Origin of the sequence: Streptomyces sp. NPDC018031, assembly GCF_044327625.1 — a bacterium.
In the GTDB taxonomy this organism is placed as follows: domain Bacteria; phylum Actinomycetota; class Actinomycetes; order Streptomycetales; family Streptomycetaceae; genus Streptomyces.
In genome coordinates this window covers 171575-228274 of the sequence record NZ_JBIRFT010000010.1, presented here as the reverse complement: position 1 = coordinate 228274, position 56700 = coordinate 171575, and the positions used below count along the sequence as shown (strand labels likewise).

Here is a 56700-nt window from a genome sequence, read left to right as displayed (position 1 = left end):
GCGGCGGTGAGGCGGGCGTTGGCGAGGGCTTGGTGGATGACGCGTTGCTGGGCGGGGCCGTTGGGGGCGGTGAGTCCGTTGCTGGCACCGTCCTGGTTGACCGCCGAGCCGCGGACCAGGGCGAGTACCCGGTGTCCGTTGCGGCGGGCGTCGGAGAGCCGTTCCAGCAGCACCAAGCCGGCGCCCTCCCCCCAGCCGGTGCCGTCGGCCGCGGCGGCGAACGGCTTGCACCGGCCGTCCGGGGCCAGCCCCCGCTGCCGGGAGAAGGCGGAGAACATCCCCGGCGTGGCCATCACCGTCACGCCGCCCGCGAGCGCCAGGTCGCACTCACCCCGGCGCAGCGACTCCGCCGCCAGGTGGAGCGCCACCAGCGACGAGGAGCACGCCGTGTCCACGGTGAGCGCCGGCCCCTCCAGCCCCAGGGCGTAGGCCACCCGGCCGGACGCCACGCTCGGCGTCGAGCCGGTCAGCAGGTGTCCCTCGACCTCGGCGGCGGCCTCGTGCAGCCGCGGGCCGTAGTCCATCGCCGTCGCCCCCACGAAGACCCCGGTGGCGGTCCCGCGCAGCGACGCCGGGGCGATACCGGCCCGCTCCGACAGCTCCCAGGCGAGTTCCAGCAGGATGCGCTGCTGCGGATCCATCGCGGCCGCCTCGCGGGGACTGATCCCGAAGAACTCCGCGTCGAAGTCCGCCGCGTCGTACAGGAAGCAGCCGCGGCCGGTCGCGCTGCCGCCGCCCCCGTCCGGCTCGGCGCCGAACAGCTCCGCCAGGTCCCAGCCCCGGTCGCCGGGGAACTCGCCCACCGCGTCGGCGCCTTCGTCCACCAGGCGCCACAGCGCCTCGGCCGAGTCGGCTCCGCCCGGGTAGCGACAGCTGACGGCCACCACGGCCACCGGGTCTTCGGCCGTGGCCGCCGCGCCCGCCGGTGCCGGGGCGGCGGACGGACGCCCCTCGCGCGCCGCGCGGAGCCGTCCCGCCACGGCGTTCGGTGTCGGATGGTCGAAGGTGAGGGTGGCGGGCAGCGGGAGACCCGTCGCCGCGCCCAGGCGTTCGCTCAGCTCCGCCGCGGCCAGCGAGTCGAAACCCAGCTCCTTGAAGGTCAGCTCCGGGTCGATGCCGTCGGGGCCGTCGTGCCCCAGCACCAGGGCGGTGTGGGTGCGGACCAGCGCCAACAGGTCGCTGGGGGAGGCGGCCCCCGGCCCGCCCGGCGGCCCGGCACTCTCCGGCGGCCCGGCACTCTCCGGCGACGCGTCGCTCTCCGGCAGGGGGGCGCTCTCCTCCGGAGCGGCCGGGGGAGCGGCCGGGGGCGGTACCGGCCCCGGCGCGCCCGGCACGTCGGGCCAGTACCGTTCGCGCTGGAAGGCGTAGGTCGGCAGGCCCACCCGCCGGGGGGCGTGCCCGGCGAAGCCCGCCGCCCAGTCGACGTCGGCGCCCCGCACATGGGCCTGGGCCAGCGCGGACACGAAGGTGTGCGCCGCGGGCCGGTCACGGCGCTGCACCGCGACGACCGCCGGGCGCGGCGCGTCCCCCGCCCACGCGGCCGCGCTCTCCCGCGCCATCGCCGTCAGCGAGGCGTCCGGGCCCAGTTCGAGGAACGTCACCACACCCGCCTCGCACAGCTGCCGTATCCCGGCGTCGAACCGCACGGCCTGCCGGGCGTGGTCGGCCCAGTAGTCGGGGGAGCGCAGCTGGGCCTCGGTGGCGGTCCGGCCGGTCACGTTCGAGACGACGGGGATGGCCGGGGCGGCGAACGTCAGACCGGCCGCGACCGAGCGCAGCTCCCCGAGTACCCCGTCCAGGTGCGGGGAGTGGAACGCGTGGCTGACCCTCAGCACGGTGGCCCGCCGCCCCCGCGCCCGCCAGGCGGCGGTCGCCGCGACCACCGCGTCCAGGTCGCCGGAGACCACCACCGAGGCGGGGGCGTTGACGGCCGCGAGGCCCACTCGCCCCTGGTGCGCCGCCAGTTCCCGCCCGGCCTCCTCGGCGGTCGCCTGCCAGGCGGCCATCGCCCCGGGAGTGGTGATCGACTGCATCAGGCGGCCCCGGGCCGCCACCAGCGCGCAGGCGTCGGGCAGCGACAGCACCCCGGCCACGTGCGCGGCCGTGATCTCGCCGACCGAGTGGCCCATCAGATGGTCGGGCCTGAGCCCCCATGAGGTCACCAGGCGGTACAGGGCGGTCTCGACCGCGAACAGCGCGGGCTGGGTGTACTCCGTCCGGTCCAGCAGCGGTTCGGCCCCCGGGCCGGGCTCGGCGGACATGACGTCCAGCAGCGGGATGTCGAGCCACCGGTCCAGGTGGTCGCACACCTCGCGCAGCGCCGTGGCGAAGACCGGGTACGCCTCGGACAGCTCCCGGCCCATGCCGGGGCGCTGGCTGCCCTGGCCGCTGAAGAGGAAGGCGACCCGGCCGGCCGCCGCGCGGCCGAGGACCGCCCCGCTGTCCTCCGCCCCGCGGGCCAGGGCGTCGAGGCAGCGCCGGAGTTCCCCGCCGTCCGCCCCCAGTACGACGGCCCGGTGGCGGAACGCCGTCCGGGTCGTGGCGAGCGCATGGCCGACGTCCACCGGGTGCGCCTCCGGCCGGGCGTCCAGATGCCGGCCCAGCGCGGCGGCCTGGGCGGTCAGCGCCCCGGGGGCCGCCGCGGACAGGACCCAGGGGGTGACCGGCGGGACGGTGCGCGGGGACGCGCCGGCGGCAGGCCCCGGCCGGACCGGCGGCGCGGGCGGCCCGGCCAGCACCACATGGCAGTTTGTACCGCCCATGCCGAAGGCGCTGACCCCCGCTATGAGCCGCCGCTCCTCGTCCGGCCAGGGCTCCAGCGCGGTCTGTACCCGCAGCCCGAGCCGGTCCAGCGCGATGGCCGGGTTGGCGGAGGCGAAGTTCAGGCTGGGCGGGAGCCGCCGGTGGTGGATGCTCAGGGCCGCCTTGAGCAGTCCCGCGATGCCGGCGGCGGCCTCCAGGTGGCCCACGTTGGTCTTCACCGAGCCGACCCGCAGGGGAGTGCCCGCCGGGCGCCGCCCCTGGAGCGCGGCGCCGAGGGCGGCGGCCTCGATCGGGTCGCCGACCGGCGTGCCGGTGCCGTGGAGTTCGACGTACTGCAGGTCGGCGGGTGCCACCGCGGCCCGCTGCCACGCCTGCCGCAGCACCTCCGTCTGGGCCTCGGCGCTCGGCCGGGTCAGGCCGTCGGTGGGGCCGTCGTTGTTGACGGCGCCGCCGGTGATGACGCAGTACACCGGGTCGCCGTCGTCGAGGGCGGCGGCCAGCGGTTTGAGGAGCACCATGCCGCCGCCCTCGCCGCGGACGAAACCGTTGGCGCGTGCGTCGAAGGTGTAGCACCGGCCGTCCGGCGAGAGCCCCTGGAACTGGGCTTCGGCCGCTCGCATGCTCTCCGGGGCCAGGATCAGGTTCACGCCGCCGGCGAACGCGAGGTCGGCCTCCCTCCGGCGCAGGCTCTCGCAGGCGAGGTGGACGGCGACCAGCCCGGACGACTGCGCGGCGTCCACGGTGAGGCTGGGGCCGCGCAGGCCCAGGTGGTGGGAGACGCGGTTGGCGATCATGCCGCGGTGCAGCCCGGTCATCGTGTGACGGGTGACCTCGAAGGACCCGTGCCGGTGCCGGAGTGTGGCGTAGTCGTCCCACATCGCGGCGGTGAACACCGCGGTCCGGCTGCCGGTGAGCGTTCCGGCAGGAATCCCCGCGTCCTCCATCGCCTCCCAGGCGAGTTCCAGGGCCAGCCGGTGCTGCGGGTCCATCGCCTCCGCCTCGCGCGGCGAGATGCCGAAGAACGCGGCGTCGAAGGTGTCGACGTGCTCCAGCAGCCCCGCGAAGTACCGCCGGGCGTCGGGCGCCTGGGGCCAGCGGTGCGGCGGCACCGGAGCGACGGCGTGCCGGCCGGCGGACAGCAGACGCCAGAACTCCCGCGGATCCGGGGCGCCCGGCAGGCGGCACGCGAGGCCCACGAGCGCGACGGGAGACGTCGACAGCGGTGAGCGGGTCGGGCTGCTCCCGGCCATGACACCCCCATACCTGAATCGCGGAATCGCCGGTTATGGGCTCACCACATGCCCCGAACAGCGTTCATTCTCGGAGCGATTTCTAAAGTTGATCTAACCGAACGCATCGGGGCACGAGGCGCCCGGGCGGCGTCGAATGCCGTGCCGATGACCGGCTGACCAGGGCGACCGGCAGGGGAGGCGACCACAGCGGCGCGCCCGGCGCGGTGAACGGTCACCAGTCGACAAATCCCCCGTATGTCCATTTGGTTGTCGGTCCATCGACCCTCACACTGCCGTGCGCTGCCCCGTTAGGATGCGGCGATGTCGCCCCCCTTCCACAGGTAGTCCCGCCGACCGCTCTCCGGTCGGCGGCAACCCGTCCCCGGCGCTGGTCAGCCCGACCCGCCAGCCGGCGCAAGCGCCGATCCGTACAGCGAGACCGCTCTCGCCTTACGAAATATAAAACTCGGAAAATTTTGCATCCACATGGAAAGCAGCAAGCGGTTTCTGGCTAAGCTGCCTTCGGCGTGGGTAGGACGTCAGCACTGATGTCCGAGATGCGAGCATATTGCTTTCGGACTGTGCCGGCTGTATGGCAGACCAATTCGAACACGTTCAAAAAATCGGGGTGAGTATCGAATGCTGACCTTATTCGTTGGAATTGCGAAATCCCCCTGCTTCGAGGAGGTACGGGCGACGGGAGGTCGCGCATCATGAGGTACGAGATACTCTGCCCGCTGCGCGTCGTCGACGGTTCGTCCATCACCTCGCTCAGCGCCCGGAAGATCGAGGTGCTCCTGGCGGCCCTGCTGGTGCGTACGGACGAGACGGTGAGCAGCGAGGACCTCATCAAGGAGATATGGGGGAACCGGGCGCCGCGCCAGGCGCTGGCGGCGCTCCATGTCTACGTGTCGCAGCTCCGCAAGTTCCTCAGGCGCCCCGGCCGGACCGACAGTCCCATCGTGACCGCCCGCGGCGGCTACGCCCTCCGGCTGGGCTCCGACGAGCTGGACTTCCGGGTCTTCCAGGACCTGGTGCGGCTGGGCGGGGACGCCCAGCGGGCCGGATGCGTCCAGGAGGCGTGCGAGGCGTACGAGGAGGGGCTCGGCCTGTGGCACGGCCCCGTCCTGGAGGACCTGCGCGACGGGGCGATCGTCAACGGTTTCGTGTGCTGGGCGGAGCAGGCGCGGCTGGACTGCGTCGAGCGGTTCGTGGAAACCGGACTGGAACTCGGGCGCCACCGCGAATTCGTGAGTTACCTCTACGCCCGGATCGAGGAACTCCCGCTGCACGAGGCGTTCTACCGGCAGCTCATGCTGGCGCTCCACCGCTCGGGATGCCGGGCCGACGCCCTCGGGGTCTACCAGTCGGCGCGGACCGTGCTGAGCGAGGAACTCGGGCTCGAGCCGTCCACGGCCCTCAAGCGACTGCACCACGCCATCCTCGTCGACGCCCCGGAACTCGAAGTCGTCTGAGCGATTCCCCCGGGCACCGCAGTCCCGTCATGCAACCAGATCCGGAGTACAGGGGGTTGAATTCGTGCGGTATGAAATTCTTGGTCCGCTCCGCGTGGCCGACGAAGGCGGCTGTTCGCCGCTGCGGGCCCAGAAACTGGCCACCGTCCTGGCGGTCCTGCTGATCCGTTCCGACCAGGTCGTGATGGCGGAGCAACTCCCGAGGGAGATCTGGGGCGAACTTCCTCCCCGGCGTACCACCGCGAGCATCTACGTCTGCGTTTCCCGGCTGCGCAAGTTCCTGAACCGGCCGGGGCAGCAGAATCCCATCATCACCCGACCCGGCGGCTACATGCTCCGCCGGGCGTCGAGTGAATGCGATTTCGACGTCTTCCAGCGGCTGGTCGCGGACGGCCGAAAGCACGCCAGGTCCGGAGAACCCGCCGCGGCCGCCACCCGTTTCGAACAGGCACTGGGGCTCTGGCGCGGCCCCGCCTTCGGCAACGTCCAGGCCGGGCCGATCGTGGCCGGCTTCCTGAAGCGGCTGGTGGAGATGCGCATCGAGTGCGCGGAGATGTCCGTGGAGGTCGATCTGGAGCTCGGCCGCCATCAGGAGTCCATCGGCCGGTTGCGGTCGCTGATAGCGGAGTTCCCGCTCCGGGAGACGTTCTACCGGCAGTTGATGCTGGCCCTGCACCGCTCCGACCGCACCTCCGAAGCCCTCGGCATCTACGAGTCCGCCCGCTGTGTGCTGGACCGGGAGCTCGGACTCGAACCCGGTCGGAAGCTCAGGGAACTCCGTCACACCGTCCTCGCCTCCGCCTGACACCCGGGCCGGCGACGGCCGTTCCTCCTGGCGGTCGGCCGGCCGGCCGGCCGCTTCCCGCGCGCGCCCGCGCCGGGAGCGCCGACCGCCGCGGGCGGCATACGATCACTCGGCGACGTAGGTCCGGCGGATGCAGCGGAACACCCGCAGCCGCCTGCCCTGGGTCTCCTCGAACTCCCCGGTGGGCTCGAAGTGTTCGTAGGCGTTGCCGACCGGAAGCTTCAAGGGGGACTCGACGTCATCGACGTGACGTAGGGAGTTCAGGGGGTCCGCGGGCAGCGGTCCGCCTCGCAGGACGACGTTGGGCGCAGGTGTGGACACAGGGGACTCCGTTCCCTCGCTGCACGTTCATGGAGAAGGTCGGAACGAGACGAAGGCGTGCCGATGAGCGACCCGCCCCACGTCCGCAAGGGGCTCGTGATGCCCGGCAGGGGTGGGCGCCGGGAATCCGGACCGTCCCGGTCCGGTCCCGCGGCCGCCGCGGCCGGTTCAGCTTAGTCGCGTGGCGCCGCGCGGTGTGAGGGTCGTTCGACTGACAAAGCCGTTCAGGTTTTCCTCCGAGATCACGAGTCTTTCCCCACGCCATGTCAACGAGCTGATCCCCGAGGATGGATGCCCGATGCCGAATCCCCCACCGTCGCTCGGCCTGCCGCTGCGGATCCGGTCGCACCGCCCCGGGGCGGCGGGCCCCTGGGCGCGGGAGTACCTCGCGTTCAACCGGCGGTTCGCCCTCTACGGCCGCGCCGCGGTGGTGAGCGTCTGCGCCGTGCCGGCGGTGGTCGCGATGCCGGTGGCGGGCATGGCCGTCACGGCGGCCATCGCCGCCGCGGCACTCGCCTGGGGCTGGGTCCACGTGTGGCTCGCCACCGCGACGGCGATCCGCCCGGGACCGCTGCTCGCCGTCGACCTGCTGGTGATGACGGCGCTGTGCCTGAGCCAGCGCCTCACCGTCCCGGACACCCAGACCGACCACGGCGGCACCTGGATCCTGGCGGTCGTCAACTTCACCGCGGTCGCCTACCAGCTCACCCTGCGGCCGCGCACCGGAATCCTGGCGACGCTCTGGCTGTGCTGCGCGGATCTGGCGGGCGCCGCGTTCCGTCCGCACCAGCAGTGGACCGACGCGCTGCCCGTCGTGGGCTGGGTGCTGGTGGACATCGTCCTGGCCCAGGCCGTGGTGCGGCTGGTGCTCGGCGAGAGCCGGGCCGCCGACGAGGCGGCCCGCCGGGCCGCCCGGGCACGGCGGCACTGGGAGGCGGCGGAGGCCCGCCGCACCGCGGAGCGCGAACACCTCGCCGCGCTGCACGACACGGCCTGCGCGACCCTGCTGATCGCGTCGGCGCCCTGGGCCACGATGCGGCCGGAGACGCTGCGGGCACAGGCCGCCCGGGACCTCGAACGCCTGCGCGCCGAGCAGCCGGTGGCGGGGGAGGTCGATCTGGCCCCGCTGCTGCTCGACGAGATCGCCGCCCACCCGCTGCGCGTCACCGCCCGGATCGACGAGGACCTCGGCACCGTCTGGCGCCCCGCGGCCACCGCGCTGCGCGGCAGTCTCGGTGAGGCGCTGCGCAACGTGTCCCGCTACGCGGGCGTGGACCGGGTACGGGTGACGGCGGAGCGCACCGAGCACGTCGTCGTGGTGACCGTCGCCGACCACGGGGTGGGATTCGACACCGGGCGCGTACCCGCGCAGCGGATCGGGATCCGGCACTCGATCTGCGGGCGCATGGGCAACGCGGGCGGCCGGGCCACCGTGGAGTCCCGGCCCGGACGCGGCACCACGGTGCGTCTGGAGTGGCCGCGTGTCTGAGGACCACCGTCAGCTGATCACCCGCCACCAGCTCCGCGGCATCCGTGCCGGCGCGCTGGTCATCCTCGCCACCCTCCACCTCGGTTCCGCGCTGCCCGGACTGCTGGGCGGACTGGACGACTACCGCCACCCCTGGCTCCCACTGGCCGCCTACGGCCTGCTCACGCTCGTCCTCGCCGGGAGCCTCGCTCTGGGCCTCGGCGGCGGCCGGTGGCCGCGCGGCTGGGTTCCGTCGGCCCTGACCTGCACCTTCGCCGCATCGGTCGCGGCCACCAGCCAGGTGCCGGCGGACCAGTACTTCACCGGCTCGGCCCACTGGTCCGCCCAGACAGCGGGCTGGTTCGCCGTCGTGCTGCTCGCCCACCGGGGGCCGGTGGCGTCCGGGACGTTCATCGGCTGCCAACTGGCCGTCACCGTCGCCCAGCTGCTCGCGGCCGGCGTCCCCTCCCGGGCCGTCGGCGCCGGCATGGCCCTGAACGCCGTGTCCATCTGCTGCTTCCAGATGACGATCGCGGTCGGCGGGAAACTGCTGCTCGACCGGAGCACGGCCCTCGGCGAGGCCCTGTGGGTGCAGGAGCGGGTGCGCACCCGGATCGCCGTCGCCGCGCAGATCCACTCCGACCAGCGCCGGCGGTACGCCGAGCTGAACGCCACCGCGCTGCCCCTGCTGGAGGGGCTCGCCGACGGCTCGCTGGACCCGCGGGAGGACCGGGTGCGGCGGGCCTGCGCCTCGGAGGCCGCCCGGCTGAGACGGCTGTTCGCGGAGAGCGACTACAGTTTCGACCCCCTGGTCCACGAGATGCGGGCGTGCATCGACGTCGCCGAACGCAACGGCGCCACCGTGCAACTCGCCGTCCGGGGCGCGCCCCTGGAGCTGCCGCTGCGGCTGCGCCGCGCCCTGCTGGACCCGGTCATCCCGGCCCTGGCCGCCGCCCGGCGGACGGCCCGCGTCACCGTCATCCGGAGGGAGGACCAGGTCCGGGTGGGTGTCGTGGTGGACGGGCTACGGGGGCGGCTGCCCGAGCCGGCGGCGAGCGAGGTCCGGGTGCGCACGGTGCACGCCGACGGACGGCTGCTGGTGGAGACCATGTGCCGGACTCACAGCTCGTCCAGCGAGATCAAGCCGTCCTGAACCGCCCTGGCCACCAGCTTCGCCTTGGTGGTCGCCGGACGGCCGGCGTTGGCGTACTTGATGCGCACCCGGTCCAGATAGGTGTTCACCGTGCGTTCCGAGATCCCCAGGCTCTGGGCGACCATCGCCTTGGACTCGGACTGGAACCACTCCACCAGGACCTCCACCTCCCGGACGGACAGCACCGGGCGGCTCTGCCGGGTGTCGCTGCCGAAGGCGCCGGCCAGCGACGGGGGTGTGTAGGGGATGTCCGCGGCGGCGGCCAGGATCGCCTTGACCAGGTGCCGCTGCCCCTCCGCCTTGGTGATGAAGGTGGCCGATCCCAGGTCCATGCAGGTCAGTGCCGCCTCCTGGCTGTCCCGCATGGTGTAGACGACGACCTTGCGCTCCTGGGTGACCAGCTCGTGCAACTCGTCGTAGGCGAAACGGCCGTCACGCAGCATCAGGTCCAGCACCACGACGTTGGCGGTCCGGCCGGGACCGTGGAGCGCCACCGACACGTCCGAACCCTCCGCCACCACCTTGATCGGCACGTCGGCGGCGGCGCACCACGCCGAGATGCCGGCCCGCACCACCGGGTGGTCGTCGACCAGCGCGACGCTGAGAGGGACCCCTGACTCCACACCCACCTGCCCCTTGGCTAGAGAACTCGTTCCACACGCGCGGTCCGGTCTGCCCCGGGTGCCGGGACGGACTCGTTCGACGGGTCCGGTGCGACGGCTCACCTCGGCTCCCCGGTCCCTGTGCGATCAGCGGCGATCCTGCTCCGATTGCTTCCCGGGATTGCCACCTCGGATGCGGCGGGAGCGGCGCGAAGTTCCTCTCCGGACCGGCGGACCGGCGGGTATGCGCCCGGTGCGCGGCAGCGGCGCCCGATCCGCCGCCGGGCCGGACCCCGGCAGCGGATCGCCGGGCGGGTCGGCCCCCGGCGGCACCGGGTCGTACCGGCGGCCCACGGAGCCCGGCGTCACCGCGTGGCCCCGCCCCGGGCCCCGCCCCGCGGCACCCCGGACGCCGCCCCGCGGCACCCGGGGCGGCGTCCGGCATCCCCGGGGCCGGGCATGCGGCCCCGCGGCGGGCTCCGGGGCGCACCGTCCGGCCGCGCGGAAGGACCGGGCCGGAGTCACCGCCGGTCCGGTTATCGAACTAGAATTCGAAATATGGATGCGGAGGAAGCGTGGCGGTCGAAGGCCGGGCCCTGGGCCCGGGCCACCATGCCCGACGGCCAGCAGCTCGACGTCATCGTCACCGGCCGCATCCGCACCCCGGACGGCCGGTGGTGGTACGAGGCGGAGGCGGTGCTGCCCGCCCGCCACACCGACGGGGAGGGCCGGACCAGGCCCACCGGGGCACCCACGCCGATCAGCGTCCCCGCCGACCGGATCACCCCCATCCCGGGGGAGCGGTACGACACCCTGTCCACCAGCGGAGCCGTCGCCGGGCGGCAATGGGCCCTGGAGAACCTCCACCAGTACCTCGACGGGGCCGGCCGGCGCCTCCACCGGCGCGACTGCTGGCAGGTCCGTGCCGAGCACACCCTGGTCACCACCGCCGAGGCCGCCGGGTTGCTCGGCACCGCGGACGTGGCGGTCTGCGATGTCTGCGCGCCGCAGCGGGCGCTGCGGCGGTGACCGGCGCGGGATCGGCCTGCGCGCGGAGGCACCGCTCCCGCGCCGTCGTCGCCCGGCCCGGCACCGGGGCCCGGCTCCGCCCCGCGGCCGCCGGGCGGGGACACCGGACGCCGGCGTGGCGCGCCGGCCGGGTACGGACCCGCCGGGGCAGTCTGGGCCCATGGTCTGCCTCGAAGGTTTTCCGGAACGGGCCGGGGGCATGTGCGCCGGTGCCCCCGCCCCGGGCGCCCGGCCTCTCCGGCCGGCCGCCCCGAAGACCGCCGTCCGCCGGAGGAACGCCTGATGCCGGCCCCAGCAGAGATGCCCGTGATCACCCGGCTCGCGCAGGTGACCGAACTGGTCCGGCGCGCCGAGCACCCGCTGTACGTGCGCTGGTCCCTCGGCCCCCGCGCCGATCTCGGGTCCGCGACCAGCACGGACGACCTCACCGGCATCCCGCTGCCCGGCCTCTCCGTGAACGCGCTGGCGGTCGAGCCCTGGTGGGGCGACCGCCCGCTGCGGCTGTGGGTGGCCCGCAGGCTGTACGACTACTGCCACCTCGGGCGGGAGAAGGGGCCCGGGGTACGGCCCTGGGTGCTGACCGGGCGGGAACTGGGCCGCGGGCCCGACAACGAGCCCCTGCTGCGCGACGCCACCGCCATCGCCTGGATCGGCACCGAGGTGATCGACGAGGCCCGGGCGGAGGTCCGGCGGCAGCGCGGGGCCTGGGGGCCGCTGAGCCGTGCCCGGGACACCCCCGACCAGCAGGGCTTCGGGGCGCCGAGGTGACCCCGGCGCCACCGCCCCGGGTGCCCGGCGGACGGCGCCCGCGCCGCCGCCGGCCGGTGGATCCGCCGCCGGTCGGGCACCGCGGATCCACCGGCCGGGCCCGGCCGGCCGATGTGCTTCAGCGGCCGGAGCCGCCCCCGCCCGCCGGCAGCTCCGACCCCCGCCCGGCCGGCCCGGCGGAACCGGGGACGGGCCGCGCGGTCTCCGGTCCGCCGCCGGGCCCATCGCCCGGGTGGGGCCGGGACCGCCGCCCCGGGCGAGGACGACGGCCACCGGAGCGGCGGTGAACACCGAGGAGTAGGTGCCGACCGCCAGGCCGATGAGCAGCGCGAGGGCGAAGTCGGTCAGCGAGTCCCCGCCCAGGAACACCAGCGCGGTGACGATGAAGCCCGCGCCGATGCCGGTGTGCACGGTGCGCGGCAGGGTCTGCAGCACCGCCCGGTTCACGACCTCCGCCGACGGCGCCGTGCGCTCGCGCCGGCACAGCTCACGGACGCGGTCGAAGACCACCACGGAATCGTTCACCGAGTAGCCGATGACGGTGAGCAGCGCGGCGAGGAAGACCCCGTCGACGGGCTTGCCGAGCCAGGCGAACACCCCGACCAGGATGAGCACGTCATGGGCGAGGGCGGCTACCGCCGCCGCCCCGAACACCCAGCGGAAGCGCACGGCGAGGTACAGCAACTGGGCGCCGAGGGCCACCGCGAGGGCGATGAGGGCACCCCGCCGCAGCTCCGCGCCGAGACTGGGACCGATCAGTTCGTCGCGGACCTTCTCGGTGCCGGCTCCCCCCAGGTCGCGGACGGCGCCGGTGATCCTCCGCACCTCGGCGTCGGTCGACTCGCCGGTGCGCACCGTCAGGTTCCGGTCGCCGGAGGACTGGACGACGGCCCGCGGGAACCCGGCGTCGGCCAGCGCGCCGCGGGCCCGGTCGGGGTCGACGGACGTGGTGGTGGCGTACTCGACGAGCCGCCCGCCGGTGAACTCGACGCCGAGGTCGAGCCCGCGCACCGCGACGCCCGAGGCCGCCAGCACGGCGGCGACCGCGGAGGCGGCCAACCAGCGGCGCGGACGGCGCATCAGCTGCGGGTCGCGGCGCAGCAGCCGGGCGCGGACCGCACCGGTGTGGGCGATACCCGTGATCCGGGGCCGGCGCCGCACGGCCGGCCTGCCGACGGCGTACTCGGCGAGCACGCGGGTGATCACCAGCGCGCTGACCATGGAGGTGAGGACCCCGATGCCCAGGGTGACGCCGAAGCCCCGGACCGGGCCGGAGGCGAAGAAGAACAGCAGCGCGGCCGCGATCAGCGTGGTGATGTTGGAGTCGGCGATGGCACTGAACGCGTTGCGGAAGCCGGCGGCCAGCGACGAGCGGGCACCGGGACGCCGGCGGGCGGCGTACTCCTCGCGGGCACGTTCGCACACCAGCACGTTGGCGTCCACGGCCATGCCGATGGCCAGCACGAAACCGGCCAGGCCCGGTAGTGACAGGGTGGCGCCGAGCGCGGCCAGCGCCGCGTAGGACATCAGGCCGTAGCAGGCCAGGGCCACGGTGGCCAGCACACCCAGGAGCCGGTAGACGGCGATGACGAACAGCGCCGTCAGCACGGTGCCGATGGCGGCGGCCCAGGCGCTGGCCCGGATGGCCTGCTCGCCCAGGGTGGGGCCGACGGTGCGCTGCTCGACGATCTCGACCGGCACCGGCAGGGCCCCGCCGTTGATGAGCATGGCCAGCCGGCGGGCTTCGGAACGGCCGAAGTCGCCGGTGATCCGGGTGGAGCCGTCGGCGATGCCGGAGCGGCAGGCGACGGACGGGTCGACCTGGGGCGAGGAGACCACGACGTCGTCCAGGACGATGGCGACCCGGCGTGCGGGGTCGCCCACCGGCCGGCAGGCGGCGTCACCGGTGAGCCGGGCCCAGCCGGCCCGGCCGGCGTCCGCGAAGTCCACGGTGACGTTCCAGCCGCCGCCCTGCTGGTCGTAGCCGGCGGTCGCCTCCTCGACGTGTTCGCCGGTCATGGTGGCGGCCCCCAGGCGCAGCGGGGCGCCGGACTCGTCGGGCAGCCGCAGCTCCCGGGGCCGTTCCGGCGCGGGCCGGTCCCGCTCGCCGCCGGCCCCGGCGGCGGAGCCGAGCACCGGGTGGAAGGCGAGCTGGGCGGTGCGGCCCAGGGTGCCGGCGGCCTCCTCGGCGTCCTGGACACCGGGCAGTTCCACGATGATCCGGTTGCTGCCGGAGCGGACCAGGGTGGGTTCGGCGATGCCCAGCGCGTCGACCCGGCCGCGCAGCACCTCCAGGGTGCGGTCGGTGACCTCGTCGTCGGCGTCGACCGTGGGTGTGGAGCGGGTTTCCAGCACGATCTGGGTGCCGCCCCGCAGATCGAGCCCGAGGCGCACCGGCACGGTGACGGCGATCCACAGCGACATGGCGACCACGAGGAGCGCGAAGAGCGCCCTCAGGCGTACGGAACGTTTCAACAGGAGCCTCCAGCAGGCATGCCGCGGCCACGGCGCGGCGGAAAGAGAAGAAGAAAGACGGAGATAGGTGGGGTCAGCTGCCTGGAGGCGGGGGTGGTGCCCGGCCGCGGTCGCACATCGGATGGACGGCGGCGGACGCGACGGGGCGCCCGGCGGACGGTGGGGTGCCGGCCGGGCCGGGCGGGGCTGCGATGCTGCCACCGGACGGCAGGACGGGATGGCCGGGCGGTTCCGTGCGCTCCCCGGCGGGGTCGCGGGGGCCCCTGGCCCGGGTGGTGGGGCCGGCGAGGAACCCGGCGTCGTCGGCGTGGTGGCCGGTGCCGGCGTGCTGCGGTTCGGCCGGGACCGCGGGCCCCGTCGCCGCGGCGGCGGGGCGCTGCCGGGCCGGGCCGCCGTCGGCGAACACCGCGACCAGCACCGTCAGGGCGGCCACCAGCGCGAGGGCCGCCGCCGCGAGCCGGCGATCACCCGCGCCGGGGACGGTGCGTGGTGACCGGTGCATGCACCGCCCCTTTCATGAGACCGGTGCCGCGCCCGCCGGGCGGGCGCGGCACCCGGCCTGCCGCCAGGTGGAGGACGGGCCGCCGGGTCCCCGGGCGGCCCGTGCCGGGATCAGGGTTCGACCAGGCCGGCGCGGATCGCGTACCGGGCCAGCTCCAGCCGGTCGCGCAGGCCGAGCTTCTGCAGCAGGTTCGTCCGGTGCCGCTGGACGGTCTTCACGCTGATGAAGAGGATCTCGGCGATCTCCTTGGAGGAGTGTCCTTCGGCGACCAGCTTCAGGACCTCCTCCTCCCGGGCGGTGAGGACCTGGTCCGGGGTCTCCTCGCCGTGGCGGACCCGGTCCAGGTAGTTGCGGATCAGGGCGGTGACCGCCCCCGGGTAGAGGAAGGGCTCGTCGCGCATCGCCGCCCGGCAGGCGGCGACCAGGTCCCGGTCGGCGGCGGACTTCAGCACGTACCCGCCGGCGCCGGCCTTCAGCGCCTGGAAGAAGTACTGCTCGTTGTCGTGCATGGTCAGCATCAGGATGCGCAGGCCCGGCCTGATCGCGGCCAGCTCACGGGCGGCCTGCAGCCCGGTCAGCCGGGGCATCGCGATGTCCAGGACGGCGAGGTCGACGTCGTGGCCGCGGGCCATGTCGATGGCCTCGGCACCGTCCCCCGCCTCGGCGACCACCTCCAGGTCCGGCTCCCGGTCGAGGATGAGCCGGACCCCGCGCCGCACCAGGGCGTGGTCGTCGGCCAGCAGAATACGGATCGCGGACGGGTCAGACATGGTCAGGACTGCTTCCTGGGACGGGGACGGTCAGCCGGACCCGGGTGCCGGCCCGGGAGGCGGGGGCGATGTCGAAGGCGGCACCGATGAGCAGGGCCCGCTCGCGCATGCCGCGGATGCCGGCGCCCTCGCACGTCGCCGCCGTGCCGCGGCCGTCGTCGACGACCGAGAGCTCCACCGCGTCACCGGAGCGGCACAGGCTCACGTCCACCTGCGTGGCGTCCGCGTGGCGGGCGACGTTGGTCAGACTCTCCTGGACGACGCGGTAGAGGACCAGCTCCGTCTCCCGCTCCAGAGCCGGCAGCTCGGAGTCGAACCGGCGCCGCACCCGCAACCCGGCGTGGGTGGCGAAGTCGTTGGTGAGCGAGGTCAGCGCACTGACCAGACCGAGGTCGTCCAGGACCCCGGGGCGCAGCCGGCGCACCAGGCGGCTGACCTCGTCCAGACTGCCCCGGGTGATCTCCTGGATCTGCCGCAGCTCGCCGCGGAGCGGCCCGGCCGCCTCGACCGCGGCGCGTTCCAGGGCCAGCAGGATCGCGGTCATGCTCTGGCCGACCTCGTCGTGCAGCTCCTGGGCGATCCGGCGCCGCTCGGCCTCCTGCGCCAGCAGCACCCGGGCGCTGCTGGCCGCGCGCTCGGCCTCCAGCCGGTCGAGCATCGCGTTGAAGGTGCGGATCAGCTCGGCGACCTCACCGCGCCCCTCCGCCACCGGCCGCTGCCCGGGGCGGAGCAGGTCCACCGTGGTCATCAGCCGGGTGAGCCGGTCCAGCGGGGACAGGCCCCAGCGCAGCAGGGCCGCGTTGGCCACCAGCATCACGACCAGACCGCACACCAGGATGACGGCCTCGGTCAGGAGCACCGGGACCGAGACCGTCACCGGGGCCCACAGCAGCAGCGCCGTGGCCGTGCCCAGCACCACGGCATTGAGCCCGAAGATCCGCCAGAACAGGGACACCGGGGGTACGCCTCCTTCACATGACACGCTTCGCCTCTACTCTCGGGCATCGCGCACCCCGGGCGAGCCGCGGCCTTGAGGTCCCGACCGCGCCCGCGGCCAGGCTGCCCGCCGCCCGCGGGCCTGTCGATGGGGCCGCGGCCCCATTTCCGGGGGGACGAGACACCCATTCCACACGACGGTCCGGACACCCGGACCGGCGGATATGGGTTCCGCGCCGGATGGGTACCGGGCGCGCGAAGGGCCAAGGTGGGGGGCACGACCGGGCAGCCGGTGCCCCCTGCGCCGACGCCGGACCGCGCGCCGCCCGCGGCGCCCCGGCCCGCCGCCCCACCACCCCCCGAGAAAGGGACCCGCCATGACGCTCGACGCATCCCGGACCGAACCCCGTCCCGCGCGGCCCACCGCGCACGAGGCCCGGCAGCGCCTCGAGCACGCCCGCAACACACGGCTGACGCAGTTGCAGGCCCTCGGCACCACCGGACAGACCGCGGACGACCACCTGATGTCCGCCCAGCGGGACGCCATCAAGCGGGTCCTGGTGGAGATCGACGAGGCCTTCGCGCGGATCGCGGACGCCACCTACGGGACCTGTCTGGGCTGCGCCAAGCCCATCCCTCCGGAACGCCTGGAGATCCTGCCCTACACGCGGTTCTGCGTCGGCTGCCAGCACCGCGCCGCCTGACCCGCCGGGGCTTCGAGCCATGCCGTATCCGAAGGGTGCAAGGGTGAATCAGCGCAGCGGCGGCGACCGCGAGACGTTCCTCACGCCCGAGGAACTCCGGGCGCTGCGCGCGGACCTGGACGAGCAGCGGGTCTTCCGCAGGGAGCAGCTGCGGCAGATCGCGACCGCCGCCACGGTCCGCGGCGGCGACCGGCGCCGGCGGCCGGGCGTCGCGCAGGCCGAGGTCCGCGCCGCACTCGCCGCCTCCGCGCGGATCGTGCTCGCCGACGTCGAGGCCGCGCTGCAGCGGATGGACGAGGGCCGCTACGGCATCTGCCACCGGTGCCCGCGGCCCATCGACCGCGAGCGCCTGGCCGTCGTGCCGCAGGCCCGGTTCTGCGCGCACTGCCAGCACGCCGGCCGGCCGGCGGGGGAGGCCGACCGGTGACCGGGCCCCGCCGTCCGCGCGACGCCGCGGCCGGGGACCGGCCGTGGCCCCGGTCCCGCTCCTGTCCGGGGATCGCCGTCGACCTGGGCAGCGCCCGCGTCCGGGCCTGGATCACCGGTCAGGACACCGTCCTGGACGTGTCCGCGGCGGACCGCCCGGGCGCCGGCGCCGGACACCCCGGGCGGCACGGAGCCGTGCTCGACCCGGCGGCGGCCGCCGCGGTGCTGGACCGGCTGCTCGGCCACCGGCTGGCCGGCCACGGCCGCCCGCTGGTGGTGCTGACCGCGCCGGCGCTGGACGGTGTCGCCTACCGGGCGGCGGCCCGCGGTGCGGTGCGGGTCCTGCGACCGCGGGCCGTACTGACCGTGCCCAGCGCCCGGGCGGTCGCGATGGCCGCCGGGGCGGATCTGACCAGTCCACTGCTGGTGGCGGACCTCGGCGCCCGGTTCACCGAGGTGGTGCTGCTGGCCGACGGCGCGGTCGTCGACGCCCGCCGCGCCGCCCTGGGCACCGCCGAGCTGGGCGGCGCCACCACCGCCCGGCACCTCGGGGAGGCGGTGGTCACCATGCTGACCGCGATGCTGCGGCAGGACCGCACCTCGCTCACCCTCGACGCCCTCCGGCGCGGCCCGCTCCTGGCCGGCGGCGGGGCCCTGCGGCCCGAGATCGTGCACCATCTCTCCGGCCGGCTGCACGCCCCGGTCGCACCGGTGCCGGCACCGCACACCGCGGCCGTCCGCGGGGCCGCCGGACTCCTCGGCTCGGCGCACGGCCATCCCTCGGTCTCCGGGCGGGTGCGCGCTCCGGCCCGCCCCCGCTGAGCCGAGGGTCCCGCGGGGCCCGCGCCACCGGTTCCGGCGTCGTCCTCAGCCGGAGCCGGTGCCGGCCCCCGCCCCGTCCGGCCGGTGGTCGCGGGCGCTCAGCGTGAGGTTGTTGGCGGCGTTGAAGAAGGGCCGGACCCGGGTGGCCCCGCGCCGCGGGTGGTCCAGCACGCACGCCGGATACACATCGGTCTTCTTCCGGTCGGCCAGGTCGCCCGCGATCCGCCCGATCGGCACCGCGGCGGCGCCGGGCGAGCCGATCAGCCGCAGGTCCCACAGGTCCTGCTCCACCTCGGTGCGCCGGGCGAGCGCGGACTCGTACCGCAGGACGAACTCGAAGCGCGCCGGACCACCGCCACCGGCCGGCGTGCCGGCCCCGGAGACCGGCCGGACCGGCACCCGGAGGTGCTGGTCGTCACCCTGCCGGGACATGGCCACGACCTCGGCCCCGGGGCCGAGCGCGGCGGCACCGTACAGGGCCGCGGTGACCGTGACCGAGTCCTCGCCGACCAGGACCTCGGCGACCTCGGCGTGCGCCGGGCGCAGCCAGGTCCGCAGGGCGAGGAAGCCGTCGGCGGTGGTGTAGGGGACCAGCGCGGTGACTCCGCGGTCGCCCACGGCCGGTCCGGTGGTCAGCAGCCGGGCCTGTTCCACCAGTTCGGCGGTGAGCCGGGTCCGCCGGTGGGTGCCGCCCGGCGCCACATAGCAGTCCCAGCGCCCCTCGGGCAGCAGGTGCGCGGTCCGGTCCAGGGTGACCTCGGTGAGCGGGCCGTCCGCGGCGGGCAGCGGCAGCCGTACTTCGCGCTTCTCCGGGTCGCGGCGCAGCCGGGCGACGAAGTCCAGCTGCCCCTGGGCGAGTTCGGCGGTGCGCAGCCGCACCGTGACCCCGCCCTCGGAGGTGCTGCGGCAGTGTGCGTGGACCCGCTTCGGGGCCTCGGGCGCCTGCTCCGCCGCCTCGGCCGCGGGCCGCGGCTGCTCGGCCCGGGGCAGGACGCGGCGCAGTCCGGACCGCACGCGCCGCAGCAGCGGGGGCGCCGGGGACTTCGGTCGCGCCGACCGCAACTCGTGGATGAGCGCCTCGTAGCGCTCGGCGATGACGGCCGGGTCGTAGGCGGCCGCGGTGGTCCGGGCCCGGGCGGCCATGCGCAGCCGGGCGTCCCGGTCGTCGATCATCCGCAGCAGCGCGGCGGCGTAGGCGTCGACGCCGCCGTCGAGCGGCACCAGCAGCCCGTCCTGACCGTTGGTGATGATCTCCCCGGGGCCGTACGGGCAGTCGGTGGCCACCACCGGGACCCCGCAGTGCATGGCCTCCACGATGGTCATGCCGAAGGACTCGCCGTCGGAGGAGACCGCCGCGATCGAACCCTTGGCCCACTCGGTCTCGATGGGGGAGACCGCTCCCATCAGCTGGATGCGGTTGTACAGGCCCAGCCGGTCGATCCGCTCCCGCAGCGCCGCCTTCTGCACGCCGCGTCCGTAGATGCGCAGGTTCCAGTCCGGTCGGTCGGCGGCGACCTTGGCGAACGCGTCGATCAGCCGGTCGTAGCGCTTGATCTGCACCAGCCGGCCGGCGGCGACGATGAGTTTGGCGGTGTTGCCGGACGGCTCCACCGCGGGCGCGGGCACCCCGTTGGGTATGCACAGGATGCGGGTGGTCACCTCGGGCAGCGCGGTGCGGTAGACCTCGGCGTCGGCCTGCGAGACGGTGACGAAGGCGTCCAGTTCGGCCAGCGCGGTGTTCTGGTCCGTGCGCAGCTGCGGCGTGTGCGAGTTGAAGGTGAGGTGCTCCTGGCCGATGCGGATGAGCCGGTCGCCGCCGTACCGGGCCAGGTAGCCGTTGAGGATCGGGCGGGTGGCGATGACCACGTCGGCGTCCGTCCGGTCCAGGAAGGAGGCGATGCGGTCGTCGGTGAGCCGGGACGGCGCCATGGGCCCGAAGCTGACTCCGGTGTCGGGGTACATGGTGCTCGGCTGCCCGGCGGCCGGGTCGTCGCCGTCGTGACCGGGCGACTCCGGACGCCAGTCGATCAGCGGGAGCAGGCCGACCCCGTCGGCCAGGTCCAACTGCGGGCGGTCGACCGGACGGTAGACGCTGACGATCTCCACTTGGTGGTGTGCGGACAGCGCTCGCGACAGGTTGACGGTCGATCTGATCGTCCCGCCGATGCCGTAGGCGTTCCAGATCAGGAAAGCGATCTTCACCCGTCATCCCCTCGGTTGCGGCGCATCCGGTGCCTCGTGAGCCTGCGTCTTCTCCAGGGCCCGGCCGCACGTTCGAACGCGGGACCCCGGGAACTGAGACCGTGAAAGGTGACGGAGGTTGCGCAGGCGGAGTGAAGTGTGATGACCGTCATATGAATGACGGGTGAAGATCGGTTGGCTCGTCCGCGGCGTGCCGGAGCGGGTACCGGGGGTGAACGGCGCGAGGGCGGGCGCACGGCGGAGCGCCTCGCACCGGCCCGGGCCGCACCCGGCCGCGTCCCGTCCTCCGGCGGCTCGCCAGGTGCGGGGCGTACGGCAGGCGCACCGCCGTCCGCGTACCGGTCCGGGCCGGCCGCCCGGTCCGGACCGGGCGGTTCCCTCGCCGGTCCGTGGGCATGTGGAGAGTCCGAGGGAGGTTCGACCGGAGTGCGTCGGCCGGACCATGGCGGCAGGCGGGATGCCGGCCACGACGAGGGAAGAGACATGACAGCTGCAGAGGTTCCGGAGGTCGCGGGCGAGGACGTCTCCAGCGAGCTCAGACAGTCGCTCGGCGACGTGCTCGCGGCGCTGGGGGCCGGTGCCTGCGTGACGGACGAGAGCGGGCGCATCCTGGCCGTCAACCCCCCGGCCGAGCGGCTGCTCGGCCGGCCCGCCCGGGAACTGCTCGGCCGCGACGCGCACGACCTGCTGCACCGCAACCGCCACGGGGCCGCGGTGTCCCGCACCGAGTGCGCCATGCGGCGCGCCATCCTGTCCGGACGGACGGTCCAGGAGAGCCTGATGTGGCTGGAGCGGGGCGACGGCACCCTGCTGCCCGCCTCGTGGCTGATCACCCCGTACGACGGCGGCGACCTCGGCGAGTACACGCTGGTGCTGTTCCACGGCCACGCCGGCAGCGACCCGCCCGGCACGGAGGCGGCCCGGACCGGCGAACCGCTCACCGAGCTGGAACGGCTGTCCCTGCTCGCCGAACTGACCACCCAGCTGACCTCCACCCTCGACATCGACGAGGCGCTGCGCCGGCTCACCGCCCTGGTGGTGCCCCGGCTGGCGGACTGGGCGGTCATCGACCTCATCACCGAGCGGGACGAGGTGTGGCGCACCGCCGTCGTCCGGTCGCAGAACGGCACCCTGGTGAACCGGGAGGACCTCCAGGGGCCGATGCCGCCGGTGCCGGAGGCATCCGGCATGCCCCTGTCCCGGGCCCTGCGCGGGGCGGCCTCGGCGCTGGCGGGACCGGAGATCTACCAGGGCGCACCGGACTCCGGCATCGCGGTGGAACAGCGCAGACTGTTCTCCGTGACGGGCATACACTCCGCGGCCATCGCCCCGATCCGGGGGGTGCGGGAGGTCCTGGGAGCCCTGACGCTGGGACGCTCGGAGCGGCCGGGCGCCTTCACCGCCACCGACCTCCCGCTGCTGGAGGACATAACCCGCCGGGCCGGGCTCGCGCTGGACAACGCCCGGCTCTACCAGCAGCAGCGCCAGGTGGCCGAGACCATGCAGCGCCATCTGCTGCCCCAGCTGCCCCGGGTACCGCGGCTGGAGATGACCGCCCGGTACCTGTCGGCGCCCGACGCCTCCCAGGTCGGCGGCGACTGGTACGACGCCTTCACCCTCGCCGACGGGGCCACCGCGCTGGCCATCGGGGACGTCGTCGGGCACGACCTGGACGCGGCGGCCGGGATGGCCCAGCTCCGCAACATGCTGCGCGCCTACGCATGGGCCGAGCAGAAGCCGCCGAGCAAGATCGTCGAGCGGCTGGAGCAGGCCGCGGTGCAGGTCGCCGAGGTCTCGATGGCCACCATGATCTTCGCCCGGATCACCCCCGCCGACGCCGCCTGCTGGGAACTGACCTGGACCAACGCCGGCCACCCCCCGCCGCTGCTCGTCACCTACGAGGGGGTGACCCGGTACCTGACGGAGGGGCACGACATCCTCCTGGGCACGCAGACCCTGCACGCCCGCCCCGACGCGAGCACCCTCCTCCCGCCGGGGGCCACCCTGCTCTTCTACACCGACGGCCTCATCGAGGCCCACGGCCGGTCCCTGGACGACGGCCTCGCCCGGCTGAGCCGGCACGCCGCGTCCCTCGCCCACCGGCCGCTGGATTCCTTCACCGACCAGCTGCTCGCCCGCACCCGTCCGGCGGACAACGACGACGACGTGGCGATCCTCGCCCTGCGGATCCCGGCCGGCGACGACTGAGCGCTTCCCTCGGGCGGTTCCCCCGGCCCGGCCGGGGGAGCCGCCCGGCACCGCCGCCGTCACCCGGCCGGGGCCCGGACGGCCGGGGATCGCCGCGGTCCCCCCGCCGCACCTCTCGACCCGGCGGCGGGGCGGCGGCATGGTGAGGGGTGACCGGCGGGTGGACACCGGTCCCGGGCCGTGGCGGCGGCGTGCGCGGGCAGCACGGCTCCCGCGGCCCGGGCCACCGGCCGCCGCCGGGCACGGCAGCAGCACGCGGTACGTCACGCCCCGTCGAGCAGCTCTCCCGGGAGGACCCATGCGCTCCGTCATCCGCCGCGCCGGCCCCGTACACCCCTCGCCCCCGTGGCGGTTCCGTTCGGTGCTCGCCGCCCTCGCGCTCGCGGCGCCGGTCGCGCTGCCCGCGGCCGGCACCACCGCCTCCGCCGCGACCGGCGCACCGCGGGCCGTCGCCGTCCGCGGCGGCGACGTCCTGTACCGCGCCGGCGGGCAGTGCACCGTCGCCTTCAACGCCCGGGCGGGCGCCGTCCACTACGCCGTCATGCCGGGGCACTGCGCCGAACCCGGAACCACCTGGTACGCCGACCCCGCCCGCACCGTCCTGGCCGGTACCACGGCCGGGGCAAGCTTCCCCGGCAACGACTACGGTTTCGTCCGGTACACCGGCACCGCCGTCACCCACCCCGGGGAGGTGTCCCTCCGCAACGGCACGGTGCGGGACATCACCGGAGCCGCGAACCCGTCCGTCGGGCAGTCGCTGTGCCACGTGGGCCGGGTCACCGGGCTGCGGTGCGGCACCGTCACCGGTGTGAACCTGACCGTCCACTACCCGGAGGGCACGGTGAACGGCCTGTTCCGCTCGACCATCTGCTCCGAGCCGGGTGACACCGGCGGGCCGGCCTTCGCGGGCACCACCGCACTGGGCTTCATCGTCGGCGCCGGCGGCAACTGCGCGACCGGGGGCACCACCTACTACCAGCCGATCGCCGAAGTCCTGGCCGCCTACGGGCTGACGCTGTACTGAACCGGCCCGGCGGCCGCGGGCCGGTCACCCGTCCGGGCCGTCCCGGTCCCGGCCCGCCGGCTCGGCGCGGACCGGTCGCCGTCTCCCGGCCGGCGGGGAAGACACGTCTGCACCGCCGGCCCGGGGGAGCGGCACACCGGCCGGGGCCGCGCAGCCGGACGGCGGGGCCACCCGGCCCCGACGGCCGCGACGTCCGGTCACGCGCGGTCCGTCCCGGCCGCGGGTGGCGGGCCGGTGTCATCCGGCGGAACGTCAGGAAACCCCGGAGTGACAATGTCCATGGCGGTCCGGTGAGGCGTTCCCGGCGCACAACCCCCGTGGTGGGGACGGCATCTAAGCGGGTGACCGGAGACAACGAGACGACGACCGGTCACCACCGGGCGCGCCGGCCGTGCTGCGACGGCGACGCCCGCCCACCGGCGCCCTCCGCGCCGGTGCGGACCACCACTCCACGCGCGAAGGGTCACTTCTGCATGCGTATGCGCGCCATCACCGCTGCCACCGCCACCGCCACCCTCGCCCTGAGCTGGGCCGTGCTCGGGATGCCCGCCGCCCAGGCGGACACGGCGGCCACGACGGCCTCCGCCACCCTCGTCCACGACGACGCGCTCTGGTACAAGGCCGCCGCCGGGCAGACGAACCAGCTGACGGTCACCGTGAAGAGCATCGACGTCGACCCCTCCGAGTTCGGGGAAGACTTCCAGATCACCTTCCGCGACGAGGCCGGTATGACCATCGACGCCACCGCGGCCGAGACGGATGCCTGCGTGTACCCCACGGCGGGTGATCGCACCGTGGTCCAGTGCGTCATCGCCGAGCCGCTGGGCTCCGACGACTCGACCACCTACGAGGTCGACCTCGGCGACGGCGCCGACAAGGCGACGGTCGACTCCCGGGCCGCGATCGCCGCGGTCCACGGCGGTTCGGGTGGAGACGTCATCAAGGGCACCGGACAGATCCACTTCGACGGCGGGGACGGCAACGACCGCATCGACGGCACCGACGGCCTCGGCGTCGACGGCGGCGAGGGCGACGACGTCCTCACCGGTGCCTGCCAGTACGTCTGCCGCGGCGGCGGCGGAAACGACTCGGTGACCGGGACCGGCGACATCAACGCCCTGTACGGCGACGACGGCAACGACGTGCTGCGCGCCGGGGGCGAGAACGACGAGGTCTACGGCGGCCGGGGCAACGACAGGCTGTACGGCGAGGACGGCGCCGACACGATGTACGGCAACAGCGGCGACGACGTGCTGTACGGCGGCAAGGGCCGCGACACGCTCTCCGGTGGGCCGGGCACGAACAAGGTGTACCAGGACTGAGGGCCGGTCCGGCGGGGCGGGGGCGGCTGGTCCGCCCCGCCCCGCCGGGCCCCGGACGCGGGCCGAGCGGGGCCGCCCCCGCTCGGCCGGTCCGTCCGCTCCGGCTACCGCGCCGGGGCGTCCCCGAGCCGGTACAGCTCCGGGACCGAGACCTTGATCGGCTCCTGAGTGGTGCGCGCGATCACCACGACCACGGGCTCGTCCGGGTCGGGGTTCTCCTCGCGGTGCGGGACGAACGGCGGGACGAGCAGGAAGTCCCCGGGTCCGGCGGCGATCCGCACCTCCCGCACGCCGTCGTGGTACACGAACACCGGATGACCGCTGACCACGTAGATCCCCGCCTCCGAGTCACCGTGGTGGTGGTTGTCCGTCGAGCTCAGCGGCGGGTTCTCCACCAGGCCCATCCACAGCTTCCGGGAGCCGACCGTGCCGCCGCTGATGGCGGCGTAGCCGTCCAGCTCGCCGGAGCGGACGTGGTGGACGCGGTTGTTCAGCGGTGCGTCGCCGTCGGTTCCGGGGGTGGCTCCGACGCCTGCCTGGCTGGTCATGCTTGCCTCCTGAAGTGTGTTGTGCGGTGGCCCGTGGCCAGGGCCCCACACTGCGACCGCCGTGCCGGAGACGCCAACTGCCGTTGCCGTACCGGCAACACGCGCGCGGACGACCCGCCCGCGGGCGCCGCGGTGGCCGTGCACCGGGGGGCACCGCGCCGGCCGGGTCGCGCCGGAATCGGACTGCGGGAGCACCGTTCGCGCTGCGATACTGCGCCGATGACCGATGTGCCTACCGCCGTGCTGGACTCGTTGCAGGGGCTTGCCTTCGGTGACGCCTTCGGTGACCGTTGGTTCGGCATCCTGCGCCGGGACGGTCCGGCAGCCCTGGAGGCGCGCACGTTGCCCCCCGAACCGCTGTGGCGGTGGAGTGACGACACCGCCCAGGCGCTCGTCCTCGTCCGGGAACTCGCCGAGGGGGGCGGCACCGTCGACCAGGACCGCCTCGCCCTGCGCTTCGCGGAAGCGTACGCCGACGACACGCACCGCGGCTACGGAGCCTCGATGCATGACGTGCTCCGCCGGATCGGGGCGGGCGAGCCCTGGCGGGAGGTGGTCACCGGACAGTTCGACGGCCAGGGCTCCTGGGGCAACGGTGCGGCCATGCGCGCCGCTCCACTCGGTGCCTGGCACGCCGCCGACCTCGACGCGGTCGCCGAACAGGCCGCCCGCCAGGGCGCGGTCTCGCACCACCACCCGGAGGCGGTCGCCGCGGCGGTGGGGGTCGCCCTCGCCGCGGCGCTGGCAACCCGCAGCCGGGGGGAGTGCGCCCCGGACCGGCCGGACTTCCTCCGGGCGGTCGCCGAGCGACTCCCCGACAGCGACGTCCGGTCGGGAGTGCGGATCGCGGCACGAATGCCGGGGCACACCTCGGTCCGGCACGCCGCGGAGGTCCTGGGCTCCGGATACCGGATGTCCGGGCCCGACACCGTCCCCTACGCCCTGTGGTGCGCCGCGGGGCACCTCGACGACCTGCACGAGGGCCTGTGGCTCACGGTCGCCGGGCGTGGCGACATCGACACCACCTGCGCCATCGCGGGTGGTGTGATCGCTGCTCGCACGGGCGTGGCAGCCCTCCCCCCTGCCTGGCACGCGGCACGTGAACCACTGCCCCTGGTCGGGGCGGGGTGAGGACTCCCCTCGGCACGAGTTCAGGCGTCTCCGGCACAGCAGTGCGCATCCGAGGGCGCGGAAGGCCTGGTGGATGCCGTCGCGGATCTCCCGCCGGATCGGCGGGCGGTCGCCGGGCCCGGAGCGACCCCACCACCGCGAAGATCATTTCGTGGGAGTTCTCATGCCCCGGCCAGCAGCAGGCCGCCCATCGTGATCATGGTGATGGCGACCAGGCCGTCCAGCACCCGCCAGGCGCCGGGGCGGGCGAGCAGGCCGCCCAGCAGCCGCGCCCCGTAGCCGAGTGAGGCGAACCAGACCAGGCTCGCCAGGACCGCGCCGATGCCGAAGGCCCAGCGCAGCGAGCCGTGGTGCGAGGCCACGGAACCGATCAGCAGCACGGTGTCCAGGTAGACGTGCGGGTTGAGCCAGGTCATCGCCAGACAGGTGAGGACCGCTCCCCGGACGGAGCCGGCGGCGGCACCCTGCGCGGTGAGGGCCGCTCCGGCGGCGGGCCGCAGCACCCGCCGGGCGGCCAGGGCGCCGTAGCAGATCAGGAAGGCGCCGCCGGCCAGGCCGACCGCGGTGACGGCGGCGGGCCAGGCGGTGACGACCGAGCCCACCCCCGCCACCCCGAGGGTGATGAGGACCGCGTCCGAGACGGCGCAGATGCCGACCACCGCGAGGACCGCGTGCCGACGGGCTCCCTGGCGCAGCACGAAGGCGTTCTGCGCGCCGATGGCGACGATGAGGGAGAGTCCGGTGCCGAATCCGGCGAGGGCCGCGGTGGTGATGCCGTGTGTCATGGGCACGAGGCTATGAACCGCTCGTCGAGCAGTACAGCTAAAGTTTTTTACGTATCCTTAGTGATTGTGATGGACGAGCTTCCCCTGGACCAGGTCCGTACGCTGCTCGCGGTGGTAGACGAAGGCACCCTGGACGCGGCCGCGGCCGCGCTGCACGTGACCCCGTCGGCGGTCAGCCAGCGGATCAAGGCGCTGGAACAGCGCACCGGGCGGGTGCTGCTGATCCGCACCAAGCCGGTACGGCCGACGGAGTCCGGCCAGGTCGTCGTGCGGTTCGCACGCCAGCTGGCCCGGCTGGAACGGGACGCCCGGGCGGAACTGGGGATGGCCGCCGAGCAGGGCCCCGTGCGGCTGCCCATCGCGGTGAACGCGGACTCCCTGGCGACCTGGTTCCTCCCGGCGCTGACCCGGGTGCCGCAGGACCCGCCGATCTGCTTCGAACTGCACCGCGAGGACGAGGCGCACACCACGGCGCTGCTGCGCGAGGGGCAGGTCATGGCGGCGGTCACCTCGTCCCCCGACCCGGTGGCGGGGTGCACGGTGCGGTCCCTGGGCCTGGCCCGGTACCTGCCGGTGGCCGGGCCCGACTTCGTGTCCCGCCACCTGACCGGCCCGCTCCGACGCGATCTGCGGACCGCGCCGGTCATCGTCTTCGACCGCCGGGACGACCTCCAGGACGCCTTCGTACGGTCACTCACCGGCGACGACGGTACCGGCGCGAGCCGGGTGCGTCACCACGTGCCCACCTCGGAGGGGTTCTGCGACGCGGTCACCGCCGGCCTCGGCTGGGGCCTGGTGCCGGAGCCCCAGGCGGTGCCGCTGCTGCGCTCCGGGGCGCTCACCGCCCTCGACCCCGCCCGCCCGGTGGACGTCCCGCTGTTCTGGCAGCAGTGGAAGCTGGACTCCCCGGCGCTGGCCACCGTCGCGGACGTCATCGCCACCGCGGCGGCCGAGGCGCTGCGCACCGGCTGAGCCCACCGCGCGCCCGGGGCGGGGACCACCGCCGGAGCCGGTCAGCACCGGGGGAGGGGCCGGACCAGGAGAGGGCCGACGGGCCGGCCGGGGCCCCCGGCCCCCTGGGCGGGCGCCGGGTGGATCGTCCGCCCCGCCCGGGGCACGAGCCGGTCGCGCTGCTCACGCGGGGCCTCGGCCCTGCCGACGGGACCGGCGCAGCGGCCCGTGGGCCCCGGTGTGTGCCGGGGGTGCGCGGAACCGGCCGCCGACGGGCCCGGCGCGGTCCGCGCCGCGGCGAGGACGCCGAGCAGGGCCAGGGCGGCCGCCGCCGCGCCGACGGCGGTCAGCCCACCCGCCCGCCCCGGCCCGCGACGGGATCCCCGGGATGCCGCGGTGCCCGCCCGCGACCGGCGCGGGGCCCGCCCCCGCCGCCCGGGCGGGCCGGCGAAGGCCAGGGCGACGACGACCGTGGCGGCCACCAGCGTGACGCGGGTCGCGTCCCGCAGGAAGCGGAGCAGGCTGTCGTAGACCGCGGCCGCGGCGTCCTGCGGCTGCGTGTCGGCCGGGACGGAGTCCAGGTACGTCTGGCGCAGCAGGTCGAGGGTGACCAGCAGCGCCAGCATCATCAGCGCCACGCCGGCACCCACCGCCGCCAGCGCGGCCCGGTGCGCGGGAAACACCCGGACGGCGAGCGCGCCGAGCAGGACGACGAGTACCGGCAGCCCGGCGCCCAGGGTGTCCAGCAGGCGCATCAGGGTCTGTGCCTCGTCCAGTTCGTCGGTCTGCACCAGCACCACCGACTTGTCGACGTGCGGGATCGGCCCGGTCTCGAACCCCGCCGCGGCCAGTTCGCGGCGCACCTCGTCGAGGACGGTGCCGAGGTCGAGGGTGATGGTGCCGCCCCGCGTCTCGACGGCACTGCCGCCCTTGCCGGTGAGCACCTGGACGATCGCCGGATGGACGCGACGGTTGGCGGTCTCCCAGGCACCGGCGAACTGGTCGCTGGTCACGGCCTTCTCGACCACGCCGTGGACCACCTCGGCGACCCCGGCGTCGCGTGCCTCGGGCAGGGCCCGGGCCTGCTCGACCACGGCGGGCGGCGCGCCGTTGCGGCGGAGGGTGTCCGCGAGGGCCGCGGTGGCCTTCTCGTCGTCGACGGTGTCGGCGACCCATGCGGTCAGCCGGTCGGTCAGTTCGCGCTGGACCGCCGGTTCCGTGGCGATGGGCGCGACGGTCTTCACGTAGCGGTCGGTGTCGGTGATCTGCGTGCTCACCCAGACCGCGACGACCCCCAGGGGGGCGAGGACGATCGTCAGGGCCACCAGGAACGCGCCGCACAGCTGGCGCAGCCGCCGGTGCCGCGCGGGCCCGGCGGGGCGCGGCGGACCGTCATCCGGCCACTTCGCCGCGTTCGCCGGGTGCCGGACGCCGTCGGGAGCTGAGTTCGCGCAGGACTGCATGGAGTACTCCTGCTCACAACTCCCCGGGCAATCCCTCCGTCGGCCCCCCGGGTGAAGGATTCCCCGGAAACGAAAGAAACCATGGCAGTACTCCGGCGTCATCCGGTCGGAAGCGGGCGCGTTCGGCGGTGTGTGGTCAGCTGCGGTCGCGCCGGGCCCTCCGGCGCCTCCGCTCTCCGGCGCCTCCGACTCCACGGCCCCTCCGCCCCACCCGCGGCCCGCCGGGCGGTACGGCCGGCGCTCAGGCCATGAGGCGGCCCGCCGCGGCGACCAGGTCGTCGGTCGCCGCGATGGCGGCTTCGCGGCGGGCGGCCAGGACGCCGAGGTCCGCGGCGTCGCGCAGGTCGAACGCCGCGAGGGCGGCCCGCCGGGCCGGTTCCGCGAGGGACGGTTCGAGGACGGCGACCGAGACCAGCGGGCCGGTCACGGCGGAGCGGGTGGCATGGGAGGTCGTACGCGCCGCCTCGAACGCCTCCCGGTCCGCGCCGCTCAGCCGGATGCGCTCGCGGTGCCACAGCGCACGCCGGTGGTCGCCCAGCGCGGCGACCAGCTCGCCCAGCGCCGCGCGCAGCGCCTCCGCCCTCCGGTCGGCGCGGTCGGCACGCCGGGCGCTCCGCTCGGCCCGGATCTGCAGCAGGCCGGTGAGCGCGCCGCCGAGCAGTGTGCCGGCCACGGCGATGATGCTGGGCCACATCGCGAAGTCCTCCTGGGGAAGCGGTGGGTGGGTCCGGCCGGGGCGACCGAGCCCCACCGGTGCTGTGTTCCGGTCCATCGTGGAGAAGGCGCCGCCGGATGCCCAGCCTCCGCCCGGCGGCCGGGGAGCGCGTCGGCGCCCCGGGCCGCCGGCCACCGGGGCCGGGGCCGGGGCGGCAATCCGGACGGAGGCCGTGATGGACCGTGCGGCGCGCGTCACCGCCCCGGCGCCCGCGCCGCGGCCACCGCCCGGGCCGGGCGGCCCCGACCCCGGCTACGAGGCGTCGCCGCGTTCCGGGCGCGGCAGCAGACCCCGCTCCAGGGCCACCACGACCGCGTGCGTGCGGTCGCTGACGTCGAGCTTCGCGAAGATCCGCAGCAGGTGCGTCTTCACCGTGGCCTCCCCGATGACCAGTCGCCTGCCGATGTCGGCGTTGGACAGCCCGTCGGCCACCGCGTTCAGCACATCCACCTCACGCGGCGTCAGGGCCACCGGCGCGGGCCGTCGCATGCGGGCGAGGAGCCGTTCCGCGACCCGGGGGGCCAGCACCGTCTCACCCCGGGCCGCGGCCCGGATGGCGTCGACGAGCTGCCCGCGCGTGGTGTCCTTGAGCAGGTAGCCGATGGCTCCGGCCTCGACCGCGCGCTCGATCTCGGCGTCGGTGTCGTAGGTGGTCAGCACCAGCACCCGGGCTCCGGACCGGCCCGCGACGATCTCGGTGGTGGCCGCCACCCCGTCCATGACCGGCATCCGCAGGTCGAGCAGGACCACATCGGGCCGTACCCGCTCGACCAGTTCGACCCCGGCCCGGCCGTCGTCCGCCTCGCCGGCGATCTCGATGCCGGGCTCCGAGCCCAGCAGGGCGACGACCCCGGCACGCATCACCGTGTGGTCGTCCACCACGACGATACGGAGGCTGGCTTCCGTCATGTCACACCTGGCCGTTCGTGGGAACCATGGCGAGGACGCGGGTGCCGTCGCCGAGAGAACTGGTGACCGTCAGATCGCCGCCGAGCTCGGCGAGACGCCGGCGCATCCCGTCCAGACCGAAGCCGTGCGACTCCTCGACGACGAAGCCCCGGCCGTCGTCGGTGATCTCCAGCTCGACACCGTAGGGGTACGCGGTGAGGACCACGCCCACCGTGGAGGCGTTCGCGTGTTTGCGGACGTTCGCCAGCGACTCCTGGGTGCAGCGCAGCAGCGCGATCCGGGTCTGCTGGTCGCATTCGACGTCCGGCAGCTCCGCGCTGACGGTGAGACCGGTGTCCTCGGCGAACCGGTCCAGGGTGCGGCGCAGGGTCCGGGCGACCGTGCCGGCGGCGACGGCCGAGCCCGGGGCGGACCCGACGAGGACACGCGCCTCGGCGAGGTTCTCGCGCGCGGTGTGCTCGATCGACAGCAACTGCTGCGTGCTCTTCGCCGGTTCGGACCCCAGATGCGCACGGGCCGCCTCCGCCAGCACGACGATGGACGCGAAGCCCTGCGCCAGGGTGTCGTGGATCTCCCGCGCCAGCCGCTCGCGCTCCTCGGCGGCGCCCTCCCGCCGGTGTGCCTCGGCCAGCCGCCGCCGGGCGCTCTCCAGCTCGGCGCTGAGCCGGCCGACCCGCTCGTCGCTCTGCTGGAGGACCCGGTGCACCCACAGCCCGAGCAGGGCGCCGACCGCGTACCCGGTGAGGGTGAAGACCACGTTCCCGGTGAAGAACTCCTCGTCCCAGCGGTGCCCGAGGGTGCTGCCGGTCACCGTGGCCGCGGCGGCGGCACCGCTGAACACGATCGCCTGCCGCGGCCCGGTGCCGAAGACCCAGAAGTGCGGGAGCGACACCAGGAACAGTGCCGCGCCGCCGCCCGGCAGGGCGGCCATCGCCCCCACGCCCACGACGAGCACGTACAGGAAGGTGCGCGGCCGCACCACCGGGTTGCCGGGGAACGCCTCCACGGCCGTGTAGCAGCCGCCCAGGACGGCCAGCAGCGCCAGCGACCAGTACTTGGGCGCGCCGGAGTCGTTCAGCAGCCCGATCGTCGAGGGCGCCAGCCCCAGGACCACCCAGGTGACGGCGTGCCACCGGCGGAGTCGGCGTATCCAGAACCGGTCGTTGAGCCGGGGCCGTCGATCCATGCCGGTCAGCCTATGGTCTCGAGCGGACCGTGATCGGCGGGGGTGGCACGTCGGGCCCGGCGGATGCCGCGCGACGGCCACCAGTTCGCCTCGCCGAGCAGCAGCATGAGCGAGGGCAGGACGAGCAGCCGGATGACGACCGCGTCCAGCAGGACCGCCACCGCCAGGCTGAAGCCGATCTGCTTCATCTCCATGATGTGCAGCGGCACGAAGCTGGCGAAGACCGTCACCATCACGAAGGCGGCGCTGGTCACCACGGACGCCGAGCCCCTGATGCCGTCGAGCACCGCGGTGCGGGTCGGCACCCCGCGCAGCGCGGCCTCCCTGATCCGGCTGATCACGAACACCTGGTAGTCCATGGAGAGGCCGAAGAGGATGACGAACAGGAACAACGGCACCCGGGAACCGATCGAGCCGGTGGAGCTGAAGTCCAGCAGCCCCTCGGCCCACTCGCCCTGGAAGACCAGCACCAGCAGCCCGAGCGACGCGGCCGCGGACAGCAGGTTGAGCACCACCCCGACGACGCCGAGGACCACCGAGCGGAACACCCACACCGTCATGGCGAAGGTCACCAGCAGCAGGGTGGCGATGATCAGCGGGAGCTTCCGCTTCTGGTGCGCGGGGTAGTCGGCGTAGCGGGCCACGTCCCCGGTCACCGCGGTCTCGGCGCCGGACAGCCTGCCGACCGTGGCCGGCACGTACTCCTCCCGCAGGCGCTCCAGCGACTCCTGGGCGGCGTCGGTGCTCACATGGTGCGGCACCCGCAGCTGAAGCGAACTGATCCGGTGGTCCCGGGAGGTGTGCAGCTCCGGGGTGCCGGCGAGCAGCGGGTCGCTCTCGGCGCGGCGCCCGAGGTCACGCAGCGCGCCGGCGACCTCCTCGGCATCCCCGGCGCCGGCCCGCACCACGACCTGGTGCATGGCCTTCAGCTCCGGGAACGCCTCGTTCAGCCGGTCGTAGGTCTGCATGGCGGGGATGAGGCGGGGGTGGGTCTCCCGGCCCATGTCGGTCAGGTTCAGCCCCAGCAGCGGGGCGGCCAGGGCGAGCATGACGGCGACCGCCACACCCAGCGTCGCCGCGGGCCGCCTGCTCGTCGGACCGAGCAGGGCGGCGGTGATCCGCCCCGACCCCTCCCGCGGCCGCGTCGCCCGCGGGAGCCGGCCCGGCCGCCGCGCCCCGGCCGCCCGGCGCGCCGCCCGCCGCTCCGCCCGCGCCCCCAGGGCGGCCAGCAGTGCGGGCAGCACGGTCAGCGAACTCGCCACGGCGACCAGCGTGACGACGATCGCGCCGGTGGCGATCGAGGAGAAGATGACGTCGTCCGCCAGGTACAGCGTCGCGCTGGAGACGGCCACCGCGAGACCGGAGAACACCACGGCCCGCCCGGAGGTCGCCGCGGCCAGCTCCACCACGGCCCGCGGGGTGAGCCGTCCGCCGGAGCGGGCCCGCTCCTCCCGCTCGCGCTTGAGGTAGAACAGGGTGTAGTCGACGCCGACCGCCATCCCGATCAGCAGGATCACGTTGGTGCCCACCCCGGCGTCCGGGAAGGCGTGCGAGGCCAGCATGGACAGCCCCACCGCCGACGCGATGGAGGACAGGGCCAGCAGCAGCGGCACGGCGGCCGTCGCCGCGGAACGGAAGACGACCAGCAGGGTGATGAGGGTGACCGGCAGCGCGATGATCTCGGTGCGCGCCAGATCACTGCCGCGCTGCTTCTCCACGCCCTTGCTGATGGACGGTCCGCCGGTCTCCTCCACCCGCAGCCCGGGGTAGGCGTCCTGCACGGCGGCGGTCTGCGCCCGCAGCGGCTCGACGTGCTTCTTGCCGTCGAGTTCGGCGCCCCGCAGCGTCACCGGAACGCGTATCGCCCGGCCGTCGGCGGAGCCGACCGGCGCGCCCACCGACCGGACTTCGGGCAGTCTCCCCATCCGCGCGATGACGTCCCGGGCGGCGGCGTCGGCGGCGGCCCGGTCCAGTCGCCCGGTGTCCGGCTTCGCGGAGATCAGCACGTGCTCCACCGGCTTCTGCTGCAGTCCGCCCTCGGTGGCCATCGCCTCCGCCCGGCCGGCCTCGCCGATGTGGAAGTCCTCGGAGGTCGCGGGGTTGCTGCCGACCGCCACCCCGGTACCGAGGCACAGTGCGACGAAGAGGAACCAGCCGGTGATCGCCCGCCAGGGGTTCCGGGCACTCCAACGTGCCATGCGTACGGGGAAGTTCGTCATGCGTCCATGCTGGTCGGCGTGGTGCAGCGGCCGACAGCGGCGGCCGGTGGAACCCGGTGTCCACCGGTCGGTGGACACAGGCCCCGGTGGCCGCTGCCGGCCGCGGCACGGCTGCATCGCGTGCCGTCCCGGCCGGGGCGGGGAGCGCCTCCGCCGCCGGCCGAGACCGGCCCGCCCCGGCGGGCGCCCCGGCTCCCCTCGGCCCCGCGCGGGGCCGGCCGGCGCGGAGGGCGGGGCGCGGGCGGAGCCGGTCAGCCGGTCCCGGTGGCGAACGGCCCGCCGGCGCCGAACGCGAGCCGCGCGAAGTTCTCACCGATGCGCCGGTGCCCCGCCGGGCCGGGGTGGAGGTCGTCGGGCAGCGGCAGCTCCGCGTGGTCCCGCTCGCCGTAGAGCTCGCGGCCGTCGAGGTAGTGCAGGTTCGGGTCGTCGGCCGCCCGTTCCCGGACGATCCGGGCGAGTTCCTCCCGGATGACCTTGAGGGTCAGCCGCCCGGCGGCGCGTTCCGCCGGGTCGCCGGTGGCCCGGAAGCGCAGGGTCCCGTCCTGGAAGTCGGCCGCCAGCGGGCCGGGGGTGTCCTCCTGGAGCGGGCACAGGATCGCCGACACGACCAGCAGCGGGGTGGCCGGATGTCCCTCGCGGAGGGTGTCGAGGAAGCCGTGCACGGCGGGGGTGAAGGCGCGCAGCCGCATCACGTCGGTGTTGACGATGTTGATGCCGATCTTGACGCTGACGAGGTCCGCGGGGGTGTCCCGCATCGCGCGGGCGGTGAACGGGTCGAGCAGCGCGCTGCCGCCGAAGCCCAGGTTGACGAGTTCCACTCCGCCCCGGGCGGCGGCCAGGGCCGGCCAGGTGGCGGTGGGCCGGTCGGCGTTCGAGCCATGGCTGATGGAACTGCCGTGGTGCAGCCACACCCTGCGTCCGCCGTCCGGAGCCGGTCCGACGGGCGCGTCGGTGCGCAGGGCGATCAGCTCGGTGGTCTCGGAGTGCGGAAGCCAGATCTCGACGACCTTGTCCCGCGCGGGCAGACCGTCGAACCGGGCGGTTCCGGGCGGGCCTTCGCGCAGTTCGACGGCCCCGGTGGCCAGGTCGACGGAGCGGACGTTGCCGCCGGCCACCGTGGCCTGGGCGGTGGGACGGCCGTCGACCAGCAGGTCGTAGACGCCGTCGGGTGGGTCCGGCAGCCCCGGGTAGACCCGCTTGGTGGGCAGGGTGTCCAGTGCGATGACGGTGGCCCGGGTGCGCAGGGCGAGCCGCACCCCGGACGGCTGGGCCTCGGCCATGGCCAGCTGGTCGTCCGGGATCTGCCGGCGCGCGCGGGCGGGTAGCCGGTGCGGCAGCAGACCGTGCGCCGTGCGTTCCAGGTCGAGGGCGCCTCGTACCAGGTCCGGGGTGACCGGTGTGGTGATCCAGCGGTGCTCGGTGTCCATGCGTCCCAGTCTCCCGGTCGAGGCCGCGCGGTCGCGGGTGCGCCGGGGCCCGGATCCGGCCGTGCTGCCGGGCCCCGCCGCCGGGTGGTGCGGCACTCCGCGGGAGCACATCGGTTAGACAGGACATATGCAAACATTCTTGCCGTGTGTCGACTTCTCCGCCTCGGCCTCCCTGCTCGATGTGCGGCGACTCGGCAAACAGCGGGTGGAGGCGCTCCAGGTGCTCCGCGGTCTCACCGTGCCCGGCTACGGCTGGCGCCACCACCCCGCCGTACGCATGTGGGCCGGCTACGAGGAGGCCCTGGTCAGATATGGGCTGGAGGTGTGCCGGACCTGGTGCGACGGCGGACGCTCGGACACCTGCGCGGTCTCGCTGCTGTCGGACTTCGCCGGCACCGGGCGCGCCGGACAGGTGCGCGGCCAGCGGGACCTGGCCGCCGGGGGCGAGCTGCCACCCTGGCTCGGTGACGAGGACTTCCACCGCAGCCACCAGTCGGCGCTGGTGCGCAAGGACCCCGCGTTCTACCGGTCGCGGTTCCCCGACGTGCCCGACGACCTGCCCTATGTGTGGCCCAGGTCGGACCGCGAGCGCTGACCCGGCGCACGCCACCGCGGTCGCACGCTCCGGGGGGCGGGAGCCCCGCCGGCCGGTACCGCTCCCCGGCCACCGGCCGACCGGGGCCGCGCGGATCCGACGCCCGGACGCGACCGACGCTTCGGAACCGCGGCACCGACGTCTTCTCCTGCCGTGCCGGGAGGCCGCAGCGCTCCCGGCACGCCCCCGGAGGGCGAGGGACGTCCTGCCGGCGGGGTGAACGGGGGACACCCACCTCAAGGTGCGTGATTGATCAACGGCCGGTGAGGACCCATTCTGGGATTGGCGCGCCAAGCCCCTTGCCCGATACCGACGCCGAGTCCGGCACCGATCGTTTCTCCGTCATGTGGTCCTGTCCCCAGGCTTCGAGCAGCACCAGCAGCTCGTAGAGGCGACGGCCCTTCGGGGTCAGCGAGTACTCGACCCTGGGTGGCAGCTCGTCGTACACCTCACGGTGCACCACGCCGTCCGCTTCCAGCTCCCGCAACTGCTGGGTCAGCACCTTCTCGCTGATTCCGGTGACGAGCCGGCTGGTCTCGCGGAAGCGGCGTGGACGCTCGGCGAGCACCCACATGATGAACGCCTTCCACTTGCCTTCAAAGACCCCTACCGCGGCGCCCATGGCGCACTCCTGCGGCTCCGTCACGGCCCGCACCGCCCTTCTTCCGCCACCATCGAATTCCAGGAGCTCATGATGTCCCATTGTCCTGTCACCGTTCTCGGCCTCGGCCCGATGGGCCGCTCCCTGGCAGCGGCGTTCCTCGCTGCCGGGCATCCCACAACCCTCTGGAACCGTACGCCGGGGAAGGCGGCGGATCTCATCGAGCGCGGTGCCGTGGAAGCCGGCTCGGCGGCCGAGGCGATGGCCGCCAGTCCGCTGGTCGTGGTGTGCGTCCTCGACTACGAGGCCGTACGGGCGGTCGTCGGCCCGCACGCCGACGTCCTCGCGGGGCGCACCCTGGTCAACCTGACCGCCGACACCCCGAGCCGTGCCCGCGCCACCGCCGAATGGGCCGCGGCGCACCGGATCGACTACCTCGACGGCGCCATCATGGTCCCGACGTACCTGGTCGGCGGGCCGGAGACGCTCGTCTTCCACAGCGGCCCGGCGGACGTCTACGCACGGCACGAGGCCACCCTGGCGTCACTCGGCGGTCGGGCGGTGCACCTCGGCGAGGACCCCGGGCTGGCCGCGGCGCACGACGTCGCCCTCCTCGACGTGTTCTGGACGGCGATGACCGGGATGGTGCACGCCTTCGCGCTCGCGACCTCCGAGGGTGTCCCCGCAGAAGGCTTCGCCCCCTACGCCAAGGGGGTCGTAGGCCTCCTGCCGGATATCGTCGACGCCTTCGCGGAGCAGATACGCACCGGCGAATATCCCTCGGAGGGGTCCAACCTGCGGTCGGCCGCGGCCATCATGACGCATGTCCTGGAGGCCACGCGGGCACGCGGCCTCGACTCGTCCGTGATCGCCGCCGCGCACCGCGTCGCCCAGCGCGGAATGGAGGCCGGATACGCCGAGAACTCCTACGCCCGGGTCGTCGACATCATCCGGGGCTGAGCCCCACCGGTATCGGGCACCGCACCGCACGGCGACCGGCCCGGCACGCCCGGGCCCGCGCTGCCGGTGGCGGCCGCACGGCCGCACGGATGCACAGCGACGACGAACAGCGGCTGCGCGACCGGCTCCACGGCCGCTTCCGGTGGCGCGGAAAGGCGGGTGGGAGCGGGGCGCCGGAGCCGGTGGGACTCCACCGCCTACGGCTCCCGGGCGGCAGGCGTGTCGGCGTCCCCGGGAACGGCCGGCCGTCCCCGGGGCGGTCCGGCCGCTGCGTCCGGCTCGTGCCAGGAGCCGCAGGCGGAACAGTGAGGCGGGGGCCGGTCCATGCCGACGACCCGCACGAGGGCGGCCGAGGCCGCCGCGTCCGACGCGGCGGCCCTCGCCGCACGCGGGCCGGTTCACGCTCGCGTCGATCCGCGTGACGGAGGAGCCGTCCGTCACGGGGAGGAACGGCGGCAGGCCCTCGGGCAGGGCGCTGTCCACGCTGAGGCCATCGAAGGTCAGTGTGCCGCCGACACCGGAGATCCACCGGGTGATGTCCGCCGCCCCTACCGCGGACCCGGCGCCCCTGCCGGAAGCCGGGGCGGACCGGTGGGCGCCGGGCGGCGGGAGGTGTGCTCCGGTCGCCGGCGCCCGGGCCGCGCCTCGGGCGAGGCCGGCCACCACCCCCGCGCCCCACCGGCCACCGCCGCGTCGTACCCGCTCAGTCGAGGACCGCGATCGCCTCGACCTCGACCAGGTGCTCGGGTACGTCCAGGGCAGCGACGCCCAGCAGGGTGCCCGGCGGTACCGGGACGGCCCCCAGCTTCGCGGCGGCTCGGCCGATTCCCTCCAGCAGCACCGGCAGTTTGCCGGGCGTCCAGTCGACGACGTGGATGGTCAGCTTCGCCACGTCGGCGAAGGAACCCCCCACCTCTGCCAGGGCGGTGCCCACGTTGAGGTAGCACTGCTCGACCTGGGCGGCGAGGTCGCCCTCGCCGACCGTGACGCCGTCGGCGTCCCAGGCGACCTGCCCGGCCACGAAGACCAGCTTCGACCCGGTCGCGACCGACACCTGCCGGTAGGCGTCGACTTCCGGCAACCCGCCGGGGTTCACCAGGGTGATGGCCATGACTGCCCGCCTCCTCGACGCGCGAGCACCCGGGCTCGCTTCGCCGCGGCCGGGCATCCCGCTCTCCTGTGGTTACCCGGGAACCGTAGGAGAGCGGCCGCCGCCAGGGAAGAACGCACTTTTCGGTGACCGGGTCACCTCGGGGTGACCCGGCAGTTCAGCGGCTCGGCGGAGGCCGCGGACCGGTGCGCGCGGTCCCCGGCGCGGGAGACGACCGACGGCCGGCACGCCGGGATCCGCCGGCACCCGGGCCGCGTCGAGGACCCCCGCCGCCGCCTCGCCTCCCGACCGGGCCGTCCGGCAGCCACCGGGAGCCGGAGGACGTCCGCCGCCTCACACCGCCGCCGGAGGCGGCTGCACGGCTGACGAGCCCGCCTCCGTCCGGGGGCGGCGGCCCAGGAGCCGTGCTCCTCCGTCCTTCTCGGTGGCCACGGCGGTGGCGGACAGCAGCGTCGCACCGGCGAGGCTGCCCCACAGGGCGGCCGGGCCGTGCGGTGCCAGCGCGGTGATGACCGCCGGGGAGACGGCGAGGCCGAAGCCCGTGGAGATCTCGAAGCGGGCGAGGGTGCGCCCCAGCAGATGGGCCGGGGCGAGAGCGGTGACGAGCGCGGTGGCGCTGCCGGCGTAGATGATCTCGCCGATCGTGCAGATCACGGACACCGCGGCGACGGCCGGGGCACCCCAGCCGTGCCCCAGCGAGGCGGCCACGAGGAAGCCGAGGTAGGACGCGGTGAGGACCACGCCGCCGAGGGCCAGCGCGGTCCGCCGGGAGAACCGGGACAGCAGGACGGTGACCGGAACCTGCAGGGTGACCACCAGCACCGTGTTGGCCACGAAGATGGCCGCCGACCACACCGGGGACGCGTCCAACTGCGTCACCAGGATCAGCGGGAGCGCGATTTCGGGCACGTTGAGGCAGAAGACGTAGATCACGTTGGCGGCGAGCAGCGCGCGCATCCGGGGCGCGGGCCCGTCCGCCCCGCCCTCGGCCGGGGCGGCGGCCGGATCCGCGTGGAGGCGGACCGACCACGCCAGGGCCGCCGCGGTGAGATAGGCGAGCCCGGTGACGGCCGCCAGCGCCTGCAACGCGGCGGTGCCGCCGGCCAGGCACGCGGTGGCGAGGAGCGCGCCCGCGCCCATGCCGGCGTTGCGCAGCGAGCGGCCCGCCGCGAGGGCGGCGTCGCGTTCCCGGCCCCGGGCGACCGTGGCCACCAGAGCCGCGTGGGCGGCCGGCCACGCCTGGTTGCCGATGCCGAGGAAGAGCGCCGCCGTCCCGAACAGCCAGACCTGCCCCGCCGGGGTGGCCAGCAGCACCACCACGCCCACCACCCGCACCAGCATCGACGCCGCCACGACCACGCTGCGCGCGCCCCGGTCCAGCCAGCGGCCCACCGCGGGCATGCACACCAGACCCGCGACGATGCCCACCGTCATGGCGATGCCGGTGGCCGGCGCCGACAGCCGCAGCACCGTCACCCCGTAGAGCAGCAGAAAGGGCCGCAGCAGACCGGTGCCGAGCGCGTCCACGGCCAGCGCGACGGCATAACGGGGGCCTCCGGAGGCACGGACCAGGGCACGGGGCCGGATCTTGATGGTGGTTGCCATGGCGCCACACGCTGCGTGCCGCCGCCGCACCGAGCACGTCGGTTGACGGACACCGTCAACCGACGCCGCCGCGGGCCGCCCGAGCGGGGATGATGACGGGATGGCGTTGAGGATCGACATCAGCGGCATGCCGTCCGAGCGACTGCGGTTCGCCGCCTCCCCGCTGGCCGAGCTGACCGCGATGCTGCACGTGCTGGCCGAACCCGGGCACCATCCGCAGCTGGCCGGGTGGGCCGGGGAGGTCTGGGCCGGGCTGCCGCCGGAGCTGGCCGAGCGGTTGCGGGAGGCGGAGTTCCTCTGGCGTGCCTCGCAGGCCGACTTCCTGCTGCCGGCCCGGCCCCGGCCCACCCTCGCCGAGGAGCTGGACGGGGTGGACCGGATCGACGACGAAACGTATGTGACCGCCGCACTCGTCACCACGTGCGGCGGGAGCCGGGTGCACTTCGCCGCTCCGTCCCCGCTCACCGACGCCACCGCGCGCGAGCGGGCCCTGGAGGTGGCCCAGGCGCGCGGCGCGCGGCAGGAGGCCTTCGCGGAACGGCTGCTCGCCGACCCGGGCGCGGTGCGGGCGCGGGTGCGCCACACCCTGGAACAGTGCGCCGAAGCCTTCTTCGACGCCGCCTGGACCGGCGTCGCCGTGCAGCTCGCCACCGACCTGCGCGTCAAGCACGACCTGCTCCGGCGCCAGGGCGTCGGGGCGGCACTCGCCTCGGTCTCCGGCGCGGTCACCCTGGCCCCGGACGGCGACTGCATCATCGTGGACAAGCTGCAGGACAAGGCGACCGCCGCCCACGGCACCGGGGTCACCTTCATCCCCAGCGTCTTCGGCCGCCCGCACCTGGCGGTGGTCCACGCGCCCGGGTGGCAGCCGGTGGTGCAGTACCCCGTGGCCGAGCCGACCCCCGCGGAACCGGTACCGCTGGAGACGGTCACCCTGCGGCTGGAGGCGCTCGCGCATCCGGTGCGGCTGCGGCTGCTGCGCACCCTGGCCCGCGGCCCGCACACCACCGGTGAACTCGCCCACGCCTGGGAACTCTCACCCCCCGAGGTCTCCCGCCACCTCGCCGTCCTGCGCCGCGCGGGGCTGCTCACGGCCCGGCGGCACGGCCGTTACGTCCGGTACACCCTCAACCTCTCCGACCTGACGGCGCTCGGCACCGACCTGCTGGCGGCCGTGCTGCGCTGAGCGGCGGGGACGCGCGGCGCCGACGCCCCGGCCGGCCCCCGGGCGGCCGCCGCACCCGGCGCGGCGGGGGCGGCCCGCTCCCACCGCCGGGCCGGCGGCACCGCCCCGCGCCCGTGCCCGGGGACCACCGGCCACGCCGCCGCACCCCGCCGCGCGGATGCTCCCCGGTCCCGGACGGGTAGGAGGCAACCACGGTGTGCCCGGGCGGCCGCCGTCCGGGGACACGCACGCGTGTGGAGGGGCGCCATGGTGTGGATCGCGATGCTCGCTGCCGGATACGGGCTGACGGCGGTCACCGCCGTGTGGTTCCGCTGGGCCCACCGGCGGCTGGTGCGCGCCCCGGTCGTGCCGCGTCCCGCGCCCGTGGAGCTGACGCTCCACGAGGTGGCCTTCCTGAGCCGGGGCCGGCGCGGCGCCGCGGAGACGGTGCTCGCGTCGATGCTGCTGGCCGGCCGGCTGACGGTACGGGACCGGGTGCTCACCGTCCTCGACCCGGTGCCGCGGGACCGGGTCGAGGCCGACGTGATCGACGCCTTCGGCACCGCCCCGTGCCGCAAGCCCTGGAAGCGGCTGGACCGGCTGACCGGCGGCCGGGGTATCACCGCCGTGGGTGACCGGCTGGCCGACCTGGGCTTGGTGGGCCGGGTGACGCTTCACCACCGGGTCGCGCGGGCCGACGAGTTCCTCTTCTCCGCACTGGCCCTGTCCTGCCTCACCGGAGTGGTGTCCGTCTACGTGGCCGCGGGGCAGGGCGACAACCCCCTGGTTCCGCTGGCGGCCACGGCCGTCCTCTGGGGGGCGGGGGTACTCGCCATGCGTCCGGGCGGCCCCTGGGGCGCGGCGAACACCGAGGCGGGGAAGGAAGTCCTGGCGGCCCTCGACGCCGGCAGCCGGCCGTGGCCTCCGGTCACCCGCGACGATCTGTCCGAGGCGCAGGCGCTGCTGCTCCGTGAAGTGGCCCGGGACGGCCGGCTGCGCGGCGAACTGGCGCCCCTGTCGGCGGCGCTCAGCCGTCCCGCATCCCCCACCGGCACCATGCCCAACAACGATCCGCCGGGGCTGGGCGGCGCGATCTGACCGATGGGGCCGGTTCGCACCGGGCCACGCCTCCCGCGGCACCCCCGCACGGGCCACGCCTCCCGCGGCACCCCCGCACGGGCACACCCCGCGCGGCGAAGGCCGGTGCGTCCCCCGGCACCTCGTCCCCGGCGGGAGGATCGTCGCCGAAGCAGCGGCTCGGGTGCGTGTCGCCGACCGCGCCGGGCCGGTGCCGGGGCGCGTCGGCCGGCGGCGCCCGGATCAGCCGTCGGACGATCCGGGCGGAGCGGTCCGGATCTCCGTGCGGGCCGGACCGGAAGGGTGGGCCACGGCGGCGGCGTCCCGCGCCGCCCGGTTGAACGCGTGGATGGTGGCCGTGGTGTTGCCGGCGAGCCAGGTGGGGATCCACTCCAGCGGCGGGGCGTCGGTGACGGGGAGGTAGACGACGTCGGAGCGGCTGTAGTAGCGGGGGGCCTGGGCACCCACCAGGAAAGCGCCCTGATCGGCACCGATCAGGGTGAGCGCCTCCTGGAAGGTCTCGAAACCGGGGCCGGCTTCGATGGGATGGCCCGCCGGGGTCAGCAGCGGGGCGCGCTCGGTGCGCCAGTACTCGGGGACCGTCCCGGCCACCTGCAGGAGCCGGACCGCGGCCAGGTCTTCCAGGGTGACGCTCGGCCGGCGGGCCAGCGGATGCCGGGAGGAAACGGCCAGCATCCTCGTTTCCGAGAACAGCACCGGGCCGTTGACCATGCCGGCTTCCTCGTGCGGCAGGGTCACGATCAGCAGGTCGACGTCACCGGCGCGCAGCCGCGGGAAGCCGTCGGAGATCTGGGACTCCCTGAGCCGGACGCGGCAGCCGGGGCGGCGCTCGGCGAACAGCTCGGCCACCTGGGCCATGAGCTGTCCCGCGGCGGCGCCGACGAAGCCGACCCGCAGCGTGCTGTGGGTGCCCTGGGCGGCGTCGGCCGCCTTCCTCAGCCCGGCCTCGATCTGCTCGTAGGCCGGCCGCAGATCGTCGTACAGCTGCTGCCCGATCGGGGTGAGCCGGACCGGGCGGCCGCCGCGTTCGAACAGCGGCGCCCCGACCCGGCGTTCCAGCTTCTTGATGGTCTGGCTGATCCGGCCGGTCGTGACATGCAGGCCGGCGGCCGTCCGGCCGAAGTGCAGTTCTCTGGCAAGCGTCAGGAACGCCTCGAACTCCAGCCGTTCGAGCACTACCCCTCCGTGAGTCGTTGAGCCCGGCTAAACGGGCGTTACCGATCGGGCATCTTGTCGATCTTGATGACGCACAGCAGTGTGGGTGGTGCGGGAACCCGCCCGGCAACCACGGGGATCCTCATGGCACCGCGGGTCGCCGATGTCCCTGTGCCGCCACACGAGGTGGCCGCCATCGCCGCGCTCGTCGCCGGCGTGGCACGGTTCCGGGCTCCCCGCCGTACGTCCTGGCCGAGGGCGACGGCCGCCGGCCCATCGTGGCCGCGCGGCACACCGAGGTCATCGATTCCGGGACTCTCGCCGCAAGGCGGGTCCCCGCCGACGGGAGCACAACCGTGACAACCGCTGTATCCGCAGCACCCCCAACTCCCACCCCCACCGCCGATCGCGTGCCACTGCGCAACCGGCTCGCCGTGGTCGCGGTGGCGGTCGCGACGTTCGCACTGGTCACCGTCGAGTCGCTGCCCGTGGGCCTGCTGCCCGCCATCGGCGGGTCACTCGAGGTCTCCGAAGGGGCGGCCGGGCTGATGGTGACCGTGCCCGGCCTCGTCGCCTCCGCCACCGCGCCGCTCCTCCCGGTGGTGATCCGGAACCGGGAGCGGCGGGTGGTCCTGCTCGCGCTGATCGTGCTGATGGTACTGGCCAACGCGCTGTCGGCGCTGGCCCCCGACTTCACCGTGCTGCTGGCTTCCCGGTTCCTGGTGGGGATCAGCATCGGCGGCTTCTGGGCGCTCGCCGCGGGCCTGGCGGTACGCCTGGTCCCGGCGGCATCGGTGCCCCGGGCCACCTCGGTCGTCTTCGGCGGCGCCACGGCGGCCAACGTGCTCGGGATACCCGCCGGAACCCTCATCGGGGACCTCGCGAACTGGCGCGTGGCGTTCGTGGTGGTGGGCGCACTCGGCCTGCTGGTACTCGCCGCCCTGTTCCTGCTGCTGCCCCCCATGCCCGCGACCCGGCCGGTACGGCTCCGCGCGTTGCCGCAAGCCTTCCGCAACCCCGTGGTACGAGCCGGTGTCATCGCCACGTTCCTCCTGGTGAGCGGCCACTTCGCCGCCTTCACCTTCGTCAGCCCGCTGGTGCGGTCCGTCTCCGGGATCGACGAGGCCGCGGTCGGGCCGCTGCTGCTCGGCTTCGGCGCGGCCGGAATCGCCGGCAACTTCCTGGCCGGCGCGGCGATGGAGCGCGACGCCCGCAAAACCGTCATCACCATCAGCGTGCTGCTCACCACCGTGCTGGCCGTCTTCCCCCTGGTCGGCCGCCACCCGGTGAGCGGGACGGTCCTGCTCCTCGTGTGGGGGCTGGCCTTCGGCGGCGTTCCGGTCAGCGTCCAGACGTGGATCCTCAAGTCCGCGCCGGAAGCGACCGAGGCGGCCACCGCCCTGAACACCTCCGTGTTCAACCTGGCGATCGCGCTGGGGGCGCTGACCGGGGGGATCGTCACCGACCACGTGGCCGCCAGCGGTGTCCTCGCGGTAGGCGCGGTGCTCACTCTCCTGACCACCGCGGCGGTGTGGCGCGTCCGGGGCCGCTGACGACCGCGACCGGTACCGGGCCCCGGTCCGCCGCCACCGGCAGGAGGGTCCCGGCGGGCAGCCGCCGGGGCCGCCCCGGACCCCTGCCGGAGGGCCGCCGGTGACAGCGCGGTTCGGGCATGCCGGCCCCCCTCCGCCGGGCGCCGCCCCGCGGACCCGGGCTCGAACCAAGAGAAATCAAGAGAAACCAAGAGAGACCAAGAGGAACCGAACGCTAGACCAGGCGTCGAGCCAGTGCAAGTGATCTTCCAGGGGACCGTCGCGGCGGGCCGGCGGCCGATCCACGGGCGCGCACCCCGGTGCGCCGGCCGTCGGCCCGGGCTCACGCCCGCCCGACCGGCTCCGGCCGCGCCGCCCCGGGCGGTCGCGCCCACTCCCGCGGGGCCCGGGCGGCGGGCCGAGAGGGCCGTCCGTCCGCACTCCGCGCCGTGGGCCGCCGTCCCTATCCGGTTGACATGGAGTGCGCTCCAATACCTAGCGTCATGGGCAGACGGTTCCGATTGCAGGAGGCAAACACCATGACCGACATCCCCACCCGGCACCTCGGCGAACTGGCGGTATCCGCACAGGGCCTGGGGTGCATGGGCATGAGCCACGCCTACGGTGCCGCGGACGACGCGGAGTCGATCGCGACGCTGCACCACGCCCTCGACCTCGGGGTCACCTTCTGGGACACCTCCGACTTCTACGGCAACGGGCACAACGAGGAGCTGATCGGGCGGGCCGTCGCGGGACGCCGCGACGAGGTCGTGCTGGCCACCAAGTTCGGCTTCGCCAACCGCCTGGGCGAGCCCACCCGGATCCGCGGCGACGCCGCCTATGTGCGGGAGGCCTGCGAGGCGTCGCTGCGCCGGCTCGGAGTCGACCACATCGACCTGTACTACCAGCACCGGGTGGACCCGCAGGTGCCCATCGAGGAGACCGTCGGGGCGATGGCGGAGCTGGTGCACGCCGGGAAGGTCCGCCACCTCGGGCTCTCGGAGGCCGGCGCGGCGACCATCCGGAGGGCGCACGCGGTGCACCCGATCGCGGCGCTGCAGAGCGAGTGGTCGCTGTGGACCCGCGACCTGGAGGCGGAGATCGCCCCGGTCTGCCGCGAGCTCGGCATCGGCCTGGTCCCGTTCTCCCCGCTCGGACGCGGCTTCCTGACCGGGCGGTACAGCTCGGTGGAGGGACTGGCGGAAACCGACATGCGGCGCAGTCAGCCGCGGTTCGCCGACGGCAACCTCGAACGGAACCTGGCGATCGTCGCGAAGCTGAACGAACTGGCGGCGGCGAAGGGCGTCACCGCCGGGCAGCTCGCGCTGGCGTGGGTGCAGCACCAGGGTGACGACGTGGTGCCCATCCCCGGCACCCGGCGGCAGCGGTACCTGGAGGAGAACCTCGCCGCCCTGACCGTCGGACTGTCCGCCGAGGAACTCGCCGCAATCGAGGCCGCCGCCCCGCCCGAGCAGGTCGCGGGCACCCGCTACGACGCGAACAGCCTGACCTTCGTCAACGGCTGACCCCGCGGCGGCGAGCCATGCCGTCCCGCCGGGCCGGGCACGCTGCCCGGCCCGCGGGTGCCGGGTGCCGGCACAGCCGCGCGCCCGGCACCGATAAAGCGGTTGCCCTCGCCGGGGACCGCCGACGATCATCGCCGGAACCGGGTGGACCGTGACGGGCAGGGGTCTGTGGTGACGATCGTGAAGGCTGACGGCTTCGATCCGGCGCGCCTGGAGGAGGCCGTCTCGGCGGCGGCGGAGGACCGGGGGTTCTCCGGGACGGTCCGCGTCACCCGGCACGGGGAGCCGGTGCTCACCCGCGCCTTCGGGATGGCGTCGCGGCGCTGGTCCGTACCGAACACCGGGGAGACCCGGTTCCGGGTCGCCTCGGTGGCCAAGACGTTCACCGCGGTGGCCGTCCTGCGGCTCGTGGAGCGGAAGCGGGTCCGCCTGGACGACGCGCTGCTGGGATTCGTGGCGGACCACATGCCCCGGCTCGACCCGCGGGTCACGGTCCGCCACGCCCTGACGATGACGTCCGGCATCGGCGACTGGTTCGAGGAGGGCGGTGGCGACCGGGAGGCCGAATGGGCCGCCCTGACCGCCGCCCACCCGCTGTACCTGCTGCGCGGCAACAAGGACTACCTGCCGCTGTTCGCCGGCAAGCGGCCCCACTTCGCCCCCGGTGAGCGCCACCTCTACAACGGCGCCGGGTACATCCTGCTGGGCCTGCTCATCGAGTCGGTGACCGGCCGCTCCTACGAGGAGGTCGTGGCCGACGAGGTCTTCGCCCGCGCCGGCATGAGCGGTGCCGGCTTCCCGGCGCTGGACGACCTGGGGCCCGGCATCGCCGAGGGGTACCTCGACACCGCCGACAGCCCCACCCCGTACCGCACCAACCACTACGCGACCACCCCCGGCGCCGCCGCCGACGGGGGAGCCACCTGCGCCGCCGCCGACCTGACGGCCTTCGCGTACGCCCTGCGCCACGGGCGGCTGCTGGCCGAGGAGACCACCCGCCTGGCGCTGAACCCGCAGGTCGAGGAGCGTCCCGGGAAGGTCCGCGGCTACCGGTGGAGGTACGGCTTCGGACTCACCCACATCCTCGACGACGAGGGCACCGTCGTCCGCTGGGGCCACACGGGAGAGGAGGACGGAGTCAGCGCCCGGCTCTACCACTATCCCCGGCAGGACCTGGACGTGGCCGTCCTCGGCAACGTCAGCCGGTGCGCCGGCGACATGGGGTGGGCGGTCCACGACGCCGTCGTCGGCACCTGAGGCCCTCGACCGGCGGCGTGCCGGTGAGCCCGGCAGATCGTGGAATCGACGGACACCCGCCACCGGACAGGACGGCCGACTCGGCGTGAGTCCTGGACATCAGCGCCTGCTCCAGGCGTGAATCCAGCTCATCAGAATCGATTTGCCCTCGGCTGCCGCATCGCGCAGCTGCTCCACCACTGCTTCCCGCTCGTCGTGAGAGGCACGGAGCTCTCCTGAGGGGACAGGGCGCGGAGCGGGCCCCGGAGGCCGGACAGTCATGGCCCCGAGGACAAGCAGCCGGCGGGCTGAGCGGACTGGGGACCGCGCATCCCGAACACCGCCTGGGGACGGGGGGATCGGCGAACGACCAGGGCAGGGGCCATGGAGGTCGTGCGGAGGTGGCTGGACGTCACCTGACCGATGCCGGCATCACCGTGGCGCCGCCTCCCGAGGCGGCGGAGCGAGCGGCCGTCGCCGAGCGGACCCCGCGCAACGAGCCGGGCGCGCGGAGCCCGCGGCCGACCTGGTCAGGCAGGGCGGCGGGTCTCACCCGGCGCGCCACGCCGGTTCCGGGCTTCGGTGATCACTGGGCCGCGTGCCGCGCAGCCGCTTGAACGCCACGCTCAGCGCGTAGGCGTTGGAGTAGCCGACCTTCCTTGCGACCGCGCCCACCGTATGGTCGGTCTCCCGCAGCAGGTCCGCGGCCAAGTCGATTCGCCAGCCCGCGAGGTAGGACATCGGCGGCTCGCCGACCAGCGCGGTGAACCGCCGGGCCAGCGCCGCCCGGGACACTCCCACCCGGGTCGCCAGGGCTGCCACCGTCCAGGGGTGGGCAGGCTTGTCGTGCAGCAGACGCAACGCGGCACCCACGACCGGGTCGTCCAATGCGCGGCACCAGGCCGGAGCACTCGCATCAGGGTTGTCGAACCAGTTGCGGAGCGCGGCGACCAGCATCAGGTCCAGTATTCGGTCCAGTACCAGTTGCTGTCCCGGTCGGTTTCCGGAGATCTCCTCGGCCAACGCCTCCACCGATGGGTAAGGGGCGCCCTCGGCAGGAACCACCAGTACGGCGGGCAGTGCCCGCAGCAGTCGTTCGCTGAGTTCTCCCCGGCGTTCGAACGCCCCGCTGAGCAGAACCGCCGCCCCTTCAGCCGGTGTTCCACAGGTTCGGGGGGACGCGGTGGTGTGCTCGATGCCCTTGGCCCCGGTGCAGTAGTCGGCACTGGTCACCACCAGCGCGGGGTTCGTCGTAGGGGCATCGGCCACCGTGTAGGGCGCGTCGCCGCGGACGACGGCGATGTCGCCGACGCCTATGGGTACCGGCTCGTGCTGGTCGGGAACGATCCAGGCACCGCCGCGCAACATCATCGCCAGTGTCAGCGGGGCGCCACTGGCCATCCGCAATGCCCAGGTCGGTCGCATGATGGTCTGCCGGAAGACGGCGCCCAGCGCCCGCACGCCTGCCAGCACCTCGGATACGGCGTCCACGGACTCAGTGTAGACGTCCAGACATCAAACAGAGACTTTCAGCAATCGCCCCTCTCGCCTGTGGCCGGTTGACTGGAGTCATGACTGAACAACCGATTCTGGTCACCGGGGCGACCGGCAAAACCGGTCGCCGTGTCGTCAGCCGACTGCGGGGCAGGGGACTGCCGGTGCGCGCGGCGGCACGGAACGCCGAGCACGTCTTCGACTGGACCGACGACAGCACCTGGGATACCGCTCTGGAGGGCGTGCGGTCCGTCTACATCGTGCAGTTGGACGGCACCAGGCTCGTCCGTCCGTTCGTCGAGCGGGCGGCGCGACACGGAGTACGGCGGATCGTGCTGGCCTCGGGGCGCGGGATCGACGACCCGGACTACGCGAAGGACAGCGGCGGTCTCCTGGAGGGCCTCATCGACAGCGAGGCCGCTGTGCGGGAGAGCGGTCTGGAGTGGACGATCAGCAGGCCGGGCTGGTTCGCGCAGAACTTCAGCGAGGGCTTCTTCGCCGACGCCATCCGCACGGGTGAGCTGCGGCTACCCGCCGGCGACGGGGCCGCCAGTTTCGTCGACGCCGAGGACATCGCCGCCGTGGTCGTCGCCGCGCTGACCGAAGACCGCCACGCGGGCCGGATCTACGAGCTGTCCGGACCCCGCGCGGTGACGACGGCCGAGGCGGTCGCCGCGATCTCCGGGGCCACCGGCCGCGCGATCCGCTACACGCCGCTCTCCGTCGAGGACTACCTCACGGAGCTCGTCCAGCAGGGCGTGGCGCCCGCGGACGCCGAAGCCTTCGCCGACATCCTCCGACCACTCAGAGAGGGGGTGGACGCGTACCTCTCCGACGGCGTGCAACGCGCCCTCGGCCGCCCGCCGCGGACCTTCGCGGAATTCGCCACCTCCACCGCTGCCGCGGGCGGTTGGTCACTCTGACCGTCTCGTGACGCGTGTGAAGCGGCCGTGAGCGCAGCCGCGGGCCGTCGCGGTACAGGTGCCGGGAGGAGCGGGTGCCGGCGATGGCCCGGCCGGTGGCGCGCTCGGCCGCCCACGGACCGGCCTCATCCGTTCCCACCGTGCCCGGGACAACGAAAGCGGCCGGCTCGGGCAACGATGTCCGACCGGAGTACCGAGCGGTGCGCCCGGTCACTTGCTGAGGACGTTCGCGGCGATGATGAACAGCCCGATCAGCATGTCCACGCAGCCGGTGCGCAGCGAAGCCGGCCAGGTGCGGCCGGCCACCCGGCTCGCCGCCAGCCCCCACCCCAGCAGTGCGGCGGTGTTGAAGCCCAGGGCGACGTACACCGCGACGGTCTCCGTGTACCAGCCGGCATACGACCCCAGCAGCAGGGCGACGGTGGGCGAGCTGGCGGCCACCAGCGGCCACTGGGCGAGGATCTGCGGGAGCGCCGCGCTCGCCCCGGGCGCGCCCGGGGTGGTCGTCCGGCGGGCGATGACGTGCGCGTAGCCGTGAGAGAAGGCGGCGCCGAGGGCCGCGATCAGCACCCACAGCGCGTCGTAGCCGGGGTCGTCCGGGCCGGTCGACTCGCTGAGCGCCGCCGTCAGGGTGCTGGCCAGCACCGAACCGTAGATGGCTCCGAACAGCAGCTGCTCGCGCGGAGCGCGCATCGGGTGACCGGGAGGCCCGGCGGGTGAGGGATACGGGTACGGGTGCGACATGCCGGTCACTCACACGTGGCTGGGGAGGCGGGGTGTGACGGTGAGTCGAGCGCGAAGTGGTGATCGGGAGCTGTGCTCCGATTCGTATCACATCGCCCGCGGCGGTCGGCGCATCACGGCGTCCGAAAGGCGCACCGGCCTTCCGGCGGGCCCGGCGGACCGGGTCGGGAGCCCCGGGCGGCACCGGGGCGCGCCCGGAACCGGCCCGCGGGCAGCGCCGCCCGGCGGCGGTGTGCCGGGTCCCGGCCGCCGCGGGAGCGGCCCCCGGAACGCGCCGACCCGGCCGCCGCCCGACGGCGTCCCGGCCGGCGGTCCGGCGCGGAGGGACCGCGACGGGACTCGGAGGCGCTTCCACCACCGGCCGCCGGCCGGACCGGCCGTCACTCCGTGTGGGTCGTGGTCTGGTGGGCCGCGTGGCGTACGTCGGGGCACGGGTGCCCGCGCAGCACCCGCAGCAGTTCCCGCCACTCCTCGGGCCAGCCGAGGTCCGGTCCGGCCGCGGTCACCAGCCCGGCCGAGAGCAGGCCGGTGGCGGTGCCGCCGTCCCGTGCCAGCCGGCCGGCGGTGGCCAGCAGCACCCCGGTGCGCTCCGGCATCCCGCCGAGCGCCCAGGAGGTGTGCCGCAGCCGGCCGGCGGTCTGCACCGCGACGGCCACTCCGGCACCCCGCAGGGCGTCCGCGAGATCCCACAGACGCCCGGGGAGAGCGGCCGGCTCCGCCGTGCGGTGGACCAGCCGGCGCAGCAGGTCGGCCCGTTCGGGCGCCAGCAGCGGCTCCGGCGCCAGCTGCCGCGCGATCGCCTCCAGCACCTCCGGCCGCTCGGGTCCGTCGGAGCCCGGCGACACCAGGGTGCGCAGCCGTTGCAGCGCCGGCAGGTCACGGTCCGGCAGCGCGTCGCAGGCCCCCTCCGGGCCGTGCGCCGCGGCCAGCAGCCCGGCCACCGCACCGTGGAACGCACTGCCCGGCGCCGCCCCGCCCACGGGGTGCGGGAGGTCGGACACGGCCAGGTCCCGCAGCGCCCACGCCGCGTAACTCCAGTGCCGGCGGGTGCCCAGCTCGCAGACGGTCCGGGAGAGCCGGTCGGCCAGCGCCGGGTCGTGGCCGGCCCACACCCCCACGGCCCGCAGGACGCCGTAGGCGGCGAAGCCCTCGACCGACGCCAGGCAGGCGTCGTAGGCCGCGCCGACCACGGCGGCGTACCCGGCGCGGTGCGCCCCGGCCAGCTCCCAGGGGGTGACCCGCAGCAGGGCCTCGAGCACCGGCGGGGCGTCGTCGCGCGCGGCGTCCGCCAGCAGTGGCCAGGCCTCCGGCACGCCGAGCAGCGGCGGCAGGGCCCGGACCACCGCGGACCGCACGTCCGGATGGCGGGCGGGGGAGTGGAACACCCGGGCCAGCAGGGTCACCGCCGGCCGCGGCGGCAGGAAGCGGGCCGCCAGCCGTACGGCCTCCTTGCGGGAACTCACCGTCGCCGCCGGTTCCCCGGTGAGCAGCGCACCCAGCACCGATCGGAGTTCGGTGGGGGCGGTGTGACGCGCCGCGCGCGCCGCCGCGTACACCGCGACCCGGGCGCGGTCGCCGCCGGCCTGTGCCAGCAGCACCGGCAGGGCCTCCTGCGGCCGGTCGGTCCAGGGCAGCGCGCCGAGCGCCGCCTCGGCCACCACCACCTCCGCGTCGTCCAGGTGCTTCATCGCCAGCGCGTGTCCCAGCCGCGGGATCCGCGCGGCGGCCCGGATCGCGGCGGCCCGGTCGTCGAGCGGCAGCGCGCCGTCGGCGGCCACTTCCCCGGCGAGCCGTGCCGCCGCCCGCTGCTGACGGGGCGACCAGCGGTCGCTGTCGCGGAGGTCGGGCAGCGGGCGCCGGCCCCGTGGATCAGGAACCGGCCGTACGGCGGGGCGTCGCCGAGCAGCGCGTCCAGCAGGTCCGTGCGCCGCCGGGCCAGCAGGCGCCGCACCGGTGGGAGGACGACCGCCGACGGTTCGAGCCCGACGATCCGGGCCACCCGTTCGTCGCGGGTGGCCGGCGCGGCCAGCCACAGTTCCGCGGCCGCCGCGAACGTCGCGTCGTCACCCCGTTCCAGCGCCGTGGTCAGCATGTCCTGGAGCTGCGGCAGCAGCCGCGCCCGTGGCCCCAGCGCGCCGGCCAGGCCCAGCAGCAGCCGGAAGTCGGCCCGCGCGGCGGCGGCCTCCAGCCAGGGGCGCAGCGTCTCGAACACCTGCCGCTCCTGGCCCCGGCGCAGCACCCGGTGCAGCGGGCCGAAGTCGGGCACCCCGGCCCGGCCCACGATCCGCTCCAGGGCGCGCAGCGCCCAGGACCGCAGGGCCGGGTCGTCGTCGGTGGCGTGCCCGGCCAGTATCCGCGCGGCCAGGGTCCGCACCGCCGCCCGGCTGCCGGCCGAACAGTCCCGAGCCGCCAGGGCGTCGGTGACGATCCGGTCCAGCCGCGCGGCGTCCTCGGGCAGGAACATCCTCGGCGCCACCCCGGCGAGCGCGCCGAGCGCGGCGGCCCGCACCGGGTCCCGTTCGTTGCGCAACCGGCCCATCGCGGTCAGCAGTCCGACGGTGGCCTGCCGGCCGCCGTCCCGGGCCGCACATGCCACCAGCATCGGCCAGGCGGTGGCCCGGTCGTCGGCCTCCGGCCGCCGGACCGCGGCGAGCAGCGCGGCCTGCGCCTCCTCGAAGGGACCGTGCGCCAGGGTGTCCAGGTCATCCGACCAGCACCAGGCTTCGCCGGTGAACTCGGCCGCCGCCCGCCGCACTTCCGCCCAGCGGCGTTCACGGGGCAGCAGCTCCAGGACGGACAGGGCCGCGTCCCCGCGCGTCCCGCCGGACGTCACCGCGTCGAGGAAGCCGGGGCGGCGGGCGGGCGGCAGGGCCTTCAGCAGCGCGGCGAAGTGGGCGCCGCGGCGCAGCCAGTGGCGGCCCAGCGCGGGCAGCGAGGCGGGGTCGGCCCGCACCAGCCGGCGCAGCACCCCCGGTGGCGGCACCGGCTCGTGGCGCTGCTCCTGACGGTCGGGGGAGGTGAGCCAGCCGATCACCCGGTCGGCGTCCGCGCCGACCAGCGGGCCGAGTCCGGCGCTCAGCGCGGGTGGCAGGCTGCCGGGCCCGTACCGCTCCAGCAGGGTCAGCACCCCTTCGGGGCGCAGTGGCGCGAGCGCGGCGACCGTGGTGGCGTGCAGGCGCCACCACTCGTCGCGCTGCCGGCCGCCGGCCCGCTCGGCCAGCGCGGTTCCGGCATGGTCCAGCACCGGGCCGGGATGCCGGCGGGCGAGCCGGGTCCAGCCGTGGACGGCGTGTGCCAGGCCGGGCAGGTGCCGTGCCACGAAGGGGGTGGAGCAGGCGGGCAGCAGTCGCGCGGCCTCACCGTCGCCCCACTCCGCGCGCAGCCGTGCCACCAGACGCTCGGCGAGCGCGGTACGGCCGCCGGAGCCGAGCAGGCGCGCCAGGCGGTGCCGCAGCGCGGCGGGCGCGTCGAGGTAGGCCGCGGCCACCGCTTCGTCCGGCACCGGCAGCACCAGGGCGGCGCGCACGGCGTATCCGGCGACGACCGGGTCGGGGTCGGCCAGCCGGCGGGCGAGGAACCCGGTGTCGCGTCCGGCGGTCGCCGCCAGCGCCGCGAGCCGCCGCTCGTACGGCCCGCGTACGTCCAGGTCGGTGAGCACCGCGCCGAGGCGTCCCTCGTCGGCGAGCCGGCGGGCGGTCCGTGCGACGAGGGAGAGGCGGGCGGGGAACGGCAGTGGTTCGAGCGCGGAGAGCACCTGCTCCGCAGTGGTCGGCATGGGCCGATTCTGCCGTGCGGTGTCCCGCCCGCGGAACGGGATTTCCGCCGCCCGCGCGGCGCCCCGGCGCCGGCCCAGCGAGCAGCCCCGGTGACGTTCCGCGGGCGGCCCCGGTCCCGGTCCGGCGGGGAGGAGGGTGACGCGGCGGGGTGGTGGGAGGCGGCGGCCATGTGTAATCCTGCGAGAACAGCCAGCCTGGTCTGGTGGGAGACCCCGCGCCGTCCTCACAGGTCACCGTAGTGGCCGGGGCACGGTACGGGTTGTCGTACTCGGCTGTGCGTGGCCCCACGCCGCGCGCTTGACGTCCCCCTTCCCCCGGGGGGCGTGATGGGCTCGACCTCGGATCGAGGCGCGATACCATGAACGACTTCACCGTCACCGTCGAACAGCATCCCGACCGGAGCCTGGTCGCCGTGGCCGGCGAACTCGACCTGCAGACCTCCCCGCGCCTCCAGGACGCGGTGCTCGCCGCTCCGCTCGGGGGCCAGACGCTGCACCTGGACCTCGCCGAGGTGTCCTTCATGGACTCCACCGGCCTGAACCTGCTGCTGCGCCTGCGGCGACGGCTCCGCACCGAGGACGGGCGTCTGCGGATTTCGGGCCTGCAGGACCAGCCGGCCCGCCTGCTGCATCTGACCGGGACCTACGAGCTGCTGACCGCCGACGACGCGGACCCCTCCGACGGCTCGCGCCGGGCGTCGGCCCGCGTCTGAGCCGGGCTCAGGGATACGGCGGACCCCCGGCGCCGGCCGGGCGGGCGGCGCGGCACCGCCGGACCCGGCCGGTCACAGCCTGACCAGCACGCCCCGCCAGGACCACCCGGCACCGAGGACCGCATC

The 56700-nt window shown here is 75.0% G+C and carries 47 protein-coding genes and 1 pseudogene (2 of these 48 only partly in view); 23 read left to right on the top strand and 25 right to left on the bottom strand.

Features of this window, described 5'->3' with window-relative positions; translation table 11 throughout:
• Positions 1–4013 carry the 5' portion of a beta-ketoacyl synthase N-terminal-like domain-containing protein gene (locus tag ACH4B3_RS22740; protein ID WP_398465373.1) on the bottom strand. 4555 nt of this gene lie to the left of the window's left edge, so the window shows 4013 of its 8568 coding nt (coding positions 1–4013); it begins with the start codon at positions 4011–4013; the stop codon falls past the left edge of the window.
• Between the two features lie 695 nt (positions 4014–4708).
• On the opposite strand from ACH4B3_RS22740, the gene ACH4B3_RS22735 reads away from it, so the two are divergent.
• Positions 4709–5470, top strand: coding sequence for a BTAD domain-containing putative transcriptional regulator (locus ACH4B3_RS22735; RefSeq protein WP_398465371.1), 762 nt, complete (start codon positions 4709–4711; stop codon positions 5468–5470).
• 94 nt (positions 5471–5564) lie between these two features.
• Positions 5565–6275 (top strand): BTAD domain-containing putative transcriptional regulator, encoded by a 711-nt coding sequence (locus ACH4B3_RS22730; protein WP_398465369.1) that lies wholly within the window; start codon positions 5565–5567, stop codon positions 6273–6275.
• Between the two features lie 105 nt (positions 6276–6380).
• Here the strand turns inward: ACH4B3_RS22730 and ACH4B3_RS22725 are convergent, their stop codons facing one another.
• On the bottom strand, positions 6381–6596 hold the full coding sequence (locus ACH4B3_RS22725; protein WP_398465367.1) for a DUF5988 family protein: 216 nt from the start codon (positions 6594–6596) through the stop codon (positions 6381–6383).
• Between the two features lie 298 nt (positions 6597–6894).
• Here ACH4B3_RS22725 and ACH4B3_RS22720 point away from each other — a divergent pair, with 298 nt between their 5' ends.
• Both ACH4B3_RS22720 and ACH4B3_RS22715 read left to right on the top strand, forming a co-directional pair.
• Positions 6895–8085, top strand: a complete 1191-nt coding sequence (locus ACH4B3_RS22720) for a sensor histidine kinase (RefSeq protein WP_398465365.1) — start codon at positions 6895–6897, stop codon at positions 8083–8085.
• On the top strand, positions 8078–9217 hold the full coding sequence (locus ACH4B3_RS22715) for a hypothetical protein (RefSeq protein ID WP_398465363.1): 1140 nt from the start codon (positions 8078–8080) through the stop codon (positions 9215–9217). Before ACH4B3_RS22720 ends, ACH4B3_RS22715 begins: the two co-directional genes overlap by 8 nt.
• Here the strand turns inward: ACH4B3_RS22715 and ACH4B3_RS22710 are convergent.
• Positions 9184–9840 (bottom strand): response regulator, encoded by a 657-nt coding sequence (locus tag ACH4B3_RS22710; RefSeq protein ID WP_398465361.1) that lies wholly within the window; start codon positions 9838–9840, stop codon positions 9184–9186. The genes ACH4B3_RS22715 and ACH4B3_RS22710 overlap by 34 nt on opposite strands.
• A 438-nt stretch (positions 9841–10278) precedes the next feature.
• On the opposite strand from ACH4B3_RS22710, the gene ACH4B3_RS22705 reads away from it, so the two are divergent.
• A complete protein-coding gene (locus ACH4B3_RS22705; RefSeq protein ID WP_398465393.1) occupies positions 10279–10848 on the top strand; it encodes a DUF6233 domain-containing protein in 570 nt (189 codons plus the stop codon).
• A 282-nt stretch (positions 10849–11130) separates the two neighbouring features.
• Positions 11131–11616 carry a DUF6098 family protein gene (locus ACH4B3_RS22700; RefSeq protein WP_398465391.1) on the top strand — a complete coding sequence of 162 codons (486 nt, stop codon included), beginning with the start codon at positions 11131–11133 and terminating at the stop codon, positions 11614–11616.
• Between the two features lie 252 nt (positions 11617–11868).
• On the opposite strand, the pseudogene secD reads toward ACH4B3_RS22700, so the two are convergent.
• The 4 genes and pseudogenes from secD to ACH4B3_RS22680 form a co-directional block, all read right to left on the bottom strand.
• A pseudogene (secD, locus tag ACH4B3_RS22695) lies at positions 11869–14040 on the bottom strand (protein translocase subunit SecD); the annotation flags it as partial.
• A 124-nt stretch (positions 14041–14164) separates the two neighbouring features.
• The gene (locus tag ACH4B3_RS22690) at positions 14165–14593 is read right to left on the bottom strand and encodes a hypothetical protein (protein WP_398465359.1); all 429 of its coding nucleotides are present in this window, start codon (positions 14591–14593) and stop codon (positions 14165–14167) included.
• A 110-nt stretch (positions 14594–14703) separates the two neighbouring features.
• Complete coding sequence (locus tag ACH4B3_RS22685) at positions 14704–15363, bottom strand: response regulator (RefSeq protein WP_398465357.1); 660 nt, start codon at positions 15361–15363, stop codon at positions 14704–14706.
• A complete protein-coding gene (locus ACH4B3_RS22680; RefSeq protein WP_398465355.1) occupies positions 15356–16318 on the bottom strand; it encodes a HAMP domain-containing sensor histidine kinase in 963 nt (320 codons plus the stop codon). Before ACH4B3_RS22680 ends, ACH4B3_RS22685 begins: the two co-directional genes overlap by 8 nt.
• A gap of 358 nt (positions 16319–16676) precedes the next feature.
• Between ACH4B3_RS22680 and ACH4B3_RS22675 the strand changes: the two genes are divergently transcribed.
• Genes ACH4B3_RS22675 through ACH4B3_RS22665 form a run of 3 tightly spaced genes read left to right on the top strand, consistent with a single transcriptional unit; the run spans position 16677 to position 18251 of the window.
• On the top strand, positions 16677–17003 hold the full coding sequence (locus ACH4B3_RS22675; RefSeq protein ID WP_398465353.1) for a TraR/DksA family transcriptional regulator: 327 nt from the start codon (positions 16677–16679) through the stop codon (positions 17001–17003).
• Positions 17004–17046: 43 nt separating this feature from the next.
• Positions 17047–17430: a TraR/DksA family transcriptional regulator gene (locus tag ACH4B3_RS22670; protein ID WP_398465351.1), complete on the top strand. Its 384-nt coding sequence runs from the start codon at positions 17047–17049 to the stop codon at positions 17428–17430.
• Positions 17427–18251, top strand: a complete 825-nt coding sequence (locus ACH4B3_RS22665) for a hypothetical protein (RefSeq protein WP_398465349.1) — start codon at positions 17427–17429, stop codon at positions 18249–18251. The genes ACH4B3_RS22670 and ACH4B3_RS22665 overlap by 4 nt, the downstream gene beginning before the upstream one ends.
• A gap of 45 nt (positions 18252–18296) precedes the next feature.
• Here ACH4B3_RS22665 and ACH4B3_RS22660 read toward each other — a convergent pair whose 3' ends face one another.
• Positions 18297–20453 (bottom strand): glycosyltransferase, encoded by a 2157-nt coding sequence (locus ACH4B3_RS22660; RefSeq protein WP_398465347.1) that lies wholly within the window; start codon positions 20451–20453, stop codon positions 18297–18299.
• 483 nt (positions 20454–20936) lie between these two features.
• On the opposite strand from ACH4B3_RS22660, the gene ACH4B3_RS22655 reads away from it, so the two are divergent.
• The 3 genes from ACH4B3_RS22655 (at position 20937) to ACH4B3_RS22645 (ending at position 25007) form a co-directional block, all read left to right on the top strand.
• A complete protein-coding gene (locus ACH4B3_RS22655) occupies positions 20937–22661 on the top strand; it encodes a SpoIIE family protein phosphatase (protein WP_398465345.1) in 1725 nt (574 codons plus the stop codon).
• Positions 22662–22959: 298 nt separating this feature from the next.
• Positions 22960–23685 (top strand): S1 family peptidase, encoded by a 726-nt coding sequence (locus tag ACH4B3_RS22650; RefSeq protein ID WP_398465343.1) that lies wholly within the window; start codon positions 22960–22962, stop codon positions 23683–23685.
• A 473-nt stretch (positions 23686–24158) separates the two neighbouring features.
• A complete protein-coding gene (locus tag ACH4B3_RS22645) occupies positions 24159–25007 on the top strand; it encodes a calcium-binding protein (RefSeq protein ID WP_398465341.1) in 849 nt (282 codons plus the stop codon).
• Between the two features lie 104 nt (positions 25008–25111).
• Here ACH4B3_RS22645 and ACH4B3_RS22640 read toward each other — a convergent pair whose 3' ends face one another.
• The gene (locus tag ACH4B3_RS22640; protein ID WP_398465339.1) at positions 25112–25555 is read right to left on the bottom strand and encodes a cupin domain-containing protein; all 444 of its coding nucleotides are present in this window, start codon (positions 25553–25555) and stop codon (positions 25112–25114) included.
• A gap of 219 nt (positions 25556–25774) precedes the next feature.
• Between ACH4B3_RS22640 and ACH4B3_RS22635 the strand changes: the two genes are divergently transcribed.
• Positions 25775–26686: an ADP-ribosylglycohydrolase family protein gene (locus tag ACH4B3_RS22635; RefSeq protein WP_398465337.1), complete on the top strand. Its 912-nt coding sequence runs from the start codon at positions 25775–25777 to the stop codon at positions 26684–26686.
• Between the two features lie 161 nt (positions 26687–26847).
• On the opposite strand, the gene ACH4B3_RS22630 is transcribed toward ACH4B3_RS22635, so the two are convergent.
• Positions 26848–27471, bottom strand: a complete 624-nt coding sequence (locus ACH4B3_RS22630; RefSeq protein WP_398465335.1) for a LysE/ArgO family amino acid transporter — start codon at positions 27469–27471, stop codon at positions 26848–26850.
• 69 nt (positions 27472–27540) lie between these two features.
• Here ACH4B3_RS22630 and ACH4B3_RS22625 point away from each other — a divergent pair, with 69 nt between their 5' ends.
• Positions 27541–28443: a LysR family transcriptional regulator ArgP gene (locus ACH4B3_RS22625; RefSeq protein ID WP_398465333.1), complete on the top strand. Its 903-nt coding sequence runs from the start codon at positions 27541–27543 to the stop codon at positions 28441–28443.
• Positions 28444–28484: 41 nt separating this feature from the next.
• Here ACH4B3_RS22625 and ACH4B3_RS22620 read toward each other — a convergent pair whose 3' ends face one another.
• From ACH4B3_RS22620 to ACH4B3_RS22595, 6 genes are all read right to left on the bottom strand, one after another.
• Complete coding sequence (locus ACH4B3_RS22620) at positions 28485–29885, bottom strand: DUF2795 domain-containing protein (RefSeq protein WP_398465331.1); 1401 nt, start codon at positions 29883–29885, stop codon at positions 28485–28487.
• A gap of 241 nt (positions 29886–30126) precedes the next feature.
• Complete coding sequence (locus ACH4B3_RS22615; RefSeq protein ID WP_398465329.1) at positions 30127–30579, bottom strand: protein kilB; 453 nt, start codon at positions 30577–30579, stop codon at positions 30127–30129.
• Between the two features lie 273 nt (positions 30580–30852).
• Positions 30853–31509 carry a response regulator gene (locus tag ACH4B3_RS22610; RefSeq protein WP_398465328.1) on the bottom strand — a complete coding sequence of 219 codons (657 nt, stop codon included), beginning with the start codon at positions 31507–31509 and terminating at the stop codon, positions 30853–30855.
• A gap of 1 nt (position 31510) precedes the next feature.
• Positions 31511–32695, bottom strand: coding sequence for a sensor histidine kinase (locus ACH4B3_RS22605; protein WP_398465326.1), 1185 nt, complete (start codon positions 32693–32695; stop codon positions 31511–31513).
• A 5-nt stretch (positions 32696–32700) separates the two neighbouring features.
• Positions 32701–34914 (bottom strand): MMPL family transporter, encoded by a 2214-nt coding sequence (locus ACH4B3_RS22600; protein WP_398465324.1) that lies wholly within the window; start codon positions 34912–34914, stop codon positions 32701–32703.
• Between the two features lie 251 nt (positions 34915–35165).
• Positions 35166–36341 (bottom strand): GDSL-type esterase/lipase family protein, encoded by a 1176-nt coding sequence (locus tag ACH4B3_RS22595; protein ID WP_398465322.1) that lies wholly within the window; start codon positions 36339–36341, stop codon positions 35166–35168.
• Between the two features lie 127 nt (positions 36342–36468).
• Here ACH4B3_RS22595 and ACH4B3_RS22590 point away from each other — a divergent pair, with 127 nt between their 5' ends.
• Complete coding sequence (locus ACH4B3_RS22590) at positions 36469–36936, top strand: MSMEG_6728 family protein (protein WP_398465320.1); 468 nt, start codon at positions 36469–36471, stop codon at positions 36934–36936.
• A gap of 253 nt (positions 36937–37189) precedes the next feature.
• On the opposite strand, the gene ACH4B3_RS22585 is transcribed toward ACH4B3_RS22590, so the two are convergent.
• A complete protein-coding gene (locus tag ACH4B3_RS22585) occupies positions 37190–37582 on the bottom strand; it encodes a winged helix-turn-helix transcriptional regulator (protein ID WP_398465318.1) in 393 nt (130 codons plus the stop codon).
• Positions 37583–37630: 48 nt separating this feature from the next.
• Here ACH4B3_RS22585 and ACH4B3_RS22580 point away from each other — a divergent pair, with 48 nt between their 5' ends.
• Positions 37631–38497, top strand: a complete 867-nt coding sequence (locus ACH4B3_RS22580) for an NAD(P)-dependent oxidoreductase (RefSeq protein ID WP_398465316.1) — start codon at positions 37631–37633, stop codon at positions 38495–38497.
• A 703-nt stretch (positions 38498–39200) separates the two neighbouring features.
• Here the strand turns inward: ACH4B3_RS22580 and ACH4B3_RS22575 are convergent.
• Together ACH4B3_RS22575 and ACH4B3_RS22570 are read right to left on the bottom strand one after the other, a co-directional pair.
• On the bottom strand, positions 39201–39608 hold the full coding sequence (locus ACH4B3_RS22575) for a RidA family protein (protein WP_398465314.1): 408 nt from the start codon (positions 39606–39608) through the stop codon (positions 39201–39203).
• Between the two features lie 333 nt (positions 39609–39941).
• On the bottom strand, positions 39942–41213 hold the full coding sequence (locus ACH4B3_RS22570; protein ID WP_398465312.1) for an MFS transporter: 1272 nt from the start codon (positions 41211–41213) through the stop codon (positions 39942–39944).
• Positions 41214–41313: 100 nt separating this feature from the next.
• Between ACH4B3_RS22570 and ACH4B3_RS22565 the strand changes: the two genes are divergently transcribed.
• Both ACH4B3_RS22565 and ACH4B3_RS22560 read left to right on the top strand, forming a co-directional pair.
• Positions 41314–42399 (top strand): DUF5937 family protein, encoded by a 1086-nt coding sequence (locus tag ACH4B3_RS22565; RefSeq protein WP_398465310.1) that lies wholly within the window; start codon positions 41314–41316, stop codon positions 42397–42399.
• 246 nt (positions 42400–42645) lie between these two features.
• A complete protein-coding gene (locus ACH4B3_RS22560; RefSeq protein WP_398465308.1) occupies positions 42646–43476 on the top strand; it encodes a TIGR04222 domain-containing membrane protein in 831 nt (276 codons plus the stop codon).
• Between the two features lie 222 nt (positions 43477–43698).
• On the opposite strand, the gene ACH4B3_RS22555 is transcribed toward ACH4B3_RS22560, so the two are convergent.
• On the bottom strand, positions 43699–44652 hold the full coding sequence (locus ACH4B3_RS22555; RefSeq protein ID WP_398465306.1) for a LysR family transcriptional regulator: 954 nt from the start codon (positions 44650–44652) through the stop codon (positions 43699–43701).
• A gap of 389 nt (positions 44653–45041) precedes the next feature.
• Here ACH4B3_RS22555 and ACH4B3_RS22550 point away from each other — a divergent pair, with 389 nt between their 5' ends.
• The 3 genes from ACH4B3_RS22550 (at position 45042) to ACH4B3_RS22540 (ending at position 48946) form a co-directional block, all read left to right on the top strand.
• Positions 45042–46184 carry an MFS transporter gene (locus tag ACH4B3_RS22550; protein WP_398465304.1) on the top strand — a complete coding sequence of 381 codons (1143 nt, stop codon included), beginning with the start codon at positions 45042–45044 and terminating at the stop codon, positions 46182–46184.
• A gap of 518 nt (positions 46185–46702) precedes the next feature.
• Positions 46703–47689, top strand: a complete 987-nt coding sequence (locus tag ACH4B3_RS22545; RefSeq protein ID WP_398465302.1) for an aldo/keto reductase — start codon at positions 46703–46705, stop codon at positions 47687–47689.
• Positions 47690–47746: 57 nt separating this feature from the next.
• On the top strand, positions 47747–48946 hold the full coding sequence (locus ACH4B3_RS22540) for a serine hydrolase domain-containing protein (protein WP_398465300.1): 1200 nt from the start codon (positions 47747–47749) through the stop codon (positions 48944–48946).
• Positions 48947–49474: 528 nt separating this feature from the next.
• Here ACH4B3_RS22540 and ACH4B3_RS22535 read toward each other — a convergent pair.
• Entirely contained in the window at positions 49475–50416 is a 942-nt protein-coding gene (locus ACH4B3_RS22535) for an AraC family transcriptional regulator (RefSeq protein ID WP_398465298.1), read from the bottom strand.
• A gap of 80 nt (positions 50417–50496) precedes the next feature.
• Between ACH4B3_RS22535 and ACH4B3_RS22530 the strand changes: the two genes are divergently transcribed.
• Positions 50497–51342 carry an NAD(P)H-binding protein gene (locus ACH4B3_RS22530; protein ID WP_398465296.1) on the top strand — a complete coding sequence of 282 codons (846 nt, stop codon included), beginning with the start codon at positions 50497–50499 and terminating at the stop codon, positions 51340–51342.
• 210 nt (positions 51343–51552) lie between these two features.
• On the opposite strand, the gene ACH4B3_RS22525 is transcribed toward ACH4B3_RS22530, so the two are convergent.
• The 3 genes from ACH4B3_RS22525 to ACH4B3_RS22515 all read right to left on the bottom strand — a co-directional run bounded on the left by ACH4B3_RS22525 (position 51553) and on the right by ACH4B3_RS22515 (position 55861).
• The gene (locus ACH4B3_RS22525) at positions 51553–52035 is read right to left on the bottom strand and encodes a hypothetical protein (protein ID WP_398465294.1); all 483 of its coding nucleotides are present in this window, start codon (positions 52033–52035) and stop codon (positions 51553–51555) included.
• Between the two features lie 431 nt (positions 52036–52466).
• Complete coding sequence (locus tag ACH4B3_RS22520) at positions 52467–53864, bottom strand: hypothetical protein (RefSeq protein WP_398465292.1); 1398 nt, start codon at positions 53862–53864, stop codon at positions 52467–52469.
• Complete coding sequence (locus tag ACH4B3_RS22515; RefSeq protein WP_398465290.1) at positions 53771–55861, bottom strand: hypothetical protein; 2091 nt, start codon at positions 55859–55861, stop codon at positions 53771–53773. Before ACH4B3_RS22515 ends, ACH4B3_RS22520 begins: the two co-directional genes overlap by 94 nt.
• A 359-nt stretch (positions 55862–56220) precedes the next feature.
• On the opposite strand from ACH4B3_RS22515, the gene ACH4B3_RS22510 reads away from it, so the two are divergent.
• The gene (locus ACH4B3_RS22510) at positions 56221–56574 is read left to right on the top strand and encodes an STAS domain-containing protein (RefSeq protein WP_398465288.1); all 354 of its coding nucleotides are present in this window, start codon (positions 56221–56223) and stop codon (positions 56572–56574) included.
• Positions 56575–56646: 72 nt separating this feature from the next.
• On the opposite strand, the gene ACH4B3_RS22505 is transcribed toward ACH4B3_RS22510, so the two are convergent.
• Positions 56647–56700 carry the end of a hypothetical protein gene (locus ACH4B3_RS22505; protein ID WP_398465286.1) on the bottom strand. 453 nt of this gene lie beyond the right edge of the window, so the window shows 54 of its 507 coding nt (coding positions 454–507); its start codon lies off the right edge, out of view; the stop codon is at positions 56647–56649.

What these genes read in the sequence shown, in the direction of transcription:
- ACH4B3_RS22735 (WP_398465371.1), top strand. Translation starts at nt 4,709, where the DNA reads ATGAGGTACGAGATACTCTGCCCGCTGCGCGTCGTCGACGGTTCGTCC.
- ACH4B3_RS22720 (WP_398465365.1), top strand. Translation starts at nt 6,895, where the DNA reads ATGCCGAATCCCCCACCGTCGCTCGGCCTGCCGCTGCGGATCCGGTCG.
- ACH4B3_RS22705 (WP_398465393.1), top strand. Translation starts at nt 10,279, where the DNA reads ATGCGGCCCCGCGGCGGGCTCCGGGGCGCACCGTCCGGCCGCGCGGAA.
- ACH4B3_RS22700 (WP_398465391.1), top strand. Translation starts at nt 11,131, where the DNA reads ATGCCGGCCCCAGCAGAGATGCCCGTGATCACCCGGCTCGCGCAGGTG.
- ACH4B3_RS22690 (WP_398465359.1), bottom strand. Translation starts at nt 14,593, where the DNA reads ATGCACCGGTCACCACGCACCGTCCCCGGCGCGGGTGATCGCCGGCTC.
- ACH4B3_RS22685 (WP_398465357.1), bottom strand. Translation starts at nt 15,363, where the DNA reads ATGTCTGACCCGTCCGCGATCCGTATTCTGCTGGCCGACGACCACGCC.
- ACH4B3_RS22675 (WP_398465353.1), top strand. Translation starts at nt 16,677, where the DNA reads ATGACGCTCGACGCATCCCGGACCGAACCCCGTCCCGCGCGGCCCACC.
- ACH4B3_RS22655 (WP_398465345.1), top strand. Translation starts at nt 20,937, where the DNA reads ATGACAGCTGCAGAGGTTCCGGAGGTCGCGGGCGAGGACGTCTCCAGC.
- ACH4B3_RS22650 (WP_398465343.1), top strand. Translation starts at nt 22,960, where the DNA reads ATGCGCTCCGTCATCCGCCGCGCCGGCCCCGTACACCCCTCGCCCCCG.
- ACH4B3_RS22645 (WP_398465341.1), top strand. Translation starts at nt 24,159, where the DNA reads ATGCGTATGCGCGCCATCACCGCTGCCACCGCCACCGCCACCCTCGCC.
- ACH4B3_RS22640 (WP_398465339.1), bottom strand. Translation starts at nt 25,555, where the DNA reads ATGACCAGCCAGGCAGGCGTCGGAGCCACCCCCGGAACCGACGGCGAC.
- ACH4B3_RS22635 (WP_398465337.1), top strand. Translation starts at nt 25,775, where the DNA reads ATGACCGATGTGCCTACCGCCGTGCTGGACTCGTTGCAGGGGCTTGCC.
- ACH4B3_RS22630 (WP_398465335.1), bottom strand. Translation starts at nt 27,471, where the DNA reads ATGACACACGGCATCACCACCGCGGCCCTCGCCGGATTCGGCACCGGA.
- ACH4B3_RS22625 (WP_398465333.1), top strand. Translation starts at nt 27,541, where the DNA reads ATGGACGAGCTTCCCCTGGACCAGGTCCGTACGCTGCTCGCGGTGGTA.
- ACH4B3_RS22620 (WP_398465331.1), bottom strand. Translation starts at nt 29,885, where the DNA reads ATGCAGTCCTGCGCGAACTCAGCTCCCGACGGCGTCCGGCACCCGGCG.
- ACH4B3_RS22615 (WP_398465329.1), bottom strand. Translation starts at nt 30,579, where the DNA reads ATGTGGCCCAGCATCATCGCCGTGGCCGGCACACTGCTCGGCGGCGCG.
- ACH4B3_RS22610 (WP_398465328.1), bottom strand. Translation starts at nt 31,509, where the DNA reads ATGACGGAAGCCAGCCTCCGTATCGTCGTGGTGGACGACCACACGGTG.
- ACH4B3_RS22605 (WP_398465326.1), bottom strand. Translation starts at nt 32,695, where the DNA reads ATGGATCGACGGCCCCGGCTCAACGACCGGTTCTGGATACGCCGACTC.
- ACH4B3_RS22600 (WP_398465324.1), bottom strand. Translation starts at nt 34,914, where the DNA reads ATGACGAACTTCCCCGTACGCATGGCACGTTGGAGTGCCCGGAACCCC.
- ACH4B3_RS22595 (WP_398465322.1), bottom strand. Translation starts at nt 36,341, where the DNA reads ATGGACACCGAGCACCGCTGGATCACCACACCGGTCACCCCGGACCTG.
- ACH4B3_RS22590 (WP_398465320.1), top strand. Translation starts at nt 36,469, where the DNA reads ATGCAAACATTCTTGCCGTGTGTCGACTTCTCCGCCTCGGCCTCCCTG.
- ACH4B3_RS22580 (WP_398465316.1), top strand. Translation starts at nt 37,631, where the DNA reads ATGTCCCATTGTCCTGTCACCGTTCTCGGCCTCGGCCCGATGGGCCGC.
- ACH4B3_RS22575 (WP_398465314.1), bottom strand. Translation starts at nt 39,608, where the DNA reads ATGGCCATCACCCTGGTGAACCCCGGCGGGTTGCCGGAAGTCGACGCC.
- ACH4B3_RS22570 (WP_398465312.1), bottom strand. Translation starts at nt 41,213, where the DNA reads ATGGCAACCACCATCAAGATCCGGCCCCGTGCCCTGGTCCGTGCCTCC.
- ACH4B3_RS22565 (WP_398465310.1), top strand. Translation starts at nt 41,314, where the DNA reads ATGGCGTTGAGGATCGACATCAGCGGCATGCCGTCCGAGCGACTGCGG.
- ACH4B3_RS22560 (WP_398465308.1), top strand. Translation starts at nt 42,646, where the DNA reads ATGGTGTGGATCGCGATGCTCGCTGCCGGATACGGGCTGACGGCGGTC.
- ACH4B3_RS22545 (WP_398465302.1), top strand. Translation starts at nt 46,703, where the DNA reads ATGACCGACATCCCCACCCGGCACCTCGGCGAACTGGCGGTATCCGCA.
- ACH4B3_RS22530 (WP_398465296.1), top strand. Translation starts at nt 50,497, where the DNA reads ATGACTGAACAACCGATTCTGGTCACCGGGGCGACCGGCAAAACCGGT.
- ACH4B3_RS22525 (WP_398465294.1), bottom strand. Translation starts at nt 52,035, where the DNA reads ATGCGCGCTCCGCGCGAGCAGCTGCTGTTCGGAGCCATCTACGGTTCG.
- ACH4B3_RS22515 (WP_398465290.1), bottom strand. Translation starts at nt 55,861, where the DNA reads ATGCCGACCACTGCGGAGCAGGTGCTCTCCGCGCTCGAACCACTGCCG.
- ACH4B3_RS22510 (WP_398465288.1), top strand. Translation starts at nt 56,221, where the DNA reads ATGAACGACTTCACCGTCACCGTCGAACAGCATCCCGACCGGAGCCTG.